General features: G+C 73.5%; 55 protein-coding genes (1 of these 55 only partly in view). 27 read left to right on the plus strand and 28 right to left on the minus strand.

Features of this window, described 5'->3' with window-relative positions; all coding sequences use genetic code 11:
• Window positions 1–251: 251 nt before the first annotated feature.
• The 7 genes from hemC to acs all read right to left on the minus strand — a co-directional run bounded on the left by hemC (window position 252) and on the right by acs (window position 8,417).
• Entirely contained in the window at window positions 252–1,157 is a 906-nt protein-coding gene (gene hemC / locus CR938_RS02645) for a hydroxymethylbilane synthase (RefSeq protein WP_162123528.1), read from the minus strand.
• Window positions 1,158–1,201: 44 nt separating this feature from the next.
• Window positions 1,202–1,927: a LytR/AlgR family response regulator transcription factor gene (locus CR938_RS02650; RefSeq protein WP_211365160.1), complete on the minus strand. Its 726-nt coding sequence runs from the start codon at window positions 1,925–1,927 to the stop codon at window positions 1,202–1,204.
• Window positions 1,924–2,973, minus strand: coding sequence for a sensor histidine kinase (locus CR938_RS02655; protein WP_162123529.1), 1,050 nt, complete (start codon window positions 2,971–2,973; stop codon window positions 1,924–1,926). Before CR938_RS02655 ends, CR938_RS02650 begins: the two co-directional genes overlap by 4 nt.
• 5 nt (window positions 2,974–2,978) lie before the next feature.
• Window positions 2,979–3,644, minus strand: coding sequence for an alpha/beta hydrolase (locus tag CR938_RS02660; protein ID WP_162123530.1), 666 nt, complete (start codon window positions 3,642–3,644; stop codon window positions 2,979–2,981).
• A gap of 41 nt (window positions 3,645–3,685) precedes the next feature.
• Window positions 3,686–5,551, minus strand: coding sequence for a glucans biosynthesis glucosyltransferase MdoH (gene mdoH / locus CR938_RS02665; protein WP_281350204.1), 1,866 nt, complete (start codon window positions 5,549–5,551; stop codon window positions 3,686–3,688).
• 219 nt (window positions 5,552–5,770) lie between these two features.
• Window positions 5,771–6,436, minus strand: a complete 666-nt coding sequence (locus tag CR938_RS02670; RefSeq protein ID WP_162123532.1) for a response regulator transcription factor — start codon at window positions 6,434–6,436, stop codon at window positions 5,771–5,773.
• A gap of 37 nt (window positions 6,437–6,473) precedes the next feature.
• On the minus strand, window positions 6,474–8,417 hold the full coding sequence (gene acs / locus CR938_RS02675; protein ID WP_162123533.1) for an acetate--CoA ligase: 1,944 nt from the start codon (window positions 8,415–8,417) through the stop codon (window positions 6,474–6,476).
• Between the two features lie 312 nt (window positions 8,418–8,729).
• Between acs and CR938_RS02680 the strand changes: the two genes are divergently transcribed.
• Both CR938_RS02680 and CR938_RS02685 read left to right on the plus strand, forming a co-directional pair.
• Window positions 8,730–10,094, plus strand: coding sequence for a DcaP family trimeric outer membrane transporter (locus tag CR938_RS02680; protein ID WP_162123534.1), 1,365 nt, complete (start codon window positions 8,730–8,732; stop codon window positions 10,092–10,094).
• A gap of 14 nt (window positions 10,095–10,108) precedes the next feature.
• Complete coding sequence (locus CR938_RS02685) at window positions 10,109–11,785, plus strand: MFS transporter (protein WP_162123535.1); 1,677 nt, start codon at window positions 10,109–10,111, stop codon at window positions 11,783–11,785.
• Between the two features lie 61 nt (window positions 11,786–11,846).
• On the opposite strand, the gene CR938_RS02690 is transcribed toward CR938_RS02685, so the two are convergent.
• From CR938_RS02690 to def, 5 genes are all read right to left on the minus strand, one after another.
• Entirely contained in the window at window positions 11,847–13,034 is a 1,188-nt protein-coding gene (locus CR938_RS02690) for an O-antigen ligase family protein (protein ID WP_162123536.1), read from the minus strand.
• A 136-nt stretch (window positions 13,035–13,170) separates the two neighbouring features.
• Window positions 13,171–14,898, minus strand: a complete 1,728-nt coding sequence (locus CR938_RS02695) for an ArnT family glycosyltransferase (RefSeq protein ID WP_162123537.1) — start codon at window positions 14,896–14,898, stop codon at window positions 13,171–13,173.
• A 39-nt stretch (window positions 14,899–14,937) separates the two neighbouring features.
• Window positions 14,938–16,296, minus strand: a complete 1,359-nt coding sequence (gene rsmB, locus CR938_RS02700; RefSeq protein WP_162123538.1) for a 16S rRNA (cytosine(967)-C(5))-methyltransferase RsmB — start codon at window positions 16,294–16,296, stop codon at window positions 14,938–14,940.
• Between the two features lie 4 nt (window positions 16,297–16,300).
• Complete coding sequence (gene fmt / locus CR938_RS02705; RefSeq protein WP_162123539.1) at window positions 16,301–17,218, minus strand: methionyl-tRNA formyltransferase; 918 nt, start codon at window positions 17,216–17,218, stop codon at window positions 16,301–16,303.
• Window positions 17,219–17,352: 134 nt separating this feature from the next.
• The gene (gene def, locus CR938_RS02710) at window positions 17,353–17,865 is read right to left on the minus strand and encodes a peptide deformylase (protein ID WP_162123540.1); all 513 of its coding nucleotides are present in this window, start codon (window positions 17,863–17,865) and stop codon (window positions 17,353–17,355) included.
• A gap of 124 nt (window positions 17,866–17,989) precedes the next feature.
• On the opposite strand from def, the gene CR938_RS02715 reads away from it, so the two are divergent.
• The 8 genes from CR938_RS02715 to CR938_RS02750 all read left to right on the plus strand — a co-directional run bounded on the left by CR938_RS02715 (window position 17,990) and on the right by CR938_RS02750 (window position 26,478).
• Window positions 17,990–19,105 carry a LysM peptidoglycan-binding domain-containing protein gene (locus CR938_RS02715; RefSeq protein WP_162123541.1) on the plus strand — a complete coding sequence of 372 codons (1,116 nt, stop codon included), beginning with the start codon at window positions 17,990–17,992 and terminating at the stop codon, window positions 19,103–19,105.
• A gap of 75 nt (window positions 19,106–19,180) precedes the next feature.
• The gene (dprA, locus tag CR938_RS02720; protein WP_162123542.1) at window positions 19,181–20,284 is read left to right on the plus strand and encodes a DNA-processing protein DprA; all 1,104 of its coding nucleotides are present in this window, start codon (window positions 19,181–19,183) and stop codon (window positions 20,282–20,284) included.
• Window positions 20,285–20,347: 63 nt separating this feature from the next.
• A complete protein-coding gene (locus tag CR938_RS02725) occupies window positions 20,348–20,821 on the plus strand; it encodes a DUF494 family protein (protein WP_162123543.1) in 474 nt (157 codons plus the stop codon).
• A 75-nt stretch (window positions 20,822–20,896) separates the two neighbouring features.
• Entirely contained in the window at window positions 20,897–21,547 is a 651-nt protein-coding gene (locus CR938_RS02730; RefSeq protein WP_162123544.1) for a GYF domain-containing protein, read from the plus strand.
• Window positions 21,548–21,574: 27 nt separating this feature from the next.
• Entirely contained in the window at window positions 21,575–22,459 is an 885-nt protein-coding gene (locus tag CR938_RS02735) for an RDD family protein (RefSeq protein WP_162123545.1), read from the plus strand.
• Window positions 22,460–22,634: 175 nt separating this feature from the next.
• Window positions 22,635–25,112 carry a DNA topoisomerase I gene (locus CR938_RS02740; protein WP_162123546.1) on the plus strand — a complete coding sequence of 826 codons (2,478 nt, stop codon included), beginning with the start codon at window positions 22,635–22,637 and terminating at the stop codon, window positions 25,110–25,112.
• 26 nt (window positions 25,113–25,138) lie between these two features.
• Window positions 25,139–25,702 (plus strand): L-threonylcarbamoyladenylate synthase type 1 TsaC, encoded by a 564-nt coding sequence (gene tsaC, locus CR938_RS02745; protein WP_162123547.1) that lies wholly within the window; start codon window positions 25,139–25,141, stop codon window positions 25,700–25,702.
• Between the two features lie 41 nt (window positions 25,703–25,743).
• Complete coding sequence (locus CR938_RS02750; RefSeq protein ID WP_170296513.1) at window positions 25,744–26,478, plus strand: hypothetical protein; 735 nt, start codon at window positions 25,744–25,746, stop codon at window positions 26,476–26,478.
• Window positions 26,479–26,485: 7 nt separating this feature from the next.
• Here CR938_RS02750 and CR938_RS02755 read toward each other — a convergent pair whose 3' ends face one another.
• Window positions 26,486–27,292 carry a sulfite exporter TauE/SafE family protein gene (locus CR938_RS02755; RefSeq protein ID WP_246190942.1) on the minus strand — a complete coding sequence of 269 codons (807 nt, stop codon included), beginning with the start codon at window positions 27,290–27,292 and terminating at the stop codon, window positions 26,486–26,488.
• Between the two features lie 94 nt (window positions 27,293–27,386).
• Between CR938_RS02755 and CR938_RS02760 the strand changes: the two genes are divergently transcribed.
• The 4 genes from CR938_RS02760 (at window position 27,387) to CR938_RS02775 (ending at window position 31,429) form a co-directional block, all read left to right on the plus strand.
• A complete protein-coding gene (locus CR938_RS02760; protein ID WP_162123548.1) occupies window positions 27,387–29,372 on the plus strand; it encodes a transglycosylase SLT domain-containing protein in 1,986 nt (661 codons plus the stop codon).
• A 78-nt stretch (window positions 29,373–29,450) separates the two neighbouring features.
• Window positions 29,451–30,689, plus strand: a complete 1,239-nt coding sequence (locus CR938_RS02765; RefSeq protein ID WP_162123549.1) for a multifunctional CCA addition/repair protein — start codon at window positions 29,451–29,453, stop codon at window positions 30,687–30,689.
• A 111-nt stretch (window positions 30,690–30,800) separates the two neighbouring features.
• Complete coding sequence (locus tag CR938_RS02770) at window positions 30,801–31,025, plus strand: DUF1428 domain-containing protein (protein WP_162123550.1); 225 nt, start codon at window positions 30,801–30,803, stop codon at window positions 31,023–31,025.
• Window positions 31,026–31,039: 14 nt separating this feature from the next.
• Window positions 31,040–31,429: a YciI family protein gene (locus CR938_RS02775; RefSeq protein WP_162123551.1), complete on the plus strand. Its 390-nt coding sequence runs from the start codon at window positions 31,040–31,042 to the stop codon at window positions 31,427–31,429.
• A 36-nt stretch (window positions 31,430–31,465) separates the two neighbouring features.
• Here the strand turns inward: CR938_RS02775 and CR938_RS14370 are convergent, their stop codons facing one another.
• The 3 genes from CR938_RS14370 to CR938_RS02785 all read right to left on the minus strand — a co-directional run bounded on the left by CR938_RS14370 (window position 31,466) and on the right by CR938_RS02785 (window position 32,787).
• Window positions 31,466–31,642 (minus strand): hypothetical protein, encoded by a 177-nt coding sequence (locus CR938_RS14370; RefSeq protein ID WP_170296514.1) that lies wholly within the window; start codon window positions 31,640–31,642, stop codon window positions 31,466–31,468.
• Between the two features lie 70 nt (window positions 31,643–31,712).
• Window positions 31,713–32,192 (minus strand): pyrimidine dimer DNA glycosylase/endonuclease V, encoded by a 480-nt coding sequence (locus CR938_RS02780; protein WP_246190943.1) that lies wholly within the window; start codon window positions 32,190–32,192, stop codon window positions 31,713–31,715.
• A 145-nt stretch (window positions 32,193–32,337) separates the two neighbouring features.
• Window positions 32,338–32,787 (minus strand): anthrone oxygenase family protein, encoded by a 450-nt coding sequence (locus tag CR938_RS02785; RefSeq protein WP_162123552.1) that lies wholly within the window; start codon window positions 32,785–32,787, stop codon window positions 32,338–32,340.
• Between the two features lie 190 nt (window positions 32,788–32,977).
• Between CR938_RS02785 and CR938_RS02790 the strand changes: the two genes are divergently transcribed.
• A complete protein-coding gene (locus tag CR938_RS02790; RefSeq protein ID WP_162123553.1) occupies window positions 32,978–34,270 on the plus strand; it encodes an RNA polymerase sigma factor in 1,293 nt (430 codons plus the stop codon).
• Between the two features lie 288 nt (window positions 34,271–34,558).
• Here the strand turns inward: CR938_RS02790 and nagA are convergent, their stop codons facing one another.
• Window positions 34,559–35,701, minus strand: coding sequence for an N-acetylglucosamine-6-phosphate deacetylase (gene nagA, locus CR938_RS02795; RefSeq protein WP_162123554.1), 1,143 nt, complete (start codon window positions 35,699–35,701; stop codon window positions 34,559–34,561).
• Between the two features lie 194 nt (window positions 35,702–35,895).
• On the opposite strand from nagA, the gene CR938_RS02800 reads away from it, so the two are divergent.
• Window positions 35,896–36,891 carry a glucokinase gene (locus CR938_RS02800; protein WP_162123555.1) on the plus strand — a complete coding sequence of 332 codons (996 nt, stop codon included), beginning with the start codon at window positions 35,896–35,898 and terminating at the stop codon, window positions 36,889–36,891.
• Window positions 36,892–36,906: 15 nt separating this feature from the next.
• Here the strand turns inward: CR938_RS02800 and CR938_RS02805 are convergent, their stop codons facing one another.
• Both CR938_RS02805 and CR938_RS02810 read right to left on the minus strand, forming a co-directional pair.
• Entirely contained in the window at window positions 36,907–37,296 is a 390-nt protein-coding gene (locus CR938_RS02805; RefSeq protein WP_425502411.1) for a VanZ family protein, read from the minus strand.
• On the minus strand, window positions 37,293–38,477 hold the full coding sequence (locus CR938_RS02810; protein WP_162123583.1) for a class I SAM-dependent methyltransferase: 1,185 nt from the start codon (window positions 38,475–38,477) through the stop codon (window positions 37,293–37,295). Before CR938_RS02810 ends, CR938_RS02805 begins: the two co-directional genes overlap by 4 nt.
• 50 nt (window positions 38,478–38,527) lie before the next feature.
• On the opposite strand from CR938_RS02810, the gene CR938_RS02815 reads away from it, so the two are divergent.
• Entirely contained in the window at window positions 38,528–39,265 is a 738-nt protein-coding gene (locus CR938_RS02815) for a pteridine reductase (RefSeq protein ID WP_162123556.1), read from the plus strand.
• On the opposite strand, the gene folK is transcribed toward CR938_RS02815, so the two are convergent.
• The 4 genes from folK to folB form a co-directional block, all read right to left on the minus strand.
• Window positions 39,222–39,791 carry a 2-amino-4-hydroxy-6-hydroxymethyldihydropteridine diphosphokinase gene (gene folK / locus CR938_RS02820; RefSeq protein ID WP_162123557.1) on the minus strand — a complete coding sequence of 190 codons (570 nt, stop codon included), beginning with the start codon at window positions 39,789–39,791 and terminating at the stop codon, window positions 39,222–39,224. The two genes, CR938_RS02815 and folK, sit on opposite strands and share 44 nt — an antisense overlap.
• 4 nt (window positions 39,792–39,795) lie before the next feature.
• A complete protein-coding gene (locus tag CR938_RS02825) occupies window positions 39,796–40,587 on the minus strand; it encodes a proteasome-type protease (RefSeq protein ID WP_162123558.1) in 792 nt (263 codons plus the stop codon).
• A gap of 92 nt (window positions 40,588–40,679) precedes the next feature.
• Window positions 40,680–41,963, minus strand: coding sequence for a mechanosensitive ion channel family protein (locus CR938_RS02830; protein WP_425502414.1), 1,284 nt, complete (start codon window positions 41,961–41,963; stop codon window positions 40,680–40,682).
• Window positions 41,964–42,011: 48 nt separating this feature from the next.
• On the minus strand, window positions 42,012–42,377 hold the full coding sequence (gene folB, locus CR938_RS02835) for a dihydroneopterin aldolase (RefSeq protein ID WP_162123559.1): 366 nt from the start codon (window positions 42,375–42,377) through the stop codon (window positions 42,012–42,014).
• A gap of 54 nt (window positions 42,378–42,431) precedes the next feature.
• Between folB and CR938_RS02840 the strand changes: the two genes are divergently transcribed.
• Window positions 42,432–43,565: a glycosyltransferase family 4 protein gene (locus CR938_RS02840; protein WP_162123560.1), complete on the plus strand. Its 1,134-nt coding sequence runs from the start codon at window positions 42,432–42,434 to the stop codon at window positions 43,563–43,565.
• On the opposite strand, the gene tsaD is transcribed toward CR938_RS02840, so the two are convergent.
• On the minus strand, window positions 43,554–44,582 hold the full coding sequence (tsaD, locus tag CR938_RS02845) for a tRNA (adenosine(37)-N6)-threonylcarbamoyltransferase complex transferase subunit TsaD (RefSeq protein WP_162123561.1): 1,029 nt from the start codon (window positions 44,580–44,582) through the stop codon (window positions 43,554–43,556). The two genes, CR938_RS02840 and tsaD, sit on opposite strands and share 12 nt — an antisense overlap.
• Window positions 44,583–44,701: 119 nt before the next feature.
• Between tsaD and rpsU the strand changes: the two genes are divergently transcribed.
• The 8 genes from rpsU (at window position 44,702) to CR938_RS02885 (ending at window position 51,267) form a co-directional block, all read left to right on the plus strand.
• Window positions 44,702–44,917: a 30S ribosomal protein S21 gene (rpsU, locus tag CR938_RS02850; RefSeq protein WP_162123562.1), complete on the plus strand. Its 216-nt coding sequence runs from the start codon at window positions 44,702–44,704 to the stop codon at window positions 44,915–44,917.
• A gap of 138 nt (window positions 44,918–45,055) precedes the next feature.
• A complete protein-coding gene (locus CR938_RS02855) occupies window positions 45,056–45,502 on the plus strand; it encodes a GatB/YqeY domain-containing protein (protein ID WP_162123563.1) in 447 nt (148 codons plus the stop codon).
• A 116-nt stretch (window positions 45,503–45,618) separates the two neighbouring features.
• Window positions 45,619–46,119 carry a GNAT family N-acetyltransferase gene (locus CR938_RS02860; protein ID WP_162123564.1) on the plus strand — a complete coding sequence of 167 codons (501 nt, stop codon included), beginning with the start codon at window positions 45,619–45,621 and terminating at the stop codon, window positions 46,117–46,119.
• Window positions 46,120–46,177: 58 nt separating this feature from the next.
• A complete protein-coding gene (locus CR938_RS02865; protein ID WP_162123565.1) occupies window positions 46,178–47,092 on the plus strand; it encodes a YihY/virulence factor BrkB family protein in 915 nt (304 codons plus the stop codon).
• A gap of 68 nt (window positions 47,093–47,160) precedes the next feature.
• A complete protein-coding gene (dnaG, locus tag CR938_RS02870) occupies window positions 47,161–48,885 on the plus strand; it encodes a DNA primase (protein ID WP_162123566.1) in 1,725 nt (574 codons plus the stop codon).
• A gap of 217 nt (window positions 48,886–49,102) precedes the next feature.
• Window positions 49,103–49,360, plus strand: a complete 258-nt coding sequence (locus tag CR938_RS02875) for a TFIIB-type zinc ribbon-containing protein (RefSeq protein WP_125075748.1) — start codon at window positions 49,103–49,105, stop codon at window positions 49,358–49,360.
• Window positions 49,361–49,439: 79 nt separating this feature from the next.
• A complete protein-coding gene (locus CR938_RS02880) occupies window positions 49,440–50,189 on the plus strand; it encodes a TerC family protein (protein ID WP_162123567.1) in 750 nt (249 codons plus the stop codon).
• 100 nt (window positions 50,190–50,289) lie between these two features.
• Window positions 50,290–51,267, plus strand: coding sequence for an MBL fold metallo-hydrolase (locus CR938_RS02885; RefSeq protein ID WP_162123568.1), 978 nt, complete (start codon window positions 50,290–50,292; stop codon window positions 51,265–51,267).
• A 52-nt stretch (window positions 51,268–51,319) separates the two neighbouring features.
• On the opposite strand, the gene cyoE is transcribed toward CR938_RS02885, so the two are convergent.
• Genes cyoE through CR938_RS02905 form a run of 4 tightly spaced genes read right to left on the minus strand, consistent with a single transcriptional unit; the run spans window position 51,320 to window position 54,759 of the window.
• Window positions 51,320–52,219: a heme o synthase gene (gene cyoE, locus CR938_RS02890; protein WP_162123569.1), complete on the minus strand. Its 900-nt coding sequence runs from the start codon at window positions 52,217–52,219 to the stop codon at window positions 51,320–51,322.
• A complete protein-coding gene (locus tag CR938_RS02895; protein ID WP_162123570.1) occupies window positions 52,216–53,403 on the minus strand; it encodes a COX15/CtaA family protein in 1,188 nt (395 codons plus the stop codon). The genes cyoE and CR938_RS02895 overlap by 4 nt, the downstream gene beginning before the upstream one ends.
• Before the next feature lie 13 nt (window positions 53,404–53,416).
• Entirely contained in the window at window positions 53,417–53,989 is a 573-nt protein-coding gene (locus CR938_RS02900; protein ID WP_162123571.1) for a hypothetical protein, read from the minus strand.
• A complete protein-coding gene (locus CR938_RS02905) occupies window positions 53,986–54,759 on the minus strand; it encodes an SURF1 family protein (protein ID WP_425502413.1) in 774 nt (257 codons plus the stop codon). The genes CR938_RS02900 and CR938_RS02905 overlap by 4 nt, the downstream gene beginning before the upstream one ends.
• 75 nt (window positions 54,760–54,834) lie before the next feature.
• Here CR938_RS02905 and CR938_RS02910 point away from each other — a divergent pair, with 75 nt between their 5' ends.
• A protein-coding gene (locus tag CR938_RS02910; protein ID WP_162123572.1) for a twin transmembrane helix small protein crosses the window boundary here: on the plus strand, window positions 54,835–55,005 show its 5' portion. The gene runs 48 nt beyond the window's last position; 171 of the gene's 219 nt are visible here — the first part of the coding sequence; the start codon lies at window positions 54,835–54,837; its stop codon lies off the right edge, out of view.

Here is a 55,005-nt window from a genome sequence, read left to right on the forward strand (position 1 = left end):
TCAAGCAGCGCGGCCTTACGAAGGTCGAGGCGCTGTTTCAGCTGGCGATGGCGGCGAGCAACCTCGTCCGCCTGCCGAAGCTGATCGCCGCGGGGGCCGCGTGATGGCGGCCCCGGCGGGGAAGGTGCGCCCGGAAGCCCGAAATCGGGCTTATTCAGAGCGCGGGACGCGCTTGCGAAGCGCCTGAGCAGCGAGAAATCCGCGCTGCCGACCGAGTCGGGGGCTTCGCCGGGTCGAATTTCAACAGGCTGCTAGAGGAACCGGCCGGCGCCCCGCGCCAGCAGCTCCCGGGCCAGGGCCGCGCCCAGCGCCTCCGGCGCGTCCGGGGTGCCGTCGCCCTGCGCGCGCACCATGCGCCCGTCCTCGGCCGAACCGACCAGCGCGTGCAGGCGCAGGCGGTCGCCATGCTGCCAGGCGTAGGCGCCGACCGGCACGTGGCAGCTGCCGTGCAGGCCGCGGTTGAGCGCGCGCTCGGCCTCCACGCACACGCGCGTGGGCGCGTGCTCGAGCACCGACAGCAGGGCGATGGTCTCCCCGTCCCCGGCCAGGCACTCGACCGCGATCGCGCCCTGAGCCGGGGCCGGCAGCCAGGCCGGCGGCTCCAGCCGCGCGCGAATGCGCGATTCCAGGCCCAGCCGCTGCAGGCCGGCGCAGGCCAGGATGATGGCGTCGTACTCGCCGGCATCGAGCCGGGCCAGGCGGGTGTTGACGTTGCCACGCAGCTCGCCCAGCTGCAGGTCCGGGCGCAGCGCGCGCAGCTGCGCCTGGCGGCGCAGCGAGGAGGTGCCCACGCGCGCCCCGCGCGGCAGCCCCTCGATACCGTCGAAACGCCCGCTGACGAAGGCGTCGGCCGGGTCGGCACGCTCCAGCACCGCCGGCAGGGTGAAGCCCGGGTCCAAGTCCATCGGCACGTCCTTGAGCGAGTGCACCGCGCAGTCGGCTTGGCCGCGCTGCATCGCCACCTCCAGCTCCTTGAGGAACAGGCCCTTGCCGCCGATGGCCGCCAGCGAGCGGTCCAGCACCTCGTCACCGCGCGTGCTCAGCGGCACCAGCACCACCTCCAGGCCGGGATGGGCCGCGCGCAGGCGGGCGGCGACGTGCTCGGTCTGCCAGAGGGCGAGCGGGCTCTTGCGGGTGGCGATGCGCAGGGTCTTCATCCGTCCATTATCCCGGATGGAGCGCGGGCGCGCCCGTGCCGGGATCAACGCAGGCCCAGGGCCTGGCGCAACTGCGGCACGCAGCGGCGGCTGACCTCCAGCGGCCGGTCGCCGTGGCGCAGGATGGCCTGGACGTGGCCGCCGCCGTCACGGCGCAGCTCGACCAGCTCCTCGCGGGCCACCAGGCAGTTGCGGTGGATGCGGACGAAGCGATCGCCGAACTCCTCCTCCAGCGAGCGCAGCGACTCCTCGATCAGGTCCTCGCCACGGGCGTGGTGCACCACCACGTACTTCTCCTCGGCCTGCAGGTAGCGCACCTCCTCCAGCGGGATCAGGCGCACGGTGCCGCGCAGGCGCGCGCTCAGGTGGGTGCGGCGGCGGGCGCCCGCGGCCGGGCACCCGGCCAGGAAGGTGCGCACCCGCGCCAGCGCGGCGGCCAGCCGCTCCGGGCGCACCGGCTTGACCAGGTAGTCGATCGCCGCCGCGTCGAAGGCCGACAGCGCGTGCGCGTCGTAGGCGGTGCAGAACACCACCGCCACCGGCGGATCGGACCCGGCCAGGCGGCGCGCGGCCTGCAGGCCGTCCAGGCCGGGCATGGCGATGTCCAGCAGCACCGCGTCCGGCCGGTGCGCGGCGCAGGCGTCGAGCACCTGCTGGCCGTCGGCGGCCTCGGCCACCACCTCCACGCCTGGCTCCTCAGCCAGCAGCAGGCGCAGGCGCTCGGGCGCCATCGGCTCGTCGTCCGCGATCACCAGCTTCAGGCTCGTCATGAGGGCGGCAGCGGCAGCGTGATCTCGCAGGCATAGTAGCCGCCGCTCCAGCCGGCCGTCACCCGCGCCTGCTGGCCGAAGCGCCAGGCCAGGCGGTGGGCGATGCTGCGCTGGGCGTAGCCGGCGCCGCGGTTGAACGCCGGTGCGGCCGCGTCGGGCGCCGGTGCGGGATTGCGCACGCGCAGGCGCAGCGCCTGGCCCTCGGTCCACACCTCGACGGTCACCGTACCGCCCTCGGGCAGGCGCGAGATGCCATGCAGCACGGCGTTCTCCACCAGCGGCTGCAGCACCAGGCGCGGCAGCGGCAGGTCCCAGGGCAGCGGCTCGCGCCGCTCCCACCTCACCTGCAGGCGCGGCCCCAAGCGCAGCGATTCGATGGACAGGTACTGCGCGGCCAGCTCGCACTCGGCGGCCAGGGTGGAGTCGCCTTCGCCGGCGCCCAGCGCGGCGCGGAACAGGTCGGCAAGGTCCAGCACCGCGCGCTCGGCCAGGGCCGGGTCGCGGCGCAGCAGGCCGGCGATCAGGTTCATGCTGTTGAAGAGGAAGTGCGGGCGGATGCGCGCCTGCAGCGCGTCGGCCTCGGCGCGGGCGTTGGCCTGCACCTGCGCCGCCCAGCGGTCGTGCACGTAGAAGTGGCGCAGGGCCAGGGCGGTGATCAGCGCGGGGATGGCGGCGCTGCCGCCGGCAAAGCGCCAGAAGCTGGCGCCCAGCAGCCGGATCTCCAGCGCGCCGTACAGTGCGTGCACGATGCCGGCGCCGAGCAGGGCCACGCCCGCGGCCAGGGCCACCGCGGCCGGCGCACCCGCACGCCGCGGCAGGCGCGAGATCGGCCCGCGCAGCTTGCACAGCAGCACCGCCACGGCCAGCGCCAGCCACAGCGCCAGGCCGCTGGCCGACAGGAACCGCCCGGGCGTCCACGGCGCGTCGCCATCCGGGGCCAGCGCCAGCACCACCACCACCAGCTCGGCCAGGCCCAGCAGCGCCGCCAGCCGCGGCAGCCGGCACAGGTCCGGCAGCCAGGGCGCGTCGCGGCGGGGGGCGCGCATGGCCGTCAGCCCGTCAGCCGCCGGTCCAGCCAGTCGCCCAGGTCGGCGATCTCCTGGGCGCAGACCTGGTGCGCCATCGGGTAGCGGTGCCAGCTCACCTGGAAGCCCGCCTGTTCCAGCGCCTGTGCGCTGGCCTGGCCGTACTGGATCGGGATCACCGGGTCACCCTCGCCATGGGCGAAGAACACCGGCTGGGCCACCGCCGCCGGCTCGCGGCGCGCCGCGGCGGCCTGGCCGCCGGGCAGGTAGGTGGACAGGGCGACCAGGCCGGCCAGCGGCTCGCGGCGGCGCAGGCCGGTGGCCAGGGTGATGGCCCCGCCCTGGGAGAAGCCTGCCAGCAGCAGCCGCGAGGCCGGCACGCCGCGCCCGGCCTCGCGCGCTATCAGCGCCTCCCCCTGCCGCACCGAATCCTCGATGCCAGCGGCGTCGGCGCGGGTGGCGAAGTCCATGCCGGTGATGTCATACCAGGCGCGCATGCGCATGCCGCCGTTGATCGTCACCGGGCGCACCGGCGCGTGCGGGAACACGAAGCGCAGCGCCGGCCAGTGCGGCCGCACCAGCTCCGGCACGATCGGCTCGAAATCGTGGCCATCGGCACCCAGGCCGTGCAGCCACAGCACCGTCCAGGCCGGCGCGGGGCCGGTCTCGTGTTCGACGCAGTCCAACAGCATGCTTGCATGATCCCCGTTTGCAGGCATGCATTATGCCGGGATCAGGCCGGGGCCAGTGCCGCGCGCAGCGCGGCGGCCCGGCGCAGCACCGGCGGCGGCTCCAGTTCCTCGGGGATGCACAGCACGCGGTGGCGGCGCAGCCACTGGCCCGGTCCGCGCGCCGAGGTCAGGGCCACGGTCGGGATGGCCAAGGCCATGCCCAGCAGCACCGGCGACATCCACAGCGCCAGCCCCGGCGACACCGCCCAGGCCAGGGCGCCCATGAACACCCCGAACAGGGTCATGCCGCCGTAGCCCTGCACCAGGCCCGACAACGGCAGGGTGCCGTCGTCGCGGCGCTGGGCCTCCCAGCCGGAGTCACGGCCGGCCAGCACCTCGGCCACGCCGCGCGACTGCCGATACATCACCACCGGCGCCATCAGCGCGGCCAGCACGCTCTCGATCAGCACGCCGGCCAGCGCGCGCAGGGCACCGCCGCAGCCGCGCCGCTCCGCCGGGTCGGCGAGCATGGCCAGGTAGCCGAGCACCTTGGGCAGGAACAGCACGCCCATGGTGGCCGCGAACAGCCAGGCCACCCGCGCCTCGTCGCGCTCGCGCCAGTACGCCAGCGGCGAGAAGCCGGGCAGGCGGAAGCCATCCCACACCAGGTCGGTGTGGTACAGCGGGATGGCCAGGCCGACCAGCAGCAGCATCGCCCACATCGGCGCGGTCAGGTAGTGGCCGATGCCCACCAGCATGTGCGTGCGGCTGATCCAGTGCAGGCCGGCGCTGCCGACCACCTTGGAGTGCTGCAGGTTGCCCTGGCACCAGCGACGGTCGCGCACCAGCAGGTCGGTCAGCGACGGCGGGCCTTCCTCGTAGCTGCCGTCCAGCTCCGGCACCAGGTGCACGGCCCAGCCGCCGCGCCGCATCAGCGCCGCCTCGACGAAGTCGTGGCTGAGGATGTGGCCGCCGAACGGCCGCCGCCCCGGCAGTTCGGGCAGGCCGGCGTGCTCGGCGAAGGCGCGGGTGCGGACCATCGCGTTGTGGCCCCAGTAGTTGCCCTCGGCGCCGTGCCACCAGGCCACGCCGCGCGCGATCACCGGGCCGTACACGCGGCCGCCGAACTGCTGCATGCGCGCGAACAGGGTGTTGCCGTTGACCACCCGCGGCAGGGTCTGCACCAGGCCCACGTCCGGGTGCCGCTCCATCGCCGCCACCAGCCGCACCAGGGTCTGGCCGCTCATCACGCTGTCGGCGTCCAGGATCAGGAACTGCGCATAGGCGCCGCCGAAGCGCTGCACCCAGTCGGCGATGTTGCCGGCCTTGCGCCCGCGGTTGTCGCTGCGGCGCCGGTAGAACAGGCGGCCGTGGCCGGCGGTGCGCTCCAGCAGCGCGCGGAACTGCGCCACCTCGGCGGCGACGACCTCGCCGCGCCGGCTGTCGCTGAGCACGAAGAAGTCGAACTTCTCCAGGTGGCCGGTGGCGGCCACCGACTCGTACACCGCCTGCAGGCCGGCCATGATCCGCGCCGGATCCTCGTGGTAGACCGGCATCAGCAGCGCGGTGCGCGTACGCGGCGCCGGCAGCGGGCCGTGCGGATCGATGTCCAGCGGGCCGCGCGGCCGGGCCAGGGTGAGCACGAAGCCGACCACGGCGTTCAGGCACGACAGCGCGATCCAGGCGAACAGCGGCACGAACAGCGCCAGCAGGAGCAGGTCCAGCACGCTCAGCCCTTCCACGCGCAGCACCTGCAGCATGCCCATGCTCGCGGCCGCGGTCATCGCGGCGGTGGCACCGACGATGGCGGCGCGGCGCAGGCCGATGCGCGGCGGCGAGGTGGAAGGACGGCGTGCCGCCAGGCGGCCCTCGCGCAGCGACTGGCGCGGCATGGGCAACGGCGATTCGGCGGGCAGCCAGGCCGGCACGGAGGCACCGCTCGCCTGGGGCGCTTGCGGGGCCGTGCGCGCAACGGCACCCGTCACGCCGAGGGTGGAAACGTGGGGGGACACCTTGGGTTCTCTCCGTCAGCGGATGTGGACCGGATACGGTCCGCGACCCGAAGACGGTTATTGTGCGGCGCGCCAGCGCGCACGCCACCCGCAATGCTCAAAAAACATTCAGTGATGTGATGGAGACGTTATGCTTCAATCCTCGTCCGGCGGCGGCACCAGCCGGTCCGGATCCAGCGCCAGGCGCCCCGCCATCAGCACCGCCTGGGTGCGGTTGCTCACGCCGAGCTTGCGCAGCACCGCGGTCACGTGCGCCTTGATGGTGGCCTCGGACACGCCAAGGTCGTAGGCGATCTGCTTGTTGAGCCGGCCCTCGCACAGCATCTGCAACACCCGGAACTGCTGCGGGGTCAGTTCGCGCAGGCGCTGCGCCATCTCCTGCTCGTCACGGCCCGGTGCCGGAGCGCTGGCCGCCGCCGCCGGCGCCCAGCGCTCGCCGTCCAGCACCGTGCCGACCGCCTCGGCGATGGTGTCCGAGTCGGCCGACTTGGGGATGAAGCCGAGCGCGCCGTGGTCCAGCGCGCGCCGCATCACCGCCGGCTCCTCGCGCGCGGACACGACCACCACCGGCAGCTGCGGATGGACCGCACGCAGGTGCACCAGCGCATTGAAGCCGTGCGCGCCGGGCATGTTGAGGTCCATCAGCAGCAGGTCGGCGTCCGGGTGCGCCTCGACCAGCCTGTACAGCGCCTCCACGCTGTCGGCCTCGTACAGGCTGGCCCCGGGCAGGATCCGCTGCACCGCGCCGCGCAGCGCCTCGCGGAACAGCGGATGGTCGTCGGCGATCAGGAGGGTGGGCATCGGGCGGGAAGCTCCCTGTGGGCGGGAGCCTGCCTAATTACCGCACCTTCCGCTCGTTCACCAGCGTCTCCACCACCGACGGATCGGCCAGGGTGGAGGTGTCGCCCAGCTGGTCGGGCTGGTTCTCGGCGATCTTGCGCAGGATGCGGCGCATGATCTTGCCCGAACGGGTCTTGGGCAGGGCCGGCGCCCACTGCAGGTGGTCGGGCGTGGCGATCGGGCCGATCTCCTTGCGCACCCAGGCCACCAGCTCCTTCTGCAGCTCCTCGCTCGGCTGCTCGCCGGCCTTGAGGGTGACGTAGGCGTAGATTCCCTGGCCCTTGATGTCGTGCGGGAAGCCCACCACCGCCGCCTCGGCCACCTTCGGATGGGCCACCAGCGCGCTCTCCACCTCGGCGGTGCCGATGCGGTGGCCGGAGACGTTGATCACGTCGTCCACGCGGCCGGTGATCCAGTAGTAGCCGTCCTCGTCGCGGCGGCAGCCGTCGCCGGTGAAGTACACCCCCGGATAGGTGCGGAAGTAGGTGTCGATGAAGCGCTGGTGGTCGCCGTACACCGTGCGCATCTGCCCCGGCCAGGAGTCCAGCAGCACCAGATTGCCCTCGGCCGCGCCCTCCAGCAGCTGGCCGTTGGCGTCCACCAGCGCCGGCCTGACGCCGAAGAACGGCAGCGTCGCCGAGCCGGGCTTGAGGTCGGTGGCGCCGGGCAGCGGCGAGATCAGGATGCCGCCGGTCTCGGTCTGCCACCAGGTGTCCACGATCGGGCAGCGGCCGTCGCCGACCACCTCGTAGTACCAGCGCCAGGCCTCCGGGTTGATCGGCTCGCCGACCGTGCCCAGCAGGCGCAGGCTGGCGCGCGAGGTCTTCTTCACCGGCGCCTCGCCCTCGCGCATCAGCGCGCGGATCGCGGTCGGCGCGGTGTAGAAGATGGTCACCTTGTGCCTGTCCACCACCTCCCAGAAGCGGGACACCGTCGGGTAGTTGGGCACGCCCTCGAACACCAGCGCGGTGGCGCCGTTGGCCAGCGGACCGTAGACGATGTAGCTGTGGCCGGTGACCCAGCCGACATCCGCGGTACACCAGTAGATGTCGTCCTCGCGCAGGTCGAAGATCGCCTCGTGGGTGTAGGAGGCGTACAGCAGGTAGCCGCCGGTGGTGTGCAGCACGCCCTTCGGCTTGCCGGTGGAACCGGAGGTGTAGAGGATGAACAGTGGGTCCTCGGCGTTCATCCGCTCCGGCTCGCACTCGGCCGGCTGGCCGTCCACCACGTCGTGGAACCAGCGGTCGCGCGGGGCCTGCATGTCCACCGCCCCGCCGGTGTGGCGCACCACCAGCACCGTCTCCACCGACTGCGTGCCCGGCAGCTTCAGCGCCGCGTCCACGTTGGCCTTCAGCGGGATGCGGCGGCCGCCGCGCAGGCCCTCGTCGGCGGTGATGATCAGCTTGCTGCCGCAGTCGGCCACGCGGTCGGCGATGGAGTTGGGGGCAAAGCCGCCGAACACCACCGAGTGGATCGCGCCGATGCGCGCGCAGGCCAGCATCGCCACCACCGCGTCCGGGATCATCGGCAGGTAGATGGTGACGCGGTCGCCCTTGCCCACGCCCAGGTTGCGCAGGGCGTTGCCCAGCTTGCACACGCGCTCGTGCAGCTGGCGGTAGGTGACCTTCCGCGCGGGCGCGGACGGGTCGTCCGGCTCGAACAGGATCGCGGTCTTGTCGCCGCGGGTGGCCAGGTGCCGGTCCAGGCAGTTGACCGAGGCGTTGAGCTCGCCGTCGGCGAACCAGCGGATGCGGAAGTCCTCGAGCTTGTAGCTGACGTCCTTGATGACGGTCGGCTTGCGGAACCAGTCCAGGCGCTCGGCCGCCTTTGCCCAGAACGCCTCCGGGTTCTCGATCGACTCGCGGTACAGACGCTGGTAGGCGTCCTTGTTGATGCGCGCCCGCGCGCCGAACTCCGGCTTGACGGGATACAGGTCGGACATGGCTCTCCCTCCTCGGAATCATGGTCCGGCCGCGACCGTTGCGCGGCCTTTGGCGTCCACAGTTTGACGCATGAACCGTGACGCAATGCAGCAGCCGGGGTACGACCTTGGTCGAACGCGGCACGCCCTTCTCCATGCCGCATCGCAGCAAACCGAGCAACGGCAACGCCCTGCGCGCGCGTGCCGGTGCCTTTCGACTAATGGCGAATAGGCGCCCCGGGAAGGCCGTGCAAAACGTTCCGCGACGAACGCACGGTTCGTACGCGGCCGTGCGTCGCCGAAGGGCTCGTCCAACAACGAGGGAGAGGGGAAATGAGCAAGCATCCGTCAAGACTGGTGCCGCGCTCGCTGGCCGCCGCCTTGCTGGTGGCCCTGGCCGCGCCCGGTGAGGCGTGGGCGCAGAGCGACCGCGAGCGGGAGCTGGAAGCGCGCGTGGCCGAGCTGGAGCGCCAGGTGCAGCAGCTGCTGTCGGTGCAGCAGCAACAGCAGCAGCAGCAGCCGGCGCCCGCCGCCCAGCCCGCCGCGCCCGCGGTGCCGGCCGAGAAGCGGATCCAGGCCACCACCATCACGCCGGGCGCCAACCCGGGCACGGTGTTCTCGTACGGCGGCTTCATCAAGATGGACGCGATGGTCACCGACACCAGCGACGGCAAGATCCTGGATGGTTCTTCCGGCCGCCTGTTCTACGTGCCCAGCACCATCCCGGTGGCCGGCGCCGGCGCCGACGGCGGCGACGCCTACACCGACTTCCACGCCCAGTTCTCGCGCTTCTGGCTGAGCGCGGACCACACCACCGACGGCGGTGACAAGTTCAAGGCCTTCGTCGAGATGGACTTCTTCGGCGGCGGCAGCAACGCGCTGGCCGGCAACGAGACGGCCACCAACACCTACGCGGTGACCCTCCGCCACGCCTACGTGAGCTGGAACAACTGGCTGGCCGGCCAGACCTGGTCCAACTTCCAGGACGTGGCCGCCCTGCCGGACACGGTGGACTTCCTCGGCGTGACCGACGGCACCGTCTTCGTGCGCCAGGCCCAGGTGCGCTACACCAACGGCAACTGGTCGTTCTCGCTCGAGAACCCGGAGACCACCGTGCAGCGCCACCTGACGGCCTCGCCCGGCGGCCGCCAGAACAGCGAGAGCAACACCACGCCGGACCTGACCGCCCGCTACAACACCAAGGGCGACTGGGGCCACTTCTCGGTGGTCGGCCTGCTGCGCCAGCTCAAGTACGGCGAGGAGACCGAGACCGGCGCCGCGCTGAGCGTGTCGGGCAAGTTCAACCTCGGCCCCAGCGACGACATCCGCTACATGGTCAACTACGGCAGCGGCATCGGCCGCTACATGGCCCTCGGCCTGGGCGCCGACGCCGAGGAGGACGCCTCCGGGCGCCTGCACGCGCTCGACGGCTACGGCGGCTTCGTCGCCTGGCGCCACGTGTTCAGCCCGAAGCTGCGCGGCAATCTGATGTACTCGGCCGCCCGCTTCGACAACACCCCCGACTGGGTGGGCCGGGCCGTCACCGAAGGCTCGGAATCGATCCACGCCAACCTGATCTACTCGCCGTTCCCGAAGCTGGACGTCGGCGCCGAGGTCAGCTGGGGTGAACGCGTGCTCGAGGATGACCGCAAGGGCGATCTCAAGCGCATCCACACGACCGTCAAGTACAGCTTCTGAGGGGAGCCACGACCATGTCCACTACCGCAAGCACCGTCCCCGCGTCGGGCGGCATGACCCGCGAGCACCGCAAGGTGATCCTGGCCTCGAGCCTGGGCACCGTGTTCGAGTGGTACGACTTCTACCTGTACGGTTCGCTGGCGGCGGTCATCGCCGCGCACTTCTTCTCCTCGCTGGCCCCGGGCCCGGCGTTCGTGATGGCGCTGCTGACCTTCGCCGCCGGCTTCGCCGTGCGTCCGTTCGGCGCCCTCGTGTTCGGCCGCCTCGGCGACCTCATCGGCCGCAAGTACACGTTCCTGGTCACCATCGTGATCATGGGCCTGTCCACCTTCCTGGTGGGTGTGCTGCCGACCTACGAGACGATCGGCATGGCCGCGCCGATCATCCTGGTGCTGCTGCGCTGCCTGCAGGGCCTGGCCCTGGGCGGCGAGTACGGCGGCGCCGCCACCTATGTGGCCGAGCACGCGCCGCAGGGCAAGCGCGGCCTGTACACCAGCTTCATCCAGACCACCGCCACGGTGGGTCTGTTCATGTCGCTGCTGGTGATCCTCGGCTGCCGCCTGGCCCTGGGCAACGAGGCCTTCTCCGAGTGGGGCTGGCGCGTGCCGTTCCTGATCTCGTTCGTCCTGCTGGCGATCTCGGTGTGGATCCGCATGCAGCTGAACGAGTCGCCGCTGTTCCAGAAGATGAAGGAGGAAGGCAAGCGCTCCAAGGCGCCGCTGTCGGAGAGCTTCGCCAACTGGAGCAACGGCAAGATCGTGCTGCTGGCCCTGCTGGGCGCCACCGCCGGCCAGGCCGTGGTCTGGTACGCCGGCCAGTTCTACGCGCTGTTCTTCCTCACCCAGACCCTCAAGGTGGATCCGGTCACGGCCAACCTGTTCATCGCCGCGGCCCTGGCCATCGCCACCGGCGGCTTCATCTTCTTCGGCTGGCTGAGTGACAAGATCGGCCGCAAGCCGATCATCATGGCCGGCTGCCTGCTGGCGGCGTTGACCTACTTCCCCATCTTCAAGGGCCTGACCTACTTCGCCAACCCCGCGCTGGCGGAGGCCACCCGCAACTCGCCGGCGGTGGTCGTGGCCGATCCGAAGGACTGCTCCTTCCAGTTCGTGCCCAGCGAGCTGAAGAGCCACGTGAAGTTCAACAGCTCCTGCGACATCGTCAAGAACCTGCTGAACGCGCGCAGCGTGTCCTACGTCAACGAGGAGGCGCCCCCGGGCACCCTGGCCAGCGTGCGCATCGGCGAGACGGTGATCCAGAGCGTGGACATCCGCAACCTGTCGCCGGAGGACGCCAAGGCCGCCCAGGACAAGCTGGCCGCCGACCTGGCCGCCGCCGTGGACGCGGCCGGCTACCCGAAGGCCGCCGACAACAGCCAGATGAACAAGCCGATGGTCCTGCTGCTGCTGACCATCCTGGTGATCTACGTGACCATGGTGTACGGCCCGATCGCGGCCTGGCTGGTGGAGCTGTTCCCCACCCGCATCCGCTACACCTCGATGTCGCTGCCGTACCACATCGGCAACGGCTGGTTCGGCGGCTTCCTGCCGACCACCGCCTTCGCGCTGGTGCTGTGGACCGGCAACATCTATTCGGGCCTGTGGTACCCGATCGTGGTGGCCCTGATGACCTTCGTCATCGGCAGCCTGTTCCTGCCCGAGACCAAGGACGTGGACATCACCCACGGCTGACCGCCGCGCCCGTCCGGGTACATCCGTACCGCGCCGGCCCCGCGAGGGGCCGGCGTTTTCTTCAGGCCTGGCGGTGTTGCGCGCGGGTGGCGGCCTCGCGCATGGCCATCCCCAGCAGCAGGCCGGTCACGGCGGCGTAGAAGCTGGTGGTGGTCTGGTGCGCGAACATCGACTGGGTCAGCCCGCAGCTGGCGAAGGCGGCCACGAACACCGCGCCGGCCAGGGCGGTGCCGCGCGGGTTGGGCGGCCGCGGCGCACGCCACCACAGGCGCACGAACAGCGCCAGCGGCACCCCGTACAGCGCCAGCAGCGCGAGCGCGCCGGGCAGGCCCATGGTCGCGGCCCATTCGGCCAGGTCGTTGTGGGCGTGGCCCAGGTGGCACCGCTCCGGCGCCGGCGTGCGGCGGCACTCCGGCAGCCGTTCCATGGCCCGGTCGAAATGGGCGAAGCCGACGCCGGTCCAGGGATGCTCGAGGAAGGCGCGCCCGGCCACGCGCAGGCGCTCCAGGCGCGCGCCGGCGGAGGAGTCGTGGTCGCCGTGGTCGATGCGCTCGATGTCCCGCTGCAGCTCCTGCAGGCGGGGGCGCTCGCTCATGCCCGGCACCGCCGTGACCAGGGCGGCCACGCCGGCCACGGTGGCGCCCAGCAGCAGCAGGCGGCTGCGCCGGCTGCGCCAGCCGCTGCCCAGCACCAGCACGGCCAGCAGCATCAGCAGGCCCGGCCAGGTGCCGCGGGTGCCGCTGAGCAGGATCGCCAGCGTGCCCAGCACCAGGCCGCACACCGCCCAGCGCCAGCGCCCCGGCGGCCGGCAGAACACCGCCAGCACCGTCAGCAGCAGCACCACATCGGCAAACACGATGGCGTTGCCCCAGCCCGAGGCGCGCCCGGCCCCATCGGCCACCTGCAGCACCGCCAGCACGGCGGCCACCGCCAGGCCGCACAGGCTGCCGCGCCACAGCCACTCGGAGGACGGCGCCAGCACGTAGGCCCAGGCCATGGTCCAGGGCAGCACAAGCAGGCGGTCCAGGCTCTTCACCTCGCCCGGTTCCAGGCCGAGCATCCAGCTGGACACCAGCGGCACCCCCACGGCCAGCGCCACCGCGGCCGCCACCGCGGCCGCCGGCATGCCCAGCCGGCGCGCGCCGGCGGCCACCCGCACCGGCACCAGCGCCGTGGTCAGCAGCAGCAGCACGCCGAAGGGCAGCAGCCCCTTGGGAATGGACAGGGTCAGGGCACCAAGGCACCACATGGCCAGGCCGGCGCATGCCTGCGCCCACCGCAGCCGGGTCCCGCTGGCGTCTCCGCTTGGCAGCAAACTTCGATCCTCCCGAACCGGACGCGGCGATGTTCGGGGGCGGACCCGGAACGCTGCCTGAGCCGGAGCCTCAGTCGCCCACGTCTTCCGCTTGACGCGCGGCCGCCGCCGCGCGTTCGGACTCGCTGGACACACATTCGCCCCGCACCGCCGCCGCCGGCACCAGGTACCAGGTGCGGCGGTTGGCGATGCCGGCCATCTCGATCCGCGCCCGGTCGATGCACGCCTCCAGCGCGTCCTCCTGCACCAGCAGCCAGCGCGTCCGCGGCGCCTGCGCCTGCCAGGCCACGCCGCGGCGCAGCTGTTCGTCCCAGGGCACCTTGAAGCCGAACGTGGCCGCCGGCCGGTCGGCCATCAGCAGGTTCTGCTCCTTCCACGCCACCAGGCCCAGTTCCGCGTCCGGACCGATGCGGCGGCCGGCGGCGGCCATCAGCCCGCGCGCCGAGCTGGCGTCGTTGAGCACCGGGTAGCCGACCAGGCCGTACAGCACCCACAGGCCGGCCAGGGTCGCGAACAGCGCCACCACCGCGCGGCGGCGGAAGGCCAGCAGGCAGCCCAGGCCCCACATGCCGACGGCCAGCAGCATCCAGCCGCCGGCGCGGATGCCGTCAGGATCCAGGCCGCGCTGCGTGCGCAGGCGTTCGGCCAGGGACCCGTCGCCGGCCAGCACCGACAGCCCGCCGCCGAGGACCAGCAGGACCACCAGCAGCGCCAGCGCGCGCAGCAGCCAACCGGCCCAGCGCCGGCGCAGCAGGCCCGGCAGCAGCGGGGCCAGCGCCAGGCACATCATCGGCAGCGCCGGCATGATGTAGACGTCACGCTTGCCGTCGGGAATGGAGAAGAACACCAGCAGCAGTCCCCACCAGGCCAGCGGCAGCAGGTAGCGCGCATCGCGCCGGCGCAGCCGCCGCCACCAGGCCGGCAGCGCCCACGGCAGCGCCAGCGCCGGCGGGATCCACATGGTGGCGATCACGCCCAGGTGGTACCACGCCGGCTGGTGGTGGTCCCAGGACTGCGAATAGCGCTTGACGGTCTGCCGGAACAGGATGTCGTGCAGGTAGGCGCGGTACTCGGGCAGGTCCCTGGCCAGGGCCGCCGCCACCACCGGTACCAGCCACAGGCCCACCGCCAGCAGGAAGGCCAGCGGCCCCAGCCAGAAGCGCGCGTCGCGCGCGTGCACCCTCACCCCCGGCCAGCCGCGCAGCGAGGCGACCGCCGCCGGCAGGGCCATCAGCAACGCCAGCGCGCCCACGCCCTTGGTGATGGTGCCGATGCCGGCGAAGAACCAGCCCAGGGTCCACCAGCGCCAGGCCGGGCCCAGCAGCAGGTGGCGCAGCAGCCCGTAGTTGGCCAGGGTGATGAAGCAGGTCACCAGCGGGTCGATCTGCGCCTTCTTCGACTGCCAGGTGAACTGGAAGGCGAACAGCACCGCCCAGGCCGCATACAGGCCCACACGCCGCGTCCACAGGCGCCGGCCCAGGTCGTACACGCACCACAGCGTGCCCAGCGCGGCCAGCAGAGAGGGCAGCAGGAAGGCCACCCGCCAGTTGCCCAACACGGTGTAGAGCGCGGCCTGCAGCCACATCAGCATCGGCGGCTTGTCCGAGTACAGCTCGGTGCCGCGGTGCGGGAACAGCCAGTCGCCGCTCTCCACCATCTGCCTGGCGACCAGGGCGAAGCGCGGCTCGTCGGCCGGCCAGGGATCGCGCAGGCCCAGGCCGGCGCCGATCACCAGCAGCGCAGTCAGCAGCAGCAGCGCCAGATCACGCGCCGCCGGGGTCGGGGAGGGGGAGCGCATGGACGGATGATAAGCGCATGGACGGATGATAGTCGCGCCTCAGGTGGCCTTGCGCAGGCGGGCATAGAAGAAGCCGTCCATGCCGTCCTCGCCGGTCAGGCGCTGCCGGCCCGGACCAGCGGCATGGCCGAAGGCCTCCGGCAGGGGATCGGGCCGCGCGTCGGGCGTGCGGGCCAGGAAGGCCTCGATCTGGCCGGCGTTCTCCTCCGGCAGGATCGAGCAGGTGGTGTACAGCAGCACCCCCCCCGGGCGCAGCAGCGGCCAGGTGGCGTCCAGCAGGCGCGCCTGCAGCGCCACCAGCGGGGCCAGGTCGCTCTCGCGCCGGTGCAGGAGGATGTCCGGCTGGCGGCGCACCACGCCGGTGGCCGAGCACGGCGCGTCCAGCAGGATGGCGTCGAAGGTGAAGCCGTCCCACCACAGCGCCGGGGCGGTGGCGTCCACCGGACGCAGCTGCACGCGCCCGGCGGTGCCCTCCAGCAGGCCGGCGCGGCGCAGGTTGTCCTCGACCCGGGCCAGACGGCGCGGATCCACATCCAGGGCCAGCAGCTCCAGCTGCGGATCGCGCTCGAGCAGGTGCGCGGCCTTGCCGCCGGGCGCGGCACAAGCGTCCAGCACGCGCGCGCCCGGCTCCGGCGCCAGGGCGTCGGCGGCCTGCTGGGCCGAGCCGTCCTGCACCGAGACCAGGCCCTCGTCGAAACCCGGCAGCGCCGCCACCGGCAGCGGATGCTCCAGGCGCAGAGCGTCGGGCAGGCGCGGATCGGTCTCCGCAGCGATGCCGGCCTCGGCCAGGCGCGCGCGGTAGGCCTGCGGCGTGGCCAGGCGGCGGTTGACCCGCAGCCACATCGGCGCCGGCCGCGCGCTGGCGGCGAACACCGCCGCGGCCTGCTCCGGCCAGGCAGCGCGGACACGTTCTTGCAGCCACTGCGGCCAGGTCCCGGCCGGATCGGCCTCGGGGATGCCCTCGCGCTGGGCGCGGCGCAGCAGGGCGTTGACCAGGCCGGCCTGGCGCGGCCGGCCCAGCGCGCGCGCCGCGTCCACGGTGGCGGCCAGGGCCGCGTGCGCCGGCAGCTGCAGCGCGTCCAGCTGCGCGCAGCCGGCCAGCAGCAGGGCCAGCAGCGGCCCGTCGGCCGGGCCGGGCGGCTTCTGCAGCCAGCCGCGCACCGCGGCCTGGTAGCGATGGCGGCCACGCAGGGCGGCGAACACGATCGCCTCCAGCAGCGCGCGGTCGCGCGGGTCGGACAGCTGCGGCAGGACCTCGGCCAGCTCCGACTTCAGCGAGCGGTCGCGGTGCACCACCGCGTCCAGCACCTGCGCCGCGCGCACGCGCACCGCCACGCCCGGCGCGGTGGGCCGGGACGGGCGCGCGGTGCGGGGACGGGGCGGACGCTGCGGCTGCATCGGCTCACACCGCCAGGTCGCGGCGCGCGTTGAGCCAGTCGGCCGCGGTGATGGCGCGGCCGCCGTCGCGCTGCACCGTGCGCAGGCGCAGCACGCCCTGGCCGCAGGCGATGTCGATGCCCTCGCGGCTGGCGCCCAGCAGGGTGCCCGGCGCCGCGGCGTGGTCCAGGTCCAGGGCGGTGGCGGCGTGGATGCGCAGGCGCTCGCCGGCCACCCGGGCCTCGGCCACCGGCCAGGGGTGGAAGGCGCGCACGGTGCGCGCCAGCTCGGCCGCCGGGCGGCTCCAGTCCAGGCGCGCCTCGGCCTTGTCCAGCTTGTGCGCGTAGGTCACGCCCTCCTCCGGCTGCGGCCGCGGCACCGGACGGATGCCGGCGCGCAGCAGGCCCAGGCCGTCGGCCAGCACCTGCGCGCCCAGTTCGGCCAGGCGGTCGTGCAGCTGGCCGCCGGTCTCCTCCGCGCCGATCGGCGTGCGCCGCTCCAGCAGCACCGGGCCGGTGTCCAGGCCGGCCTCCATCTGCATCAGGCACACGCCGGTCTCGGGGTCGCCGGCCTGGATGGCGCGCTGGATCGGCGCGGCGCCGCGCCAGCGCGGCAGCAGCGAGGCGTGCACGTTCCAGCAGCCGAAGCGCGGGATCTCCAGGACCGCGCGCGGCAGGATCAGGCCGTAGGCCACCACCACCATCAGGTCCGGCTGCAGCGCGCGCAGCTGTTCCCGGGCGGCGGCATCGCGCAGGGTCTGCGGCTGGAACACCGGGATCCCGCGGGCCACGGCCTCGCGCTTGACCGGCGAGGCGGCCAGGGCGCGACCGCGGCCGGCCGGGCGGTCGGGTTGGGTGTAGACCGCGACGACCTCGCCGCGGGCGGCGGCGGCGCGCAGGGAGGGCACCGCGAATTCCGGGGTACCGGCAAAGACGGTTCTCATGGCAGGCGGAAAGGCGGGCGGGAACGGGAGCCGTGGCGGACGCCTGGCGCGGCGGCCGGAGGGCGCGGACGCGTCGGACCGGCACCCGGCCGTGCCGGCGCCCTGCCCCCTGCCGGGCCCGCCGGCCGGGCGGCTCAGGCCGCGTGCCGGCGCTGCTTGGCCAGCTTCTTGCGCACCATCTCGCGCTTGAGCGGCGAGAGGTAGTCCACGAACAGCTTGCCGTCCAGGTGGTCGATCTCGTGCTGGATGCAGGTGGCCAGCAGGCCCTCGGCCGCCAGTTCCTGCGGCTTGCCCTCGCGGTCCAGGAAGCGCACGGTGATGGTGTCGGCGCGGGTCACGTCGGCGTAGATGCCCGGCACCGACAGGCAGCCCTCCTGGTAGACCCGCTGGCCCTGGCGGGCCACGATCTCCGGGTTGATGAACACCATCGGCGCGGACTTGTCCTCGCTGACGTCGATGACCATGAAGCGCAGGTGGCGGTCCACCTGGGTGGCGGCCAGGCCGATGCCCGGGGCGGCGTACATGGTCTCGAACATGTCGTCGACCAGGCGCTGGAACTCCGGAGTGGTCACCTGCTCCGGCTCGACCGGGGCGGCCCGGGTGCGCAGGCGCGGGTCGGGGAACTCGAGGATGGGCAGCAGGGCCATGGCGGACTCCGAGAGGGGGCGGGACGGGACCCGACCCGGGCAATTCTACCGCGCTTGCGTGTACAGTGGCCCAATTTCTGCACTATAGTCGCCGCACCTGTTGGGGAATCAGGCGGATCGCACCATGCTCACTCGTCTCCGGACGGTCCTGGCCGTCGCGATGCTGACCGTCGCCACCTATGCCGTGGCCGTCGAATCGGCCGGCAGCCATCCCGAAACCTACGTGGTCCGCAAGGGCGACACCCTTTGGGACATCGCGGCCCGTTTCCTGAAGAAGCCGTGGCTCTGGCCGGAGATCTGGCAGGCCAACCCGCAGGTGGCCAACCCGCACCTGATCTACCCGGGCGACGTGCTCTCGCTGGCCTACCTGGACCGCGTGGCGGTCGAGCCCGGCCCGCGCGAGGAGGCGCCGATCGGCGCGATCCCGCTGGCGGAGATCGAACCGTTCCTGAAGAACCTGCGCGTCACCGACTCCTTCGAGCACCTGCCCTACGTGGTCGGCTTCGAGGACAACCGGCTGCGCGCCGCCGTGGGCCAGGTGGCCTACGTGAAGGGCCTGGAAGGCGCCCAGCCCGGCCAGCGCTACGCGGTGGTCCGCCCGACCGTGCGCTACGCCCTGCCGCGCACCTTCCAGGACCTGGATCCCGCCGGCCGGCCCACCGCCGGCGAGGGCAACCTGTGGAAGGATTACGTGCCGCCGACCGGTCGCAACGAGTTCCTCGGCTACGAGCTGGCCCAGGTCAACGTCGGCACCGTGGTCCGGGTTCCCGCCGGCGAGGTCACCGTGGCCACGCTGCGCCTGGACGACCAGGGCGGCCGCGAGGTGCGCGCCGGCGACCGCCTGATCCCGGTCGAGCCGCAGCCGTACGACCTGCAGTTCTTCCCGCACGCTCCGGCGGCCATGCCGGAGGACGTGCGCGTGCTGGCCGTGGCCGACGCCTTCAGCGCCGGCGGCCCGCGCGACGTGGTGGCCCTGTCGGTCGGGCGCCTGGACGGTGTGGACAACGGCACGGTGTTCTCGCTGTGGCGCCCGGGCCGGCACATCAACGATCCGACCCGGCGCGTGCGCACCTCGCGCCAGGACGACCGCTTCACCGGCGGCGACGAGACCCTGCCGGAGGAGTACGCCGGCCACGCCATGGTCTTCCGCACCTTCGACAAGGTCAGCTACGCGCTGGTCATGGACGGGGTCAAACCGGTGGGCGTCGGCTACGCGGCGCGCCATCCCGACGCCGAGTAACCGCGGAAAACTCCTACACACGCCTGCGACGGCGCCCGAGGGCGCCGTCGCCGTTTCCGGGCCAGCATCGGCGCGATGCCCGCCCCCGCCGACCCCGTCCCCCTGCTGCGCGTGCTGCTGGCCGGCGGCCCTTCGGCGCCACGCCGGGCCTGGCTGGAAGCCGGCCCGGACGCCCCGCCGCCGCCGGCGCTGGCACCGCGCCTGGCCATGGTGCAGCCGCGCCAGATCGAACGCTGCCTGGCCTGGCTGGCGCGTCCCGGCCACCACCTGCTCGGCTGGAACGACCCGCGCTATCCGGCGCTGCTGCGGCTGGTCCCGCAGCCGCCACCGGGCCTGTTCGTGGCCGGCGACCCGGACCTGCTGTGGCGGCCGGCGCTGGCCGTGGTCGGCAGCCGCGCCGCCAGCGCGGCCGGCCGCGACAACGCCGCCCTGTTCGCCCGCGCCTTCTGCCGGGCCGGCCTGGCCGTGGTCAGCGGCCTGGCCGCCGGCATCGACGCGGCCGCGCACCAGGCCGCCCTGGCCTGCGGCGGCGCCACCGTGGCGGTGCTGGGCACCGGCCCGGACCGGGCCTACCCGCGCGCCCACGCCGCCCTGCTGGAGCAGGTCGCCGCCGAGGGTGCCGTGGTCAGCGAGTACCCGCCTGGGACCCCGCCGCGCGCCGGCCACTTCCCGCGCCGCAACGGCATCATCGCCGGCCTGGCGCTGGGCACGCTGGTGGTGGAGGCCGCGGCCCGCTCCGGCGCCCTGGTCACGGCCCGCCTGGCCGCCGAGGCCGGGCGCGAGGTGTTCGCCCTGCCCGGCTCGATCCACCTGCCCCAGGCCCGCGGCTGCCATCGCCTGATCCGGGACGGGGCCCTGCTGGTGGAAACCCCGGAGGAGGTCCTGGCCGGTATCGCCCCTCTGGCCGGGCCCCTGGCCCGCACCCTGGCGCCGCGGGAGCAGGCCCCGGCGCGGCCCGGCGGGCCGGCCGCCGTTCATGCGGACGCCGGGTCCGACCACGACAGGTTGTGGCAGGCCCTGGGTCCGGACCCAACGCCTATGGATGTCCTGGTGGAGCGGACCGGATTGACGGCCGCCACCCTGTCCTCCATGCTGCTGTCCATGGAACTGGATGGGCGGGTCGCGGTCGAGCACGGCCGCTATGCGCGCAGGCCCACCGGCGGCGGTACGGTCGCCTGAGGCGACCACCCCGCCCGTGGTTCCTCCACCCTACGGCGCCCTCGCGGGCGCAGGCCGAGGGCCATGAAAGAAAGCATCCTGGACGTCCTGCTCTACCTGTTCGAACACTACATCGCCGAAGACGCGGACACCCTGCACGACCGCGATCCACTGCAGCAGGGCCTGATCGAGGCCGGCTTCACCCCGAGCGAGATCGCCAAGGCCTTCGACTGGCTCGACGCCCTGGCCCAGCAGCGCCCGACCGCCGCCGACCCGCGCGTGGACGGGCCGGTGCGCGTGTTCCACGGGCCGGAGCTGGACAAGCTGGACCTGGAGTGCCGCGGCTTCCTGCTGTTCCTGGAGCGGCACGGGGTGCTCGACGCACAGCAGCGCGAGCTGGTGATCGACCGCGCCATGGCGCTGGACCAGGACACCCTGGACCTGGACGACCTGAAGTGGGTGGTGCTGATGGTGCTGTTCAACCAGCCCGGCGCCGAGGCCGCCTACGCCTGGATGGAAACCCAGATGTTCGGCGAGGAGCCCGAGCCGGTGCACTGATCCGGTCCGGGTGCCCCCGCTTCCCCGGCCCGTGCCGCTTCGGTTAACGTGCCCCGGTTCCACGGGGAAACGGTAATGGACCACTGGTATTACGCCACTGCCCACGGGCAGCGGCGCGGGCCGGTTTCGGCCACGGACCTGAAGGCGCTGCTGGCCGCCGGCGGCATCACCCGCCAGACCCTGGTCTGGCGCGAAGGGTTGCCGCACTGGTGTCCGCTGGCCGCCCAGGCGGCCGCGCTCGGCCTGCCGCCGCCGCTGCCGGCCGCCTCCGCCCCGCCGGCCGGACTGCCACGCGCGGCCCTCATCGCCCTGGCCGTGGTGGCGGGGCTGGTGGTCCTGGCCGTGCTGGGCGGCGTGGGCGCGGCCTTCGGCATTCCCGCCTACCGCGACTACCGCCTGCGCGCCCACGCCGCCGCGGCCGTCGCCGAGGCCAGCGGCCACCAGGCGGCCGTGGCCGCCTTCGTCGGGGCGCAGGGGCGCTGCCCGGAGAACGGCGACCCCGGCTTCGGCGCGCCGGAGGAGCACGCCGGCGGCCACCTGGCGCGGGTCCGCTTCGGCCGCTTCCCCGGCACCGGGCGCTGCGGCCTGCAGGCCGTGATCGCCGCCCCCGGCCAGGCGCCTCTGGACGGCATGCGCATCTGGCTGGAATACGACGAGGCCGGCGCGGCCTGGGAATGCTCCTCCCAGGTGGACGACCGCTACCTGCCGCCGCGTTGCCGCGGCTGACAACGATGCAACCCAGGGGATGACAGCATGAACAAGTGGTATTACGCCGACGCGCAGCGCCGCCAGATCGGCCCCGTTCCCGCCTCCGAGCTGGTCCAGCTGCACCAGGCCGGGCAGGTCGACGACGCCACCCTGGTCTGGCGCGAAGGCCTGGCCAACTGGCAGCCGCTGGGCACGGTGCGCGCGGAGCTGGGCCTGGAAGCCCCGGTCCCGCCCGCGCCCGAGGCCGCGCTGCCGCCGGCCGACGCCGCGGCGCCGGCGGCCATGGCCGCCACGGCCCCGGCCGTGCTTTCCCCCGGCGCGGACGATGTGGTCTACGCCGGGCTGTGGAAGCGCGTGGCCGCCAGCCTGATCGACAGCCTGGTGACCTCCACCATCACCTACGCCGCGGCCATCCCCCTGTTCCTGGTCTACGGCGTCAGCACCACGGCGCTGTTCGGCCTGCGCGACCTGCAGGACGGCCCGCCGCTGGCATTCTGGGCCGTGTACTACCTGCTCGCGCTCGGCCTGCCGGCGCTGTATTTCGCCTGGATGCACTCCAGCAGCACGCAGGCCTCGCTGGGCAAGATGGCGGTGGGCGTGAAGGTGGTGCGCGGCGACGGGCAGCCGGTGGGCTTCGGCCGCGCGCTGCTGCGCTACCTGGCCTACCTGCTGATCTGCATGCTCACCTGCGGCCTGGGCGCGCTGGCCAGCGCCCTGGTGGTGGCCTTCAGCGCCCGCAAGCAGGCCCCGCACGACATGATGTGCGACACCCTGGTGGTGGACCGTTGGGCCTTCACCCCGTTCCCGGAACGCCAGCAGCGCGGCCTGGGCACGGTGACCATCGTGGTGCTGGCGGTGTTCGGCCTGCTGACCCTGGGCACGCTGCTGGTGATGGGCCTGGTCATCGGCGCGCTCGTGGCCCACGGCTGAACCGTCCCCGCCCTGGCCACGCTTGACAGCCCCGGCCGGGGCGTGATTCACCTATAAAATAGAACGCTGCCTGCGCCCGGGGGGGTCTCCCCCGGGCGTCGGCATCTCTGGCGCAGCGCAAAACCGGCGCCGCCGCCGGCTCCGGGGCCCGGCCCCGCCCCCACCAGACACGGACATGCCCAAGCACCTGCTCATCGTTGAGTCGCCGGCCAAGGCCAAGACGATCAACAAATACCTCGGCAAGGACTTCACCGTCCTGGCCTCCTACGGGCATGTGCGCGACCTGGTGCCCAAGGAAGGCGCGGTGGACCCGGAGCACGGCTTCGCCATGCGCTACGAGCTGATCGACAAGAACGAGAAGCACGTGGAGGCCATCGCCAAGGCCGCGCGCGAGGCCGAGGCCGTCTGGCTGGCCACCGACCCGGACCGCGAGGGCGAGGCGATCAGCTGGCACATCGCCGAGATCCTGAAGGAGCGCGGGCTGCTCGACGGCAAGCCGCTGCACCGGGTGGTGTTCACCGAGATCACCCCGCGCGCGATCCGCGAGGCCATCGCCCAGCCGCGGCAGATCGCCGCCGAGCTGGTGGACGCGCAGCAGGCGCGCCGCGCCCTCGACTACCTGGTCGGCTTCAACCTCTCCCCGGTGCTGTGGCGCAAGGTGCAGCCGGGCCTGTCGGCCGGCCGCGTGCAGTCGCCGGCGCTGCGCATGATCGTCGAGCGCGAGGAGGAGATCGAGGCCTTCCAGGCGCGCGAGTACTGGACCATCGCCGCCGAGCTGGCGCACCCGGCGCAGCCGTTCTCCGCCAAGCTGGTGCGCCTGGACGGGCAGAAGTTCGAGCAGTTCACCATCACCGACGGCGAATCGGCCGAGGCCGCGCGCCTGCGCATCCAGCAGGCCGCCGGCGGCGCCCTGCACGTCACCGACGTGGCCAGCAAGGAGCGCAAGCGCCGCCCGGCCCCGCCGTTCACCACCTCGACCCTGCAGCAGGAGGCCTCGCGCAAGCTCGGCTTCACCACCCGCAAGACCATGCAGGTGGCGCAGAAGCTGTACGAGGGGGTGACCCTGGGGGAGGAGGGCACCGTCGGCCTGATCACCTACATGCGTACCGACTCGGTGAACCTCTCGCAGGAGGCGCTGGCCGAGCTGCGCGACGTGATCGCCCGCGACTTCGGCACGCAGTCGCTGCCGGACCGTCCGAACTTCTACCAGACCAAGTCCAAGAACGCGCAGGAGGCCCACGAGGCGATCCGCCCGACCTCGGCGCTGCGCACCCCGGCGCAGGTGGCCCGCTACCTGACCGAGGACGAGCGCAAGCTGTACGAGCTGATCTGGAAGCGCGCGGTGGCCAGCCAGATGGTGCCGGCCACGCTCAACACCGTGTCGGTGGACCTGGCCGCCGGCAACGAGCACACCTTCCGCGCCACAGGCACCACGGTGGTGTTCCCCGGCTTCCTGGCCGTGTACGAGGAAGGCAAGGACACCCGCAGCGCCGAGGACGAGGACGAGGGCCGCAAGCTGCCGGCGCTGCGCCCGGGCGACCGGGTGCCGCTGGACCGCATCCACGCCGACCAGCACTTCACCCAGCCGCCGCCGCGCTACACCGAGGCCGCACTGGTCAAGGCGCTGGAGGAGTACGGCATCGGCCGGCCGTCCACCTACGCCTCGATCATCCAGACGCTGCTGATGCGCAAGTACGCGGAAATGGAAGGCCGCGCGCTCAAGCCCACCGACGTGGGCCGCGCGGTGAGCAAGTTCCTCTCCAGCCACTTCACCCGCTACGTGGACTACGACTTCACCGCGCGCATGGAGGACGAGCTGGACGCGGTCTCGCGCGGCGAGGAGTCCTGGGTGCCGGTGATGGAGAAGTTCTGGGGCCCGTTCAAGGAGCTGGTCGAGGACAAGAAGCAGTCGCTGGACCGCACCGACGCCGGCAGCGCCCGCGTGCTGGGCGTGGACCCGAAGACCGGCAAGGAGGTCAGCGCGCGCATCGGGCGCTTCGGCCCGATGGTGCAGATCGGCACGGTCGAGGACGAGGAGAAGCCGCGCTTCGCCTCGCTGCAGCCGGGCCAGAGCATCTATTCCATCACCCTGGAGGAGGCGCTGAAGCTGTTCGACATGCCGCGCGTGCTGGGCGAGAGCAACGGCCAGCAGGTCAGCGTCGGCATCGGCCGCTTCGGCCCCTTCGTCAAGCGCGGCAGCACCTACGCCTCGCTGAAGAAGGAGGACGATCCGTACAAGATCGACCTGGCCCGCGCCGTGGCGCTGATCGAGGAGAAGGAGGAGATCGCGCGCAACCGCGTGATCAAGGAATTCCCCGGCAGCGACATCCAGGTGCTCAACGGCCGCTTCGGCCCGTACATCAGCGACGGCAAGCTCAACGGCAGGATTCCCAAGGACCGCGACCCGGCCTCGCTGACCCTGGAGGAGGTGCAGCAGCTGCTGGCCGAGACAGGCAAGCCGGCACGGCGCGGCTTCGCCGCCAGGAAGACCGCGGCGAAGAAGGCCGCCGAGGCCAAGGCCCCGGCCAAGAAGGCGGCGAAGAAGGCCACCACCAAAACCGCGACGAAGAAGGCCGCGGCCCGGAAGACCACGGCGAAGAAGGCCACCGGCAAGGCCGCGGACGCGGCCGCCGACGACGCGCCGCCATTCTGAGGCCACGCACCGGACCGGCAACGCCCATGGACACGCCACTGACACCCGCCGCCGCCGCCCCGCTGCTGCATGACGGGGCGGTGCTGGCCTACCCGACCGAGGCGGTCTGGGGCCTGGGCTGCGATCCGCGCAACGAGGCCGCGGGACTGCGCCTGCTGCAGGTCAAGCAGCGCCCGGCGGAGAAGGGCCTGATCCTGGTGGCCGCCGACCTGGACATGCTGCGTCCCTGGCTGGACCTGGAGGCGCTGCCAGGCGACCGCCTGGCCGGGATCCTGGCCGGCTGGCCCGGCCCCCACACCTGGATCATGCCGGCCGCCGCCGGCGCTCCGCGCTGGATCACCGGCGCCCACGAGGGCATCGCCGTGCGCGTGTCCGCCCACCCGGTGGTGGTGGCGCTGTGCCGCGCCTTCGGCGGACCGCTGGTGTCCACCAGTGCCAACCTCGCCGGGCGGCCACCGGCCCGCTCCCGCGCGGAGCTGGACCCGGCCGTGCTGGCCCGGGTGGACGGCGTGGTGGAAGGCGAGACCGGCGGCCTGGAGCGGCCCACGCCGATCCGCGTGGCCCGCGACGGCCGCGTGCTGCGGACCTGAGCGCCCGCCACGCTAGGATGGCCCCACGCCAGGAGGCCACCATGCCCTCGATCCCGCCCGCCCGCCGCGGCGCCATCCCACCGTCCGGGCACACCCTGCCCGGTCTGGCACTGGCCGCCCTGCTGCTGGCCGCGCCGGCGGCGGCGCAAACGGCGTCCGGACCGGAACCGGACCAGGACAGCGTGACCATCTACCGCTGCAGCGACAGCCAGGGCCGCCTGCTGGCGCTGCGCGATTCGCCGTGCCGGCCGGGCGAGCGCCAGGAGCTGGTGCGCATGCAGCGGCCACAGGATCCGCCGCCGCAGCCGGCCCGGCCCGCGCCCGCCGCCACGCCGGCGCCCGCGCCCGCGCCCGGGCGCGAGGTGCGCATCGTCACCGTGCAGGCGCCCCAGCCCATGTACGAATGCACCGCCCCGGACGGGACCACCTACCTGAGCGGCACCGACGCCGGCAACGCGCGCTGGGTGCCGTTCTGGGCGGTGGCGTATCCGCACCGCCCGCATCCGCGGCCACCCGCCCCGCCGCCCGGCGGCGGGCATGCGCCCCCGGCCGGGCCGCGGCCGCCGCACACCGGCGTGGTCGTGCCCGCCGGCGGCACCTGGGTGCGCGATCCCTGCGTGCTGCTGCCGCCGGAGGAGCTGTGCCGGCGCCTGCCCGACCGCCGCTACGAGATCCTGCGCCGCTACCACGACACCACGCCGTCCGAGCGCCAGGCCCTGGACCGCGAGCAGCGCGACATCGACATGCGCATGCAGGCCAGCTGCCCGGGCTACTGAGCGCCGCTCACCCCGACCAGGGAATGCTCAGCGCCACCAGCAACAGGAACAGCGCGAACACCCTGCGCAGCGCCCGGCCGCTGATCGCGTGCGCCAGGCGCGTGCCCCACGGCGCGGCCAGCACCGAGGCCGCGGCCACGCCCAGCGCCGCCGGCAGGTAGACGTAGCCCACCGCGTGCTGCGGCAGCGCGCCCGCCGGCGCGTGCAGGGCGTAGCCCAGCGCGCTGGCCAGGCCGATGGCCCCGCCGCAGGCGCTGGAGGTGCCCACCGCGCGCACCGGCTGCACGCCGCGCCAGACCAGCAGCGGCACGGTCATGCTGCCGCCGCCTATGCCGACCACCGCCGAGAGCGCGCCGATGCCGGTTCCGGCCACGGTCAGCGGCCAGCCGCGCGGCGGCGCCACCCCGCTGCCGTCGGCCGGTGCACGGGTGCGGCCGAAGCCGATCTGCCAGGCCGCCACCAGACAGTAGCCCGCCACGATCCATCGCAGCGCCGTCCCGTCCAGCGCCACCGCCAGGTCGCTGCCCAGCCAGCCGCCGAGCAGCATGCCCGGCACCAGCCAGGCCACCGTCGGCCACAGCACGCTGCCGCGGCGCGCGTGCGCGCGCGCCGAGGACAGCCCGGTGAGCACGATGCTGGCCAGCGAACTGGCCAGGGCGGCGTGCATGGACGCTTCCGGCGGGATGCCGAACAGCGGCAGCATCCACGCCAGTGCGGCGATGATCACCAGACCGCCGCCGATGCCCAGCAGCCCGGCGAGCACGCCGGCCACCAGGCCCAGCAGCGGGAACAACAGGTAGGACAGCAACGACACCGGCAAAGACTCCTGCGCGAGGCGCGCCGGCCGCCGGGGCGCCACGTGGCCGCCTCGTCACGGCCATTCAGGCGCGTTGGGTATATTCGACCGCATGTCGCCCCCGGCCGCCATTCCGTTGTTCCCCCAGCGTCTGCGCCGGCCGTGGCTGGCAGGGCTGCTGGCCCTGCTGCTGCCCCTGTCCGCGACCGCACAGGGCGTGCCGGTCGATCCGGCGCGCGATGCAGCCATGCGCGAGGCCATCGCCGCCGCCCAGCGCGGCCGCCTGGATCCGGCGCGCGCCGAGGCGTTGCGCCAGGACCCGCGCTGGCCCTGGCTGGAATACGCGATGCTGGCGTACGACCTGGACAACGCCGACCCGGCGCGCGTGCGCGGCTTCCTGCAGCGCTACGACGGCCAGGCGGTGGCCGCCACCCTGCGCGCGCAGTGGCTGGCCTCGCTGGCCCGGCGCCAGCGCTGGAGCGAGCTGCTGGCCGACTGGCGACCGGTCGAGGACCCGGCGCTGCGCTGCGCGCGTCTTAACGCCCTGCACGCGCTGGACCGCGTGGACGCGGCCTGGATCGCGGAGGCGCGGGAGCTGTGGCGCAGCGGCAAGTCCAGGCCCGATGCCTGCGACGCCACCTTCGCCGCCCTGGCCGCGCGCGGCGGCCTGGACGACACCCTGCGCTGGGAGCGCTTCGATCTGGCCGTGGCCGAGGGCGAGACCGGCGTGGCGCGCGCGGCCACCCGCGGCCTGGCCGAACCGGCGCGGCGCCTGGCCGATGCCTACATCGCCTTCCTGCAGGCGCCCGACACCCGCGTCTCCGCCTGGCCGCGCGACGCACGCAGCCGCAAGGTCGCGGTGGCCGGCCTGGCCCGCCTGGCGCGCAAGGATCCGGACGCGGCCGAGCGCCTGCTGGGACAGCTGGCGCCGACCCTGCACCTGGACGAGTCCGAACGCGGCCAGGTGCTGTACGCCATCGCCCTGTGGACGGTGGCCTCGTACCTGCCCGGATCGGCGCGGCGGCTGGCGGCGGTGCCGGAGTCGGCCTACGACGAGCGCCTGCACGAGTGGCGGGCGCGCGAGGCCATCGCCCGCGGCGACTGGCGCGCGGCGCTGGATGCGCTGCGGCGGATGCCGGAGAAGCAGCGCGCCGATCCACGCTGGCAGTGGTTCCAGGCACGCATCCTGGAGAAGCTCGGCCAGGCCGCACAGGCCCGCCCGCTGCTGGAGCAGGCCGCGCGCACGGCCACCTTCCACGGCTTCCTGGCCGCCGACCGCCTGGACCGGCCCTATGCGCTGTGCCCGTGGCAGCCGGACGATCCGCCCGCGCTGCGTGCCGAGGTGGCGCGCGACCCGGCGCTGGTGCGCGCGCTGGCCCTGTACCGCATCGACCAGGCCGGCTGGGCGGTGCGCGAGTGGAACGACGCGCTTTCGCGCTTCGACGACGCACGCCGCCGCGCCGCCGTGGCCCTGGCCCAGGAGCACGGCTGGTTCGACCGCGCGGTGTTCTCCCTGGGCAGGCAGCCGGAGGAGCAGCGCCTGTACACCCTGCGCTTCCCGCTGCACCACGACGCCGACATCCGCGCCGCGGCGCGCCGCCACGGCCTCGACCCGGCCTGGATCGCCGCCGAGATCCGCGCCGAGAGCATCTTCAACCCGCGCGCGCGCTCCAGCGCCGACGCCCGCGGCCTGATGCAGCTGCTGCCGTCCACCGCCGCCGGCGTGGCGCGCCGCCACGGCCTGGCCTACAACGGCCCGGACAGCCTGTACGAGCCCTCGCTCAACATCGCCCTGGGCAGCGCCTACCTGCGCGAGATGGAGGACAAGTACGGCGCCACCTACCAGGCCATCGCCGCCTACAACGCCGGCCCGACGCCGGTGGCGCGCTGGCTGGCGCAGCGCCCGTCGCACGACCCGGACCTGTGGATCGAGACCATCACCTACAAGGAGACCCGCGACTACGTGGCGCGGGTGCTGGCCTTCAGCGTGATCTACGACTGGCGCCTCAACGGCGACGCGCTGCCGGTGAGCCAGCGCCTGCTGGGCATCACCCAGGGCCGGCGCAAGGGCTTCGCCTGTCCGGACCCGGAGCCGTAGGCCGTCCAGCCCGCCTTCTTCCTGCGGCGAGAAGCCCCGCACGCCGACGCGGCCCGGCCACGCGCTACGATGCCACGCATGGAAACCTATCTCGTCGGCGGCGCGGTCCGTGATGAACTGCTCGGGCTGCCGCCGGGCGACCGCGACTGGGTGGTCGTGGGCGCCACCCCGCAGCAGATGCTCCAGGCAGGCTTCCGCTCCGTGGGCCGCGACTTCCCCGTGTTCCTGCACCCGGAAACCGGCGAGGAGTACGCGCTGGCGCGCACCGAGCGCAAGAGCGGACGCGGCCACCGCGGCTTCGTGGTGGACGCCGATCCCTCGGTGACCCTGGAGCAGGACCTGCAGCGGCGCGACTTCACCATCAACGCCATCGCCCGCGCGCCCGATGGCACCCTGGTCGACCCCTGGGGCGGCGTCGCCGACCTCGAGGCGCGCGTGCTGCGGCATATCGGCCCGGCCTTCGCCGAGGATCCGCTGCGCGTGCTGCGCGCGGCGCGCTTCATGGCCCGCTTCGCGCCGCTGGGCTTCACCGTGGCCCCGGAGACGCTGGCGCTGATGCGCCGGATGGCCGCCAGTGGCGAGCTGGAGACGCTGGTGGCCGAGCGCGTCTGGCAGGAGCTGCGCAAGGCACTGGCCTCGCCGCGGCCCTCGGCCTTCCTGGCCACGCTGCGCGCCTGCGGCGCGCTGGCGGTGGTGCTGCCGGAGGTGGACGCGCTGTACGGCGTGCCGCAGCGGCCCGAATACCACCCCGAGGTGGACACCGGCCGCCACCAGGAACTGGTCAGCGACATGGCCGCGCGCCTGGCCCCGGGCGACGACCTGGTCGGCTTCGCCGCCCTCACCCACGACCTGGGCAAGGCCCTGACCCCGGCGCACGTGCTGCCGCGGCACATCGGCCATGAAAGCGCCGGGCTCAAACCGCTGGCGGCGCTGTGCGAGCGCCTGCGCGTACCCGTGGCGCACCGGCGCCTGGCCGAGGCGGTGTGCCGCGAGCACCTGAACGTGCACCGCCTGGCCGAGCTGCGCGACGCCACCGTGCTGGAGCTGCTGGAGCGCTGCGACGCCTTCCGCCAGCCGCGGCGCATCGCCCAGGTCGCCCTGGCCTGCGAGGCCGACAAGCGCGGCCGCCTGGGCCACGAGGAGGATGCCTACCCGCAGGGGCCGGAGCTGTGCCGGCTGCACGCCGCCGCCGCCGCGGTCAACGCCCGCGACCTGGCCGGGGCAGGCCGGCTGTCCGGGCCGGAGATCGGCCGCGCCGTGCAGCGCGCGCGGATCGAGGCCATCGCCCGCGCCCGCACCCTGCGCCGCCCCCCGTAGCCGCCCGGCGCCGGCACAGGCCGCCGGCGCGGTGTCGATTCCGCCGCCCTCCGCCCGTCGCCAGGACAGGCGGGCCGCTCCCGGCCCGCCATCGGCAGGGAGGAGACAACGATGGCCTACGTGGATGGTTTCGTGATCCCGGTGCCGCAGGCGCGGCTGGCCGACTACCGGGTGGTGGTGTTCTCCTGGATCCGCTACCGCTCGCGCGCGCACCGCGACCGGGTCAACGCCAGGGTCATGGCCGACCCGCGCCTGCAGCGCATGGCCGCATCCGACATGCCCTTCGACGGCAAGCGCATGTTCTTCGGCGGCTTCAAGCCCATGGTCGAGTTCTGACCCGGGAGGCCGCCATGCGCGTGATGGTGCTGGTCAAAGCCACGCCCAGCTCGGAGTCCGGCGTGCTGCCGGACCGGCAGCGGCTGGCCGAGATGGGGCGCTACAACGAGGCGCTGGTGAAGGCCGGCATCCTGCTGGCCGGTGCGGGCCTGCAACCCAGCGCCCGCGGCGTGCGGGTGCGGTTCTCCGGCAGCGCGCGCAGCGTCAGCGACGGCCCGTTCCCGCACACCGGCGAGCTGGTGGCCGGCTTCTGGCTGTGGCAGGTGCGCTCGCTGGAGGAGGCGATCGAATGGGTGCGCCGCTGCCCCAACCCGATGCCGGAGGACAGCGAGATCGAGATTCGCCCGCTGTACGAGGACGAGGACCTGGAGCGTGCGCTGGCGGTGGAAGGTGACGGTGGATGAGGCGCACGTCCAACGCCGTCCGGTCGCGGCGCCGCGTCAGCCGGTGCCGCGCGCCTGCGCCGGCAGCACCACGATCAGCAGCGTGGCCAGCGGCCCGATGAAGAGCGAGCCCAGCCACCAGCCCAGGCCCCTGCGGCCCTTGCACTGGGCCAGGCCGGCGTTGATCAGCGACAGCGTGCCCCAGCCGACGAAGAATCCGGAACCGGCTTCCATGGTGCCTCCGCGAACGTGTGCAGCGGCGATTGTGCGTGGTGCCGGGCCCGCGCGCCACGCCGCGGCGCGCTCAGCCGCCGCCGGCGCGCTCCCAGGAGGCCACCGGGCCGGGCCGCACCCGGAACAGCGGATGGCAGCGCGGTTCGGCCACCCCGCGCCAGCGCTCCAGCACCTGCGGGCTGCGCACGGCCAGCTTGGCCTGCAGGTGGCGCCATTCCAGCGCCAGCTGGCCGGTGGCCACCGGGATGGGCGCCGCATCGGCCGGCGGCCCGAGCCTGGCCGCGTCGAAGGCGTAGCCACGCCGCGCGGCCTCGGCGTGCACCGCGGCCAGGTAGGCGCGGATGGCCGCCACGGGCCGGGGATGTTCGCGGAAACGCTGCAGTTGCGGGTGCCGGGTATAGCCGCGCGTGCGCCCTTCCAGCACCGCCAGCGCCAGCAGCGCCTCGCGCCACAGCGCCACCAGGCCCTTGCCGTCCAGGTAGCACGGATGCAGCGACCACAGTCGCACGTTCTCCTCCCCGATGGCCGGCTCGTCCACCCGCTTGTCCATGCAGCGGACGTGGCGCAGTGGCGGAGCGGCGATCCCTTCCACGCGCACGCCGCTCACCCGGCCCGCCCGCCGCCGCGCGGGTCGGCTGGCCGGATGGTAGCGCCCCGGCCGTGGCCGGGCGTGATGGCCGGCGCGGGCGGGTGGGTCAGCCCACCCTGCCCAGGGACAGCGCCTTCAATGCGGCCAGCCAGCCGGCCAGGGTCAGCAGATGCCGGCCATGGTTGGCGGCCCTCCACTGCGCGAGCGTGGCCTTCACCTCGGCCTCGGGCAGGCCGTCGGCGCCCATCAGCCGGGCCATGGTCGGGATGAAGTAGCCGAAGGTGGCGATGCGCTCGACCAGGACGATGCACGCGGCGGCCAGCAACCAGCCGCGCACCGGCGCGGGCGACCACCAGCCGGCGAAGAACGCGGCCAGGGTCAGCAGGGTCAGCGGCACCGTGGTCACGTACACCCAGAACATCAGGCCGGTGTTCGGCCACTGCCGCGTCGGCAGCCCGGCCCATCGCGGCACCACCACCCGCGCCTCGTACAGGCCGGCGCCGAAGGCGATGCCGAGATTGATGACGAACAGCCAGAGAACGGTTTCCTTCCACATGGCACTTAACGAGAAAGACCTGGAATCCGCCCCCCCGTCCCCCCGGCGTGGCGTTGCCCGGAGGCGGCCCGCGCCGGCGCGGCCAGGGAGCGCCCAACCCTACCGGACCGGTGTCCGCCCATGCCTGAATCCTCCTTCACGCCTCGGCGCCGCGCTTGCCGCGGGCCGGCGCCGGGGCTGTGATGCGGGCATGGCCCCGCATCCGCACCAGGCCGACATCCACCGCACCATCGACGCCGTCTGGCGCATGGAGTCGGCGCGCGGGATCGCCGGCCTGGTGCACATCGTCCGCGACGTGGGCCTGGCCGAGGAGCTGGCCCAGGACGCGCTGGTGGCGGCGCTGGAGAAGTGGCCGGAGGACGGCGTGCCGGACAACCCCGGCGCGTGGCTGATGACCACCGCGCGCAACCGCGCCATCGACCGGCTGCGCCACCTGAAGCTGCGCGAGGAGAAACACCTCCAGGTGGCCTGGGAACTGGAGCAGATGCAGGAGGAGGCGGCGCGGCGCCACGAGCAGCTGCTGGACGACGCGGTCGGCGACGACGTGCTGCGGCTGATGTTCATCGCCTGCCATCCTGTGCTGCCGCAGGAATCGCGCGTGGCCCTCACCCTGCGCCTGCTCGGCGGCCTGGAGACCGGCGAGATCGCCCGCGCCTTCCTCGCCAACGAGGCCACCGTGGCCCAGCGCATCGTCCGCGCCAAGCGCACCCTCGCCGAGGCCGGGGTGCCGTTCGAGATCCCGCGGCGCGAGGAGCTGCCCGAACGCCTGGCGGCGGTGCTGGGCGTGATCTACCTGGTCTTCAACGAGGGCTACGCCGCCACCGCCGGCGACGACTGGATCCGTCCGGCGCTGTGCGAGGAGGCCATGCGCCTTGGCCGCGTGCTGGCCGGGCTGATGCCGGAGGAACCGGAGGTGCATGGCCTGGTGGCGCTGATGGAGCTGCAGGCCTCGCGCCTGCACGCGCGCACCACGCCCGACGGGCGTCCGGTCCTGCTGATGGACCAGGACCGCTCGCGCTGGGACCGGTTGCTGATCGGCCGCGGCCTGGCCGCGCTGGAGCGCGCCGAACGCCTGGCCGATCCGCCGGGACCCTACACGCTGCAGGCGGCCATCGCCGCCTGTCACGCGCGCGCGCTGACCGCCGCCGAGACCGACTGGGCGCGGATCGTGGCGTTGTACGACGCGCTGCTGCGCTGCCTGCCCTCGCCGGTGGTGGCGCTCAACCGCGCGGTGGCGGTGTCCATGGCCGCAGGTCCGGAAGCGGCGCTGCCGCTGGTCGATGCGCTGCTGGACGAGCCCAAGCTGTCCAGCTACCACCCGCTGCCCAGCGTGCGCGGCGACCTGCTGTTCCGGCTCGGCCGCCTGCACGAGGCGCGCGCCGAGTTCGAACGCGCCGCCGGGCTGACCGCCAACGCGCGCGAACGCGAGCTGCTGGTCGCGCGCGCGGCGCGCTGCCTGGAGATGGCCGCGGCCGCGGGCTGAAGCGGCCGCGGCGCCCAGATCCGCAGGTGCCAGCCGGACCGGTCCATGGCGCGCGCCACCAGCCACCAGAAGCCGGTGAAGGCCGGGGCGAAGGCCAGCGACGGCAGGTACGGCCCGACCGCGGCGCCATCCACGCGGCGAAGCCGTGGCGGTACAGCGGCTCCCCGGCGCCCCACGCGGACAGCACGTACACCATCGCCGCCGAATCCGTGTAGTCGCCCGGAGTGTTGACCGGCAGCATCGCGGCCACGGTCAGCCCGCGCAGGGCGTCGGCCGGGGTGTAGCGGGTCACGCCACCACCGGCACACCGCCGATCCAGGTCCGGCGCACCGTCAGGGCGTCGTCCAGCAGCACCAGGTCCGCGCGCAGGCCCGGCGCGATGCGGCCCATGCGGTCGTCCACGCCGAGGAACTGCGCCGGATAGGTGGAGGCCATGCGCGCCGCCTCGGCCAGCGGCAGGCCCAGCAGGTGCACGCAGTTGCGCACCGCGGTGGCCATGTCCAGCGCCGAGCCGGCCAGGGCACCCTCGGCGTTGCGCACCACCCCGTCCACCGCGGTGATGGTCTGCCCGTACAGCTGGAAGCTGGGGCTGTCGGCGCCGACCATGGGCATGGCGTCGGTGACCAGGAACAGCTTGCCGCGCGGCTTGGCCGCCAGCGCCGCGCGCAGGCTGGCCGGGTGCACGTGCACGCCGTCGACGATGATCCCGCACCAGCTGTCGCGGTCCTCCAGCGCCGCGCCCACCGCGCCCGGCTCACGCCCCTGCAGCGGCGACATGGCATTGTACAGGTGGGTGAAGCCGCGCACGCCGGCGTCCAGGCCGGCGCGGATCTCCTCGTAGCTGCCGTTGGTGTGGCCGGCGCAGACGATGGCCCCGCGGCGCACGAGGCTGCGGATGGTGTCCAGCGGCACGCGCTCGGGCGCCAGGGTGACGAGGGTGATGCCGTTGTCCAGCGCGGTGGCCATGGCGACCTCGGCCTCGTCCGGCACGCGGAACTTGCCGGCGTCGTGCGTGCCCTTGCGCGCCGGCGCCAGGTACGGGCCTTCCAGGTGGATGCCCAGCACGCCCGGCACGCCGATGGCGATGGCCTGGCGCGCGGCGCGTACGGCGCGCTCCATCACCTCGGCCTCGTCGCTGATCAGGGTGGGCAGGAAGGCGGTGGTGCCGAAGCGGATGTGCGCGCGGCCGATGGCGGCGATGCCTTCCGGCGTGGGGTCGTTGTTGAACAGCACGCCGCCGCCGCCGTTGACCTGCACGTCGATGAAACCCGGCAGCAGGAAACCGCCGTCCAGGTCCAGGCCCTGGTCCGCGTCCGCATGCTCCGGCGGCACCAGGCCGGCGATGCGGCCGTTCTCCACCAGCACCGCGACGTCGTCGCGGAAACCCTCGTCGGTCAGGACCCGGGCGTTGGCCAGCGCCACTGTCGTCATCACACCGTCTCCGTGACCTTGTCCAGATGCGGGGGCACGTCCGGATTGTGCCCCCGGCGCCGGGCCCGCGCACCCTCCACGCCGTACGCGACGGCCCGGCTCGGCGGCGTTGACACCCGCCCCCCTCGCCCCGAGACTGCCTGCCGCCCTGCCCATAGCGCCGGCCACGGTGCCCGCGACCCACGGAAATCCGCTTGAGCCCCGCCGCCCTGTCTGCCAGCGCCTCCCTCCTCGCCGCCGACGTCGGCGGCACCCATGTGCGCATGGGCCTGGTCGAGGCCGGTGCGGACGGCACGCCACAGGTGATGGCCTATGCCAAGTATCGCTGCACGGACCATCCGGGCCTGGACGCAATCGCCGCCGAGTTCCTGGCCGATCTAGGCAACCCGGCGGTGGAGGTGGCGGTGATCGCCAGCGCCGGCCACGTGCTGGAGGACGGCACGCTGATCGCCAACAACCTGCCCTGGCCGCTGGTGCCGGCCGCGCTGCGTGCGGCCTTGGACCTGCGCGGGTTGTACCTGCTCAACGACTTCGCCGCGCTGGCGCATGCGGTCGGCCGCCTGGGTCCGGCCGAGCTGCTGCGGCTGTCCGGCCCGGCACAGGGCACGACCGGCCCGTTGCTGGTGCTGGGTCCGGGCACCGGCCTGGGTGCGGCACTGTGGGTCCCGCACGCCGGCCGCGGCCTGGTGCTGCCCACCGAGGCCGGCCAAGCCATGCTCGCCGCCGCCACCGACCTGGAGCTGGAACTGCTGCGGCGGCTGCGCGGCCCGGACCGGCACGTGCCGGTCGAACGGGCGCTCTCCGGCCCCGGCCTGCTCAACCTCTACCGCGCGCTGTGCGCGCTGCGCGGCCCCGACCCGGTGCATGCGCAGCCGGACGCGGTTACCGCCGCGGCGCTGGACGGTGGCGAGCCGCTGGCACGCCAGGCGCTGGAGGTGTTCTGCGGCCTGCTCGGAGGTGTCGTGGGCGACCTGGCCCTGGTGTATGGCGTGCAGGGCGTATACCTGGCTGGCGGCATCCTGCCACGGATCGCCGGTTTCCTCGCCGGCAGCAGCTTCCGCGAGCGCTTCCTCGACAAGGGGCCGATGCGCCCGGCGCTGGAGCGGGTGCCGGTACGGCTGGTCGAACACGGCCAGCTGGGGGTGCTCGGCGCCGCCTGCTGGTACCTGGACCAGGCCGTGCCGCGCTGAGCGCGCCCGCACGGCTCAGCCGCCGTGGCGCAGCAGCAGGTCGCGCAGCGGCGTGCGCTGCAGCAGCAGGCCGAGGGCCACGCCCGCGGTGTTGGCCAGCGCATCGGCCGGATCGGCCAGGCGCGTGGCGGTGAGCGCGCCCTGGGCCAGTTCCAGGGCCGCGCCCATCAGCACCAGGCCGATGCCCGCCGTCCACAGCGCACGCCCGGGGCGGAACAGCTGCACCGCCGCCGCGGCCAGCGCGGCGTAGGCCAGCAGGTGCTCGAGCTTGTCGCCGTGGCGCGGCAGCTCGACGGGCGGCGGCGGGACCAGGCTGGCCACGCAGACCACGGCCAGCGCCAGCAGCCACAGCCCCAGCCACAGGCGCGGCCGCCGCAGCGGCTTGAGCACGCCCGCCACGCTCACAGCCGCCAGCTGAGGTCGCCGAGCAGGAAGGCCGGACTCAGGTCCACGTCGCGGCAGAAGGCCATGGCCTGGAAGCGTTCGCCCATCTGCTCCGGCAGGGTCAGGCGCTTGAGCTCCTGGCGCAGGCGCAGCGCGCCCACCTCGTCGGTGCGCGCCTCGGCCTCGGCCAGCAGGCGGGCGATGCCGTTGCCCAGCAGGAAGCTGGCCTGGGTGCAGTAGCCGGCCAGGTCGAAGCCGGCGCCGGTGCCGGCCTCGGCCAGCGCGGTGAAGTCCACCGAGGCGGTGATGTCCTGCAGGCCCGGCCACAGCAGCACGTCCCCGTGCATGCGCTGGCGGTAGAACGCGCGCAGGGTGCCGTCGCAGCGCTGCGGCAGGTAGTACTCGCGGCGCGGATAACCGTAGTCGAAGAACAGCATCGCACCCGAGCGCAGGCCGCCGGCCACCGCCTGCAGCCAGTACGGCAGCTGCGGCAGCAGCTCGGAGCGGTAGCCGTCGGCAAAGCGCGTGTCCAGGTACTGCTCGACGTGGCGCACCGCCGCGGTCAGCAGCGCGTCGGCCGGCCGGTCGATGCGCACGAAGGCGCCGTCGGACCCCACCGCCACATGCTCCTCCAGCACCTGGCTGTCGCGCAGGGTGAAGCGCGGCGTGGGCAGGGCGTCGACCACCTCGTTGGCGAACAGCACGCCGTCCCACTCGTCCTCGAACGGCCGTTCCAGCCACTCCACCAGCCCGAACACGGTGGGCGTGAGCGTGCGCTGCAGGTGCTCGCGCTGGCGGTGGCGCAGGTCGGCCGAGGGCTCGAGGATGGCGTAGCGGTCCGGCAGCGCGTCCAGCTCCAGCATGCGCTTGAGGGCGACCTCGGCGAACACGCCGCTGCCGCCGCCGACCTCCAGCACCCGTGCGTACGGGCCCAGCTCGCGCAGCACCTCGGCCAGCACGCCGGCCACGGTGGCGGCGAACAGGCGGCCGCTCTCGGGCGCGGTGACGAAGTCACCGGCCGCGCCGAACTTGGTGGCGCCCGCGCTGTAGTAGCCCCGGCCGGGTGCGTACAGGCACAGCTCCATGAAGCGCGAGAACGGCACGCTGCCGCCGGAGGCAGCGATCTCCGCGCGGATGTGCTCGGCCAGGAGCTGGCTGTGGCGCAGGGCGTCTTCGTCGGGCGGCGGCAGGTCGGCGTGCATCGTGGGAACGGGCATTGGAGAATGGCCAGCATAGCCGAGGAGGCCTTTGCATGACCTCACCCCATCCCGTGGCCCTGGTCACCGGCGCCGCGCGCCGCATCGGCGCGGCGATCGCCCGGCGCCTGCACGCGGCCGGCTACGACCTGGCCCTGCACCACCGCCGCTCGGACGCGGAGATGGCGGCGCTGGCCGCGCAGCTGCGCGCCGCGCGCCCGGACAGCGTACTGGTGCTGCGCGCCGACCTGCGCCAGCCCGACGGCCTGCCGGACCTGGTGGCGCGCTGCGTGGGCCACTACGGCCGCCTGGACGCGCTGGTGAACAACGCCTCCAGCTTCCACCCCACGCCGCTGGGCCGGGCCACGCCGGAAGACTGGGACGACCTGTTCGGGGTCAACGCGCGCGCGCCGTTCTTCCTGGCCCAGGCCGCGGCGCCACACCTGCAGGCGGCCGGCGGGGCCATCGTCAACCTGGCCGACGTCTACGCCGGCCGGCCGCTGGCCGGCCACCCGCTGTACTCGGCGGCCAAGGCCGCGCTCGTGTCGCTGACCCGCTCGCTGGCGCTGGCGCTGGCGCCGCGGGTGCGGGTCAACGCGGTGGCGCCGGGCGCGATCCTGTGGCCGGAGCAGGAACAGGACCCGGCCGCGCGCGCGGCGATCCTGGCCGCCACCGCGCTGGGCCGCACCGGCACGCCGGAGGACATCGCCGGCGCGGTGCACTGGCTGCTGTCGGACGAGGCCGGCTACGTCACCGGGCAGGTGCTGCACGTGGACGGGGGGCGGGAGCGCTGAGCGGCAGGGACACCTGCTCGAACGCCTCGTCGTGCTGCGGGTGTTCGCGCCACAGCGCGGCCAGGGTGCGCCCGCTGAGCGGGTCGACGAAGTCCGGGGCGATGTCGGCCAGCGGCTTGAGCACGAAGGCGTGCTTCAGCTCCGGGCGCGGGATGCGCACCCGGCCGGCGGCGTCGCGCAGCACCTGGTCGCCGTAGAACACCACGTCCACGTCGAGGGTGCGGTCGGAGAAGCGCGGCACGTCGCGGCGGCGGCCGTGGCGCGCCTCCAGCGCGTGCAGCCAGTCCTCCAGCGCCGGCAGCGGCATCGCCGTGGCCAGCGCCACCGCGTTGTTGAGGAACGGCGCGCCGTCGAAGCCCACCGCCGGGGTGCGGTAGGCCGGCGACACCCGCAGCGGGCCGAAGCACGCCTGCAGCTCCGCCACCGCCGCCGCCAGGTGGCGCTCGGGCTCGAGGTTGCTGCCCAGGCTGAGCAGGACGGGGATGGCGCCGCCTTTGGGGGCGCCGGGCGCGTGGGGCGTGGGCATGGGGTCAGGAACGTTCGGGGTGGCCGTCGCGGGCCGGCGGGCCGGGATCGGCGGCCTCACGCGGCGCCTCCCAGGGGAAGCGCGGCAGCGACTGCACGGCCTGCTCAAGGCGGCGCGACCAGTTGGCGTGGATGTCGGCGTACAGCGGATCGGTGGCGTCCATGCGCATCTGCCGCTCCACGCGCAGCCCGCCGGCGCGCACCAGGGCCAGGTCCAGCGGCAGGCCGACCGACAGGTTGGAACGGATGGTGGAGTCCAGCGACAGCAGCGCGCAGCGCGCGGCGTCCTCCAGGCTGGTGTCCGGGCGCACGATGCGGTCGAGGATCGGCTTGCCGTACTTGGACTCGCCGATCTGCAGGTAGGGCGTTTCCGGCGAGGCGGAGATGCAGTTGCCCAGAGGGTAGACCAGGTACAGGCCGGGGCGTTCGCCGGCGATCTGGCCGCCGAAGATCAGCGTGGCCTGGGTGCTGGTGCCGCGCTCCGCGTCGGCCTCGTCCACCCGCGCCTGGCTTTCGACCAGCAGCCGGCCGACGTAGGCGGCCGCCTCGAACAGGTGGCGGAAGCCACGCAGGCTCTGCGCCGCGTCCGGGTCGTCGGCGTCGCGCTGCAGGCAGGCGATGACCCGCTGGGTCGTGGCCAGGTTGCCCGAGGTCATCACCACGAACACCCGCTCGCCCGGCCACTGGAACACATGCAGCTTGCGGTGCACGCGCACGTCGTCCACGGAGGCGTTGGTGCGCGTATCCGCGGCGAAGACCAGGCCTTCGTCCACCTGGATGCCGACGCAGTAGGTCATGGGCGAGCCTGTTCCGCTGTGCAGGGGGATTCTATGCCCCGCACCGGGGCCGGCCAGTGAACGCGCCGGCACGCGCCCGCCGCCGGCCCGGCTCAGGCCGGCAGCCCCTGGTCCTGTGCCCGGTCGCGCGGCTCGGCGTCCAGGCTGCCGCGCGGCCCGGCCAGGGCGCGGAAGTCGCCGCCCGAGGGGTTCTGGAACACGCGCAGGCCGAATTCCGGCAGGATCGCCAGCAGGTGGTCGAAGATGTCCGACTGGATGCCCTCGTACACCGCCCAGCGGGTGTCGTTGGTGAAGCAGTAGATCTCCAGCGGCAGGCCCTCGGCGGTGGGCTGCAGCTGCCGTACCAGCAGGGTCATGTCCTGGTGCACGCCGGGATGGCGGCGCAGGTAGCGCTCCACGTAGGCGCGGAAGGTGCCGAGGTTGGTGATGCGGCGGGCGTTGAACGGCAGCCGGCCGTCCTCGCCCAGGCCGGCGTTCCACTCGGCCAGCTCGCGCTCCTTGTGCTCCAGGTACTCGCGCAGCAGCACGAAGCGGCGCAGGCGGGCGCGCTCGGCCTCGTCCAGGAAGCGCACGCTGGTCTGGTCCAGGTACAGCGCGCGCTTGATCCGGCGTCCGCCGGATTCCTGCATCCCGCGCCAGTTCTTGAACGACTCGCTGATCAGCTTCTTGGTCGGGATGGTGGTGACGGTCTTGTCCCAGTTGCGCACCGTCACCGTGTGCAGGGCGATGTCGATGACATCGCCGTCGGCGTTCTGGCTGGGCATCTCGATCCAGTCGCCGATGCGCACGCGGCCGTCGCTGCTGATCTGCACGCTGGCCACCAGCGACAGCAGGGTGTCCTGGAACACCAGCATCAGCACCGCGGTGGCCGCGCCGAGGCCGGTGAGCAGGTGGGTCAGCTTCACGCCGGCGAGGGTGGCGACGATGGACAGGCCGGCCAGGGCGAAGATCACGATCTTGGCCACCTGCAGGAAGCCCTTGATCGGCCTGTTGCGCGCGTCCGGGCGGCGCTCGTACAGGTCGTTGACCGCGTCCAGCGCGTGCGAGAAGGCCAGGGCCAGGGTCAGCACCACCCAGGCCTGGCAGGCGCCGTGGACGAAGGCCACCAGGGCCGCCGGCAGGTCCGGGATCCAGCCGATGCCGGAGGAGATCACCATCGCCGGCACCACGTTGGCCAGGCGCGGGATCACCCGCATGTCGGCGATCCCGGCCTTGCCTGTCTGGCTGGCGAGCATCGCCAGCAACCGGCGCAGGCCGCGCAGCAGGATGCGCTTGGTGACGAAGTTCGCGATGGCCGCGGCGCCCAGCAGCAGCGCCAGCAGCAGGGCCGGCCAGGCCCAGGGCCAAGGCGCCAGCAGGTCCCTCACCCCATGCAGCCCGATCAGGCTGGTCCAGTCACCCGCAGTCGATACACCCCACACCACTTACGACTCCTTCGCCGGCGCACTGCGCTCGATCACCACGCCCACCGCCCGCGCGCCGCGCACCGCGCCGGGCTTGCTCAGCTTCAGCCGCACCCAGCGCACCCCGAACTCGCGGATGACCAGTTCGGCGCAGCGCTCGGCCAGGGTCTCCACCAGGCCGAAGTCCGACTGTTCGACGTACTCGATCAGGCGCTTGCTGACCGCCTTGTAGTCGAGGGTGTCGGCGATGTCGTCGGTGGCCGCCGGGCGGCGGTTGTCGAAGGCCATCTCCAGGTCGAAGCACAGGGGCTGGCGGATGCGCCGCTCCCAGTCGTAGATGCCGATCAGCGCCTCGATCTCCAGGCCCTCGATGAATACCTTGTCCATTGGATGCTGCGACAATACGGGCTCAGGATTCTAGCCCAAGGGCGACGGCACCGAATGAAACTGGCCTATTTCCTCAAGGATGCGACCGCTTCCGGTGGCATGGAGCGCGTGCTCTCCAACAAGTGCGCCTGGTGGTGCGCGCAGGGACACGAGGTGCATGTGGTGTCGCTGGTCGATCCGCAGGGACGCGAGCCGTTCTTCCCGTTTCCCGCGCAGGTGCGCCACCACAACCTCGGCCTGCAGCGGATCTACCGCAAGGGCCTGGCGAACAAGCTGCGCAAGGGACGCAACGTCGAAGCGTTCGTCGCCGCCGCCGACCGCTGGCTCACGCAGTTCCAGCCGGACATCGCGATCTCGATGTTCGACGAGTATTCGCGCCACCTGCCGCGTACCCGCCATGCGTGCTGCAAGGTCGGCGAGCTGCATTTCGCCAAGCACAAGAGCGCGCAGCACATGTACCGGCTGGAGCGGACCGCCGCCGGACGCGCCCTGTGCCGGCTCTACAAGCACGCCGACTACCGCCTGATCGGCGGCTACGACGCCTTCGTGACCCTGACCGCGCAGGATGCCGAGGCCTGGGGCCGGCTCCCCAACATCACCTCCATCCCCAACGCCGCCAGCTTCGTCTGCCCCACGCGCGCACCGCTGGATTCGAAGCAGGTCATCGCGCTTGGCCGCAATACCCGGCAGAAGCGCTTCGACCGCCTGCTGAAAGCGTGGTCGCGGGTGGCGCCACGCCATCCGGATGCGACCCTGCGCATCGTCGGCCCGGGCGGCAAGGACGACCTGCGCCGGCTCGCGCACAGGCTGGGGATCGAGTCGCAGGTCACCCTGGACGACGCCGTGCGCGACGTGCCCGGCGCGCTGATGCAGGCAAGCGTGCTGGCGTTGTCCTCGCAGTACGAGGGATTCGCGATGGTACTGCTGGAGGCGATGAGCTGCGGCCTGCCGGTGGTGGCCAGCGACTGCCGCAGCGGCCCGGCGGAAATCGTCACCCACGGCGAGGACGGCTTCCTGGTCGCGCCGGGCGACATCGAAGGCATGGCCGCGGCGCTGGACCGGCTGCTGTCGGATCCGTCGCTGCGCGACGCGATGGGCGCCGCCGCCCACCGCAACGTCGCGCGTTTCTCCGAGCAGGCGGTGATGGCCCGCTGGCAGGCGCTGTTCGAAGGGCTGTTACGCGCCTGAGGCGGCCAGCGCCGGCAGGGCGGCCATGTCCCAGCGCGCGGCGACCCTCACCTGGGCGCCGTCGTGCTGGCCGGCCTGCAGGCGCAGCGCGCCGGCGAAGGCGATCATGGCGCCGTTGTCGGTGCACAGCGACGGGCGCGGGAAGCAGGCGCGGCCGCCGCGGGCCGCGGCCATCTTCTGCAGCCGCGCGCGCAGGCGGCGGTTGGCGCCGACGCCGCCGGACACCACGATCACGTCGCTGCCGGCCGCGTCCAGCGCGCGCTCGCACTTGATCGCCAGGGTTTCGACCACCGCGTCCTCGAAGCCGCGCGCGATGTCGGCCCGGGTCTGCGCCGACCGGTCGGACTGCTGCCAGGCCAGCAGCACCTGGGTCTTCAGCCCGCTGAAGCTGAAGTCCAGGCCGGGCCGGTCGGTCATCGGCCGGGCGAAGCGGAACACGCCCGGCCGGCCCTGCTCGGCCAGCGCCGCCAGCTGCGGGCCGCCGGGGTAGGGCAGGCCCATCAGCTTGGCGGTCTTGTCGAAGGCCTCGCCGGCGGCGTCATCCAGGGTCTCGCCCAGCAGCCGGTAGCGGCCGATGGCCTCCACCGCCACCAGCTGGGTGTGGCCGCCGGACACCAGCAGGGCCACGAACGGTGGCTGCGGCGGGTTGTCCTCCATCAGCGGGGCCAGCAGGTGGCCCTCCATGTGGTGCACGCCGATCGCCGGCACCTCCAGCGCCCAGGCAAGCGCCCGGGCCACGCCGGCCCCGACCAGCAGCGCCCCGACCAGGCCGGGGCCGGCGGTATAGGCCACGCCGTCCAGGTCGCCCGGTGCCAGGCCGGCCTCGGCCAGGGTCTGGCGGACCAGCGGCAGCAGCTTGCGCACGTGGTCGCGGCTGGCCCGCTCCGGGACCACCCCGCCGTACTCGGCGTGCAGGGCGATCTGGCTGTAGACCGCGTGCGCCAGCAGGCCGGCGCCGGTGTCGTACACGGCCACGCCGGTTTCGTCGCAGGAGGTTTCGATGCCGAGCACGCGCATGGGACCGGGGGACGGGAAGCGGAACGGGGCCGGGGCGGCGTCTTGCGACCGGCCCCGGAAGGTGGCTATCATACGCGGCTCACCCGGGCCATGCCCGGTATTTTGCCACCGGAGATTCCATGCCCAGCGTCAAAGTCCGCGAGAACGAGCCGTTCGAGTTTGCGCTCCGCCGCTTCAAGCGTACCTGCGAAAAGGCCGGCATCCTGGCCGAGACCCGCAAGCGCGAGTACTACGAGAAGCCGACCCAGGAGCGGAAGCGCAAGGCGGCCGCCGCGGTGAAGCGCCAGCTGCGCCGCATGGCGCGCGACGTCACCAAGCGTCAGCGCCTGTACTGAGCCCAGCCCGGGATCGCCGCGCGCCGCCTGCCGGCCGCGCGGCACCCCACGGAAGCCGGCACGCTCGCGCGTGGCCGGCTTTTCGCGTTTGACCTGTGGCAGGCCCGCCGCACTCCCCCGTACCACCAAGGTGTTTCCATGAGCCTCAAGCAGCGACTGACCGACGACATGAAGGCCGCCATGAAGGCGGGCGACAAGGACACGCTGGGCGTGATCCGGCTGATCAACGCCGCGATCAAGCAGAAGGAGGTGGACGAGCAGACCACCCTGGACGACGCCCAGGTGGTGGCCGTGCTCGACAGGATGGTCAAGCAGCGCCGCGACTCGGTGGCCCAGTACGAGAGCGCAGGCCGCGAGGACCTGGCCGCGGTCGAGCGCGCCGAGATCGCGGTGATCGAGCGCTACCTGCCGGCCAAGCTGGACGAGGCGGCGATCCTGGCCGCGATCGAGGCGGCCATCGCCCAGACCGGCGCCAGTGGCCCGGCCGACATGGGCAAGCTGATGGGCGTGCTCAAGCCGCAGCTGGCCGGCCAGGCCGACATGGCCGTGGTCTCGAAGCTGGTCAAGCAGAAGCTGGCCGGCTGAATGCGCGCCCGCGGCGGCGGGCCACCCGGCCCTCCGCCGAAGCCCTCCGGCCGGCGCTTGCCGGCCGCCCCGGCGGGCCGGCGACAATGCGCTTCCTCTCCCACAGGGTTGCGCCGATGCCCGACTCCCACGCCATCCGCCTGCGCCCGGCCGTCCCGGCCGATGTGCCGGCCATCCTCGAACTGATCCGCGGCCTGGCCGAATACGAGCGCCTGGCCCACGAGATGGTGGCCACCGCCGCCGACCTGGAGGCGGCCCTGTTCGGCCCGCGCCCGGCCGCCGAGGTGGTGCTGGCCGAATGCGACGGCCATGTGGCCGGCTTCGCCCTGTTCTTCGTCTCCTTCTCGACCTTCCTGGGCAGGCCCGGCCTGTACCTGGAGGATCTGTTCGTGCGCCCGGACTTCCGCGGCCGCGGCATCGGCCGCCGGCTGATGACCCGCCTGGCCGCGCTGGCGGTGGAACGCGGTTACGGCCGCTTCGAGTGGTCGGTGCTGGACTGGAACAGGCCGGCCATCGACTTCTACCGCAGCCTGGGCGCACGGCCGATGGACGGGTGGACGGTGCAGCGGGTGGACGGCGAGGCGCTGCGCGCGCTGGCCGCCCGGGCCGGCGGCTGATCACGCACCGGCCACGCGGCCGCCGACAAGCTGGGCACGCCACCGCGAGCGTGCCCGCATGCCCCGTCCCTCGCCACACAAGCTGCGCCGGCACCTGCAGCGCCTGCAGGAAAGCCTGCCCGTGGCCCTGCTCAAACGCTTCGTCGAGGCCGACCTGATGACCCAGGCCGCCTCGCTGTCGTTCTACACCCTGCTGTCGCTGGCCCCGCTGCTGGTGCTGCTGCTGTGGCTGACCGCCTCGCTCTACCCGCCGGCGCAGCAGGCGCTGGTGGAGCAGATCGGCGCCCTGGCCGGGGCGCAGGCCGCGGAGGTGGCTGCCACCGTCATCCGCAACGCCGACGCGCAGCCGGACGTGGGCTCGCTGGCCGGGCTGGCCGGCACCGCGCTGCTGCTGCTGGGCGCCACCGTGGTCTTCGCCCAGCTGCAGGGCGCGCTGAACCTGGTGTTCCGAACCGGCGGCGAGCGCCTCGGCGGGCTGGGCGCCTGGCTGCGCAAGCGGGTGTTCTCGCTGGGCGTGGTGCTGGCCCTGGGCTTCCTGCTGATCGTGTCCATGATCGCCACCACGGCGCTGCAGCTGGTGTTCGCGCGCATCCCCTCGCTGCTGCCGGCGGTCGGCTACCTGACCACCCTGCTGCTGTACGCGCTGGCCTTCGCCTTCCTCTACCACTACCTGCCCGACCGCCGCGTGGCCTGGCGCCAGGCCTGGCTGGGCGGTGCCATCACCGCCGGCCTGTTCGCCCTGGGCCGCTACCTGATCGGCCTGTACCTGGCACGCGCCGCGCCGGGCAGCGCCTACGGCTCGATGGGCGCGCTGGTGCTGCTGCTGGTGTGGATGTACTACGCGGCCCTGGTGTTCTTCGCCGGGGCGCTGGTGACCGCGGTGATCGACGAACGCGCCCATGCCCGCCGGCGCCTGCGCCAGGCCGGGCTCGGCACCGGCTCCGCGGACGGAGGCACGCAGGCCGGGGCCTGAGGCCCGCGGCGGGCAGCGCCCGCCACGCGGACGGGGCCAGGAACCCGCGCCGATGGCATGCTATTGCGATGGCCCGCCTGCCCGACGCGTTCATCGACGAGCTGCTCGCGCGCACCGACATCGTCGAGATCGTCGGAGCGCGGGTGCCGCTCAAGCGCAAGGGCCGCGAGTACGCCGCGCCCTGCCCGTTCCACGACGAGCGCACGCCCTCGTTCTACGTCTCCCCGACCAAGCAGTTCTACCACTGCTTCGGCTGCGGCGCGCACGGCACGGCGATCAGCTTCCTGATGAACTACGACCGCCTCGAGTTCCTCGACGCGGTCGAGGAACTGGCGCGCCGCGCTGGCATGGAGCTGCCCGGGGACACCCGCCAGGGCCCGCAGGAGAGCGACCTGCGCGACCAGTACGCGGCGCTGGAGGCGGCGGCCAGGCTGTTCCAGCGCCAGCTGGCCGACAGCCCGCGTGCGCGCGCCTACCTGGAGGGCCGCGGCGTGGACGCCGACACCTGCGCGCGCTTCGGCATCGGCTACGCCCTGGACGGCTATTCCAGCCTGAAGGACGCGCTGGGCACGGACGAGCGCCGGCTCAGGCTGCTGGAACGCACCGGCATGCTCTCGCGCAACGAGCGCGGGCACGTGTACGACAAGTTCCGCGACCGGATCATGTTCCCGATCCACGACCGCCGTGGGCGGGTGATCGCCTTCGGCGGCCGCGTGCTGGACAGGGACGCCAGCCCCAAGTACCTCAACTCGCCGGAGACCGCGCTGTTCCACAAGGGCCGCGAGCTGTACGGCCTGTGGCAGGCGCGCCAGGCCAACACGAAGCTGGAACGGCTGATCGTGGTCGAGGGCTACATGGACGTGGTCACCCTGTTCCAGTTCGGCGTGACCCAGGCGGTGGCCACCCTCGGCACCTCGACCACGCCGGACCACGCCGAGCTGCTGTTCCGCAATGCCCCGGACGTGTACTTCTGCTTCGACGGCGACGCCGCCGGCCGGCGCGCGGCCTGGCGCGCGGTCGAATCGGTGCTGCCGCGGATGAAGGACGGCCGCCAGGCCTTCTTCCTGTTCCTGCCCGAGGGCGAGGACCCGGACAGCATCGTGCGCAAGGAGGGCGCGGCCGGCTTCGACGCGCGCCTGGCCCAGGCCACGCCGCTGTCGCGGTTCTTCTTCGACGAGCTGGGCCGGGACATCAACCTGGGCACGCTGGACGGCCGCGCGCGCCTGGCCGAGCGCGCCCGCCCGCTGCTGGCGCAGCTGCCGGACGGTGCCTTTGCCGACCTGATGCGCCAGGAGCTGCAGCGCCTGACCGGCGTGGGCACGGCCGGCGTGGCCGCACCCGCGCCGCCGCGCCCGCCGGCGCGGCCGCGCACGCCCACGCGCAAGCGCAGCCTGGTGCGCAGCGCCATGGCCCTGCTGCTGCAGCAGCCCTCGCTGGGCCTGAGCGTGGAGCGCCCCTACCGCTTCGCCAGCCTGCGCCAGCCGGGCGTGCCGCTGCTGCTGGAGCTGCTGGAGGTGGTGCACCGGCGCCCGGAGATCAGCACCGGCGCGCTGCTGGAGCATTTCGCCGGGCACGAGCACGCCGAGGCACTGCGCCAGCTGGCCGCGCAGGCGCTGCCCGGCGACGAGGCCAGCTGGGCCGCCGAACTGCACGACGCCATCGCCCAGCTGGAACGGCAGACCCTGCAGCAGCGCATCGACGAGTTGCAGCAGAAGCAGCGCAGCCAGGGCCTGGACAGTTTCGACAAGTACGAGCTGCGCCAGCTGCTGCAGGCGCTGGCCGGGCGCGGCTGAGCGTCCCCGCCCGGCGCTCCGCGCCGGCCATGCTAGGATGCGCCCCACGAAGGGGAGTAGCCCCCGACGCACGCGTCGTCATGACGGGCCGGCAGGCCCCGGCGCGGCGGCAGGCCACCGGCCTGTGGGCAAGACCTTCGCCGTCCCGCGGCGAAGGTGCATCCGTCCAGCGATGCCACTCCACCGCGGCCCTTGGACCTTCCGGAGCCCGCTCCCCATGCAATGCCCGCACTGCACCACCGTGACCCTGGCCATGACCGAACGCCAGGGCATCGAGATCGATTACTGCCCGTCCTGCCGTGGCGTCTGGCTGGACCGTGGCGAACTGGACAGGCTGCTCGCCCGTGCCGAGGCGGCGCCCGCACCCGCATATCCCGCCCAGCGCGGCCCCGGACACGACGGCGGCCATGCCCGGCATGGCGACCATCGGCGCAGGAAGCCGAAGTCGCTGCTGGGCGAACTGTTCGACTTCTGATACCCCTCCCCCATCCACGCCGACGCCGCCTGCACCCGCGGCGCGGCACCCTCCGATTGCCTGACCGAAGCGCACCCACATGGACGCCTTGCTCAACCCCGAAATCTGGATCGCCCTGGCCACCCTCACCGCGCTGGAACTGGTGCTGGGTATCGACAACATCATCTTCATCTCGATCCTGGCCGGGCGCCTGCCGCCGGAACAGCGCAACAGGGCGCGCAGGCTCGGCATCGCCGCCGCAGCGATCACCCGCCTGGGCCTGCTGTTCACCATCGCCTGGATCATTGGCCTGACCAGGCCGCTGTTCGAGCTGTTCGGCCATGCCTTCTCCTGGCGCGACCTGATCCTGATCGGCGGCGGCCTGTTCCTGATCGGCAAGGCCACCCATGAGATCCACCAGAAGATCGAGGGTGCCGGCATGCCCGAGGAAGGGCCCAACCTGGCCCGCGCCGCCACCTCCTTCGGCGGCGTGATCCTGCAGATCATGCTGCTGGACATCGTGTTCTCGCTGGACTCGATCATCACCGCCGTCGGCATGGTCGACGAGCGCTGGGTGATGGCCACCGCGATCCTGGTCTCGATCGTGTTCATGATCGGCTTCGCCGGCCCGATCGGCGACTTCGTCGAGCGCCACCCCACGGTCAAGGTGCTGGCGCTGAGCTTCCTGATCATGATCGGCCTGGTGCTGATCGCCGACGGCTTCGGCCAGCACATCCCCAAGGGCTACATCTACGCGGCGATGGCCTTCTCGGTGTTCGTCGAGCTGATCAACCTGTGGATCCGGCGGCGCGAGCAGCAGGCCGCCGCGCGGCGCGGGCGCGCGTCCTGAGCCGCCGGCGCGGCGCCGGGCCCCGTGCCCGCACCGCGTTTGTCCGGCCGACCGGGCGGGCACAGAATCGCCCGGTCCCACACGCGGAGGAACGCCCCCGATGATCCACATCCGCAACACCCCGCTGCTGGCCGTGGCCCTGGCCGCGGCGCTGGCCGCCTGCGGCCGCGAGGCGCCGCAGCCTGCCGCCCCCCAGGCCCCGGCCGCCACCGAAGGAGCGCCGGCCACGGCCGCCGCCGAAGCGGCCAGCCACGACTTCGCCATCGGCGGACTGCAGGCCACCGCACTGAAGAACGGCGGGCTCACCGTGCACAACGACAACTCGGTCTTCGGTGTCGGCCTGACCCCGGACGAGGTGGCCGGCGTGTTGTCCGCCGCGCGCCTGCCGACCGACGCCCTGCCCCTGAGCGTGCAGCCGCTGCTGGTGCGCGATGGCGGGCGGGTGATGCTGTTCGACACCGGCGCCGGCCGCTTCATGGGCGAAGGCGCCGGCACGCTGGGCGCCGCGCTGCAGGCGGCCGGCGTGGAACCTGCGCAGGTCACCGACGTGTTCATCTCCCATGCCCACGGCGACCACGTCGGCGGCCTGCTCGACGCGCAGGGCGCGCTGGCCTTCCCCAACGCCACCGTGCACATCTCGCAGACGGAGTGGGAGGATCTGCAGGCGCAGGCCAAGGGGCCGGACGAGTGGGCGGCCAAGGTCGCCGCGGCGGTGGTGCCCGCGGTCGCCCCGAAGCTTTCCACCTTCGCCCCGGACGCGGAGCTGGTACCCGGCCTGGTGCGGGCGGTGCCGACCCCGGGCCACACGCCCGGCCACGTCTCCTTCCGCATCGGCAGGGACGCGCAGACCCTGCTCTACGTGGGCGACGTGGTGCATCACCCGGTGGTCTCGGTGCAGCGCCCGCAGTGGACCCTGCAGTGGGACCGCGACGCGGCCGCCGGCGCGGCGCAGCGGACCCGGCTGCTGGAGGAGCTGGCCGGCAGCGGCGAGCGCGTGTACGCGGTGCACTTCCCGTTCCCGGGCCTGGGCCGCATCCAGCGCGGCGCGGCCGGGCAGCTGGCCTGGGTCGCCGAGTGAACCACGTGGCGGCCGCGCCGGCCGGGCGCGTCCGCCATGCCCGCGCGGTGCTTCAGTCCGCGCGCAGCAGCGGCAGCCAATGGTCCACCAGCAGGAAGGCGAACAGCGCCATCAGGTAGACCACCGAGTACTTGAACACGCGCATGGCGAAGAACTCGTCCGGCGGGTCCAGCAGGCGCCAGGCGTACCAGAGGAACACGCTGCCCAGCACCAGCGCCCCGCCCAGGTAGAACAGCCCGCTCATGCCGAACACCACCGGCAGCACGCTGGCCTCCACCAGCAGCACCGTGTAGAACAGGATCTGCCAACGCGTGTAGGTCACGCCGTGGGTGACCGGCAGCATCGGGATCAGCGCGCGCGCGTAGTCCTCGCGGCGGAAGATGGCCAGCGCCCAGAAGTGCGGCGGGGTCCAGACGAAGATGATCAGCACCAGCAGCAGCGCGTGCTGCCAGTCCCACGGGCCTTCCATGTTGGTGACCGCCGCCCAGCCCAGCAGCGGCGGCGCGGCGCCGGCGATGCCGCCGATGACGATATTCTGCGGCGTGGCGCGCTTGAGGAAGCCGGTGTAGATCACCGCGTAGCCGATCAGCGAGGCGAAGGTCAGCACCGCGGTGAGCACGTTCACCCACAGCACCAGTACCGCCATGGAGGCCACGCCCAGCAGCAGGGCGAACACCAGCACCTGCGCCGGGCGCAGCGCGCCGGTGGCCAGCGGCCGGTGCGCGGTGCGCGCCATCAGCTTGTCGATGCGCTGGTCGATCAGGTGGTTGAGTGCGGCGGCCGAGGCCGAGGCCAGCCAGATGCCGAGCAGGCCGGCCAGGCCCTCCTTCGCCGGCGGCAGCCCCGGCACCGCCAGGAACATGCCCACCAGCGCGGTGAACACCAGCAGCGCGACCACGCGCGGCTTGGTCAGCTCCAGGTACTCACGCCACAGGGGCACGGCGGGACTCATGCGACCGGCTCGGGTTCCCGCAGGCGCGCCAGCAGGGTGACCAGCACAAACAGCAGCGCCACCGCGCCGGCGTTGTGCAGCACGGCCACGGCCAGCGGCAGGGCCAGCTTGACGTTGAGCACGCCCAGCGCCACCTGCACCAGCACCAGCCCGCCCAGCAGCGTGGCCCAGCCGCGCATGCCCGGCGTGCGCATCAGCCGCCCGGCCAGCCACAGCAGGTACACGCACACCACCACCGCGCCCAGGCGGTGCGCCATCTGGATGGCGATGCGCGAAGCACCGTCCAGCACACCGCCCTCGTAGTCCACGCCGATCCCGCGCCAGAGCACGAAGCCCTCGCGGAAGTCGGCCTGCGGCCACCAGTGGCCGGCACAGCGCGGGAAGTCCATGTAGTGGTGGGGCGCGCCGGTCCAGCCGCCGCCACCGCAGGCCAGCGCCGCGTAGTTGGCGCTGACCCAGCCGCCGAGGGCGATCTGCAGGCCCAGCACCACCAGGCCCACGGCCAGCCAGCGGCGCAGCACGCCGGCGTCCACCAGGCGGATCGGCAGGTCGGTGGCGCGCCAGGCCATCCACACCAGCAGCGAGAAGGTGGTCAGGCCACCCAGCAGATGGCCCATCACCACGATGGGCTTGAGCAGCATCGTCACGGTCCACTTGCCCAGCAGAGCCTGGAACACGATCACCGCCAGGGTCAGCGCCGCCGCGCGCGCCAGGTCCACGTTGGACCAGCGCAGCGCGGCCAGCAGCAGCACCGCCTCACCGGCGCCGGCCAGGGCGAAGGCCAGCGGGACCTGCCCGGCCATGTAGGCCGGGATCGCAGCGGCCACCAGCGCCGAGGCGCCGAGGATCTGGGCCACGCCGAAGCGGCGCCGGCGCGCGGCCAGCAGCGCCAGCAGCAGCACCAGCACGCCCAGCGAGGCGGCCAGGTGGCGGTGCACCTGCTCGCGCCAGGCCTTGTGCGTCTCGAACGGGCGGATCTGGCTGGCCGCGTGCGCGGCGGCCTCGTGCGGCGCCGACGGCCAGGTGGCGCGGCCGTAGCAGGTCGGCCAGTCGGGGCAGCTGAGGCCGGCGTCGGACAGGCGCACGAAGGCGCCGAACACGACCACGCACGCGGTGAGGATCACCGCCAGCCAGGCGATGCGGTGGAAATGGCGGGCCAGCGTCGGGCGGACCAGGGGTTTCATCGCGAAGGCAGTCTCACTTGAGCTTCAGCAGGCGGGCCACGTCCTCCCGCAGCCCGGCCGGGTCGGCGCCGGGCGGATAGTGCAGGATCACGAAACCGTTGGGGTCGACCACGTACAGGGGGACGCCGGACGGAGCGGCGGCCTGCGGCAGGGCCGCGCGCAGCGCCGCGTCCTCCTGCAGCGGCACCAGCTCCGGCAGCGGCGGCGCCGCGGCCGGCAGCGCGCCCAGCCACAGCACCTGCACGCGGTCGGCGTTGTGGCCGAACAGGCGCCAGACCTTGTCCAGCTGCGCCAGCACCTGCGCGCAGTCCGCGCCGCAGCCGGACTCGGGCGCGGCGGCGAGGATGCGCCAGGGGCGCGCGGCCGGGTTCCATGCATAGGGGCCGCCGTCGGCCCGCCGCGGCGGCGACTGGCGCAGGTCCACCGGCGGCTGCAGCAGGATGCCGTGGTTCTTCAGGCCCGGCGGCATCCAGCCGGCCAGGCGCAGCACGCCGGCCCCGAGCGCCGAACCGAAGAACAGCACGAACACCGCGATCAGCATCAGGCGCCCGCGGGTGCGGGCCGCGTCGGAAGCGGGAACGGTCATGGCGGCGATTTTCGCACGCCCGCGCCGTCGCCGCCCGTGGCCGTGCCGGCACCGCGTCCGCGGCGGCGCAGTGTCAGCACCAGCGCGATGGCCAGCACCGTGGCGGCCAGGCCGAACCACTGCACGGCATAGCCCAGGTGCCGCTGCGGCGGCAGCGTGTTGGGCAGCAACTCCAGGTCGCGCATATGGCCCACCGGCAGGTCCGGATCCAGGCGCAGGACGCGCGGCGCCAGCGCCGGCAGCCCCAGCGCCGCGGCCAGCGCGGGCGGATCCAGCGCCACCGCCAGCAGCGTGCCGTCGTCCTGGCGTGCCGGCGGCGCCGCGGCCAGGCCCGGCGAGGGCGGCGGCAGCAGCAGGCCGCGCACCTCCGCCAGGGCCGGCGCCTCCACCTGCGGCAGGCGCCGGTCCGGCGGCAGCGGCAGCCAGCCCAGCTCCACCAGCAGCGGCACCGCCGCCGCGTCCTCCGGCAGGAACACACGGTACGCGCGCACGCCGGGGCGGCCCGCGCGGTTCTGGTTGTCCAGCAGCACCGCCGGCAGCGGCGCGAAGCGGCCACGCCCGGCCGCCCAGTCGTAGGCGCGCGCGCGCGCCGGATCGGCCGCATGCGCCAGCGGTCGCGGGTCGCGCTCGCGCAGCACCCGGGCGGCGGCGTCGAGCATGGCCTGCTTGGCGGCCATGCGCTGCAGCTGCCAGGTGCCCAGCGCGGCGCACGCGCCGGCCACGGCCAGGGCCAGGCCCCAACCGGCCCACAGCGGCAGGCGCCGGCTCACGGGCGCCTCCACGCGGCCATGCCCGCCGCCTGCAATAATGGCGCGCACAAGCCCGCGTCCATCGAGGCCGCACCCGTGAACGATTCGCTCAAGACCCTGGCGATAGTGGCGTTCCTGCTGCTGATCATATGGAACCTGGGGTCGGCGCTGTACTACCTGCTGGTCGACCGCGGCCAGAGCAAGCGTACCGTCAATGCCCTGACCCGCCGCATCGCCCTGTCGGTGGCCCTGATCCTGCTGGTGATC

The organism is Pseudoxanthomonas taiwanensis, assembly GCF_010093135.1.
Taxonomy (GTDB): Bacteria; Pseudomonadota; Gammaproteobacteria; order Xanthomonadales; family Xanthomonadaceae; genus Pseudoxanthomonas; species Pseudoxanthomonas taiwanensis.

Coding starts and splice junctions, on each gene's coding strand:
- CR938_RS02730 (WP_162123544.1), top strand. CDS start 20,897: ATGGACCACTGGTATTACGCCACTGCCCACGGGCAGCGGCGCGGGCCG.
- acs (WP_162123533.1), bottom strand. CDS start 8,417: ATGTCCGACCTGTATCCCGTCAAGCCGGAGTTCGGCGCGCGGGCGCGC.
- CR938_RS02725 (WP_162123543.1), top strand. CDS start 20,348: ATGAAAGAAAGCATCCTGGACGTCCTGCTCTACCTGTTCGAACACTAC.
- CR938_RS02690 (WP_162123536.1), bottom strand. CDS start 13,034: ATGTGGTGCCTTGGTGCCCTGACCCTGTCCATTCCCAAGGGGCTGCTG.
- CR938_RS02825 (WP_162123558.1), bottom strand. CDS start 40,587: ATGACCTACTGCGTCGGCATCCAGGTGGACGAAGGCCTGGTCTTCGCC.
- CR938_RS02860 (WP_162123564.1), top strand. CDS start 45,619: ATGCCCGACTCCCACGCCATCCGCCTGCGCCCGGCCGTCCCGGCCGAT.
- tsaC (WP_162123547.1), top strand. CDS start 25,139: ATGGACACGCCACTGACACCCGCCGCCGCCGCCCCGCTGCTGCATGAC.
- folK (WP_162123557.1), bottom strand. CDS start 39,791: ATGCCCACGCCCCACGCGCCCGGCGCCCCCAAAGGCGGCGCCATCCCC.
- CR938_RS02875 (WP_125075748.1), top strand. CDS start 49,103: ATGCAATGCCCGCACTGCACCACCGTGACCCTGGCCATGACCGAACGC.
- CR938_RS02790 (WP_162123553.1), top strand. CDS start 32,978: ATGGCCCCGCATCCGCACCAGGCCGACATCCACCGCACCATCGACGCC.
- dprA (WP_162123542.1), top strand. CDS start 19,181: ATGCCCGCCCCCGCCGACCCCGTCCCCCTGCTGCGCGTGCTGCTGGCC.
- CR938_RS02900 (WP_162123571.1), bottom strand. CDS start 53,989: ATGACCGTTCCCGCTTCCGACGCGGCCCGCACCCGCGGGCGCCTGATG.
- hemC (WP_162123528.1), bottom strand. CDS start 1,157: ATGAAGACCCTGCGCATCGCCACCCGCAAGAGCCCGCTCGCCCTCTGG.
- CR938_RS02660 (WP_162123530.1), bottom strand. CDS start 3,644: ATGCTGTTGGACTGCGTCGAACACGAGACCGGCCCCGCGCCGGCCTGG.
- cyoE (WP_162123569.1), bottom strand. CDS start 52,219: ATGAGTCCCGCCGTGCCCCTGTGGCGTGAGTACCTGGAGCTGACCAAG.
- CR938_RS02715 (WP_162123541.1), top strand. CDS start 17,990: ATGCTCACTCGTCTCCGGACGGTCCTGGCCGTCGCGATGCTGACCGTC.
- CR938_RS02780 (WP_246190943.1), bottom strand. CDS start 32,192: ATGGACAAGCGGGTGGACGAGCCGGCCATCGGGGAGGAGAACGTGCGA.
- CR938_RS02760 (WP_162123548.1), top strand. CDS start 27,387: ATGTCGCCCCCGGCCGCCATTCCGTTGTTCCCCCAGCGTCTGCGCCGG.
- CR938_RS02695 (WP_162123537.1), bottom strand. CDS start 14,898: ATGCGCTCCCCCTCCCCGACCCCGGCGGCGCGTGATCTGGCGCTGCTG.
- CR938_RS02680 (WP_162123534.1), top strand. CDS start 8,730: ATGAGCAAGCATCCGTCAAGACTGGTGCCGCGCTCGCTGGCCGCCGCC.
- CR938_RS02855 (WP_162123563.1), top strand. CDS start 45,056: ATGAGCCTCAAGCAGCGACTGACCGACGACATGAAGGCCGCCATGAAG.
- CR938_RS02740 (WP_162123546.1), top strand. CDS start 22,635: ATGCCCAAGCACCTGCTCATCGTTGAGTCGCCGGCCAAGGCCAAGACG.
- dnaG (WP_162123566.1), top strand. CDS start 47,161: ATGGCCCGCCTGCCCGACGCGTTCATCGACGAGCTGCTCGCGCGCACC.
- CR938_RS02865 (WP_162123565.1), top strand. CDS start 46,178: ATGCCCCGTCCCTCGCCACACAAGCTGCGCCGGCACCTGCAGCGCCTG.
- nagA (WP_162123554.1), bottom strand. CDS start 35,701: ATGACGACAGTGGCGCTGGCCAACGCCCGGGTCCTGACCGACGAGGGT.
- CR938_RS02895 (WP_162123570.1), bottom strand. CDS start 53,403: ATGAAACCCCTGGTCCGCCCGACGCTGGCCCGCCATTTCCACCGCATC.
- CR938_RS02840 (WP_162123560.1), top strand. CDS start 42,432: ATGAAACTGGCCTATTTCCTCAAGGATGCGACCGCTTCCGGTGGCATG.
- CR938_RS02775 (WP_162123551.1), top strand. CDS start 31,040: ATGCGCGTGATGGTGCTGGTCAAAGCCACGCCCAGCTCGGAGTCCGGC.
- CR938_RS14370 (WP_170296514.1), bottom strand. CDS start 31,642: ATGGAAGCCGGTTCCGGATTCTTCGTCGGCTGGGGCACGCTGTCGCTG.
- CR938_RS02885 (WP_162123568.1), top strand. CDS start 50,290: ATGATCCACATCCGCAACACCCCGCTGCTGGCCGTGGCCCTGGCCGCG.
- CR938_RS02685 (WP_162123535.1), top strand. CDS start 10,109: ATGTCCACTACCGCAAGCACCGTCCCCGCGTCGGGCGGCATGACCCGC.
- CR938_RS02650 (WP_211365160.1), bottom strand. CDS start 1,927: ATGACGAGCCTGAAGCTGGTGATCGCGGACGACGAGCCGATGGCGCCC.
- def (WP_162123540.1), bottom strand. CDS start 17,865: ATGGCCCTGCTGCCCATCCTCGAGTTCCCCGACCCGCGCCTGCGCACC.
- fmt (WP_162123539.1), bottom strand. CDS start 17,218: ATGAGAACCGTCTTTGCCGGTACCCCGGAATTCGCGGTGCCCTCCCTG.
- CR938_RS02880 (WP_162123567.1), top strand. CDS start 49,440: ATGGACGCCTTGCTCAACCCCGAAATCTGGATCGCCCTGGCCACCCTC.
- folB (WP_162123559.1), bottom strand. CDS start 42,377: ATGGACAAGGTATTCATCGAGGGCCTGGAGATCGAGGCGCTGATCGGC.
- rpsU (WP_162123562.1), top strand. CDS start 44,702: ATGCCCAGCGTCAAAGTCCGCGAGAACGAGCCGTTCGAGTTTGCGCTC.
- CR938_RS02670 (WP_162123532.1), bottom strand. CDS start 6,436: ATGCCCACCCTCCTGATCGCCGACGACCATCCGCTGTTCCGCGAGGCG.
- CR938_RS02785 (WP_162123552.1), bottom strand. CDS start 32,787: ATGTGGAAGGAAACCGTTCTCTGGCTGTTCGTCATCAATCTCGGCATC.
- CR938_RS02770 (WP_162123550.1), top strand. CDS start 30,801: ATGGCCTACGTGGATGGTTTCGTGATCCCGGTGCCGCAGGCGCGGCTG.
- CR938_RS02815 (WP_162123556.1), top strand. CDS start 38,528: ATGACCTCACCCCATCCCGTGGCCCTGGTCACCGGCGCCGCGCGCCGC.
- CR938_RS02735 (WP_162123545.1), top strand. CDS start 21,575: ATGAACAAGTGGTATTACGCCGACGCGCAGCGCCGCCAGATCGGCCCC.
- CR938_RS02810 (WP_162123583.1), bottom strand. CDS start 38,477: ATGCACGCCGACCTGCCGCCGCCCGACGAAGACGCCCTGCGCCACAGC.
- CR938_RS02655 (WP_162123529.1), bottom strand. CDS start 2,973: ATGCGCGCCCCCCGCCGCGACGCGCCCTGGCTGCCGGACCTGTGCCGG.
- CR938_RS02750 (WP_170296513.1), top strand. CDS start 25,744: ATGCCCTCGATCCCGCCCGCCCGCCGCGGCGCCATCCCACCGTCCGGG.
- CR938_RS02765 (WP_162123549.1), top strand. CDS start 29,451: ATGGAAACCTATCTCGTCGGCGGCGCGGTCCGTGATGAACTGCTCGGG.
- tsaD (WP_162123561.1), bottom strand. CDS start 44,582: ATGCGCGTGCTCGGCATCGAAACCTCCTGCGACGAAACCGGCGTGGCC.
- rsmB (WP_162123538.1), bottom strand. CDS start 16,296: ATGCAGCCGCAGCGTCCGCCCCGTCCCCGCACCGCGCGCCCGTCCCGG.